A 57,671-nucleotide genomic window follows, 5' to 3' on the forward strand; every position below is an offset into this window, starting at 1 on the left:
CTTCATTAAATGATATGTCGCCAATTGAGTTTGAAAGTGTAAGGAAAAAGTGTGCGGCCTAGCTTGACCAGATCACTAAGTAATATTCACATAGAGGTTAAGAGACGCTTCGCTTTAGAGAAACCAACTTAATAGACATATTGGTTTCCTCTTTCTCTTCTCGTTCACTTCTCTTTGTGCAAAAAGATCTTAGGTAATATTCACAAAGAAGCTAAGAGATGCTGCACTTTATAAAAAATCAAAAATAATCTTGTGGTTTCCTCTTTATCTTCTCATTCATTTCTCTTTGTGCAAAAAAAAATCCTAAGTAATATTCACATAGAGGTTAAGAGACGCTTCGCTTTAGAGAAACCAACTTAAAAGACATATTGCTTTTCTCGTTCTTTTCTCATTCACTTCTCTTTGTGTAAAAAAGTTCTTATTCCAGAGGAGCTACTAAACAAAAACGCCTACACAATGTGTAGGCGTTTGAATATTTCAGAAACTCAAAAACTAGTTAAACCGCTTTTAGATGACTCACTTTAGGCGCAACAATATCGTTTAAAAACTCAGAGAACTCACCGCCTAATTTTTCGTCACGGATACCGTACTCTATAATCGCTTTTAAATAACCTAGCTTGTCGCCACAGTCGTGAGCACGGCCGCTCATGTGGAACGCCTCAACAACCTCAGTTTTCATAAGCTCGTCAATCGCATCTGTTAACTGAATTTCTCCACCCGCACCAGCAGGTGTTTTAGCTAGTAGTGGCCAAATAGCTTTTGATAACACATAACGGCCAACAACCGCTAAGTTAGATGGTGCTTCTTCAGCTTTTGGTTTTTCAACCATCGTTTTAATTGGTGCGCTTTCGCCGGCTTTAATTTTAACACCGCCAATATCAGCAATACCGTACTTGTGAACACTTTCTTGTGGTACAGGTTCAAGCATGATCTGGCTTGCTTTAACATCGTTAAAGCGCTCGATCATAGCGGCAATGTTTTCGGTTTTTTGATCTGCGGTGTAGCCATCTAAAATAACATCTGGCAGTACCACTACAAAGTCGTCATCACCTACGATTGGTTTTGCGCATAATACCGCATGGCCCAAGCCTTTCGCTTCACCTTGGCGAACATGCATAATGGTTACATCTGGTGGGCAAATTGAGCGCACTTCTTCAAGTAGCGTACGTTTAACACGCTTTTCAAGTGTTGCCTCAAGCTCAAAGCTGGTATCAAAATGGTTTTCGATCGCGTTTTTAGAGCTGTGCGTAACTAGCACAATTTCTTTTATGCCAGCTAAAACACATTCATTAACAATGTATTGAATAAGCGGCTTATCAACTAAAGGTAACATTTCCTTTGGAATTGCTTTAGTCATTGGGAGCATACGGGTACCAAGGCCCGCAACTGGAATCACTGCTTTCATAATTAGTCCCTTATTTAATAATTAAATCTACAATAACACCAAACTAACAGTACCAAAGTAGATACAAGCTGAATGATTTTTAATTTTATTTTTCTTGAATACTGATGTTTACAAAGAGTAAAAGAGATACGACTAACCAAATAAAAGTTTCACAAAGAGATTATAAGGCGCTTCGCTTGAGAAAAAACAAAAAGCATTATTATCACTTCCTCATTCTTTTCTCATTCACTTCTCTTTGTGAATAAATCTTCGCAAAATAAATTTCACACCTATATCAAAGGCATATATTTACACAAAGAAACTAAGAGGCGCTGCTCTTTAGAGAAAACAAAAAGCTTTATTATCACTTCCTCTTTCTCTTCTCGTTCACTTCTCTTTGTGAAAATATTTTTGGCACTAAAGTGCCTTCTACGATTTAGGCCTTTGTAAAGGCCTACAAACAACACTGCTCGGCTCAAAACTGACAGCTGAAAGCTATTTCGCCTTAATCACTTCCGAACAAATCGCGAGTATAAACCTTGTCAGCTACATCTTGCAGCTCTTCGGCCATGCGGTTCGATACAATTACATCTGAGATACTTTTAAGCTCATCAAGGTTTTTAATTACACGCGAATTAAAAAATGCTTCGCCCTCAAAGGTTGGCTCGTAAACGACTACCTCAATACCTTTAGCTTTAATGCGTTTCATAATGCCTTGAATCGCAGACGCTCTAAAGTTGTCTGAACCTGACTTCATCACTAAACGGTAAATACCAACAACTTTAGGTTTGCGGTTAATAATTGAGTTTGCAATAAAGTCTTTGCGGGTCGTGTTGGCATCTACAATCGCGCGGATCATGTTGTTAGGCACATCTTGGTAGTTAGCTAATAGTTGCTTAGTATCTTTAGGTAAACAATAACCTCCATAGCCAAACGATGGGTTGTTATAGTGCTTACCTATGCGTGGGTCTAACCCTACACCTTCAATAATTTGCTTTGCATCTAAGCCATGGCTCTCTGCGTAGCTGTCTAGCTCATTAAAGTAAGCTACTCGCATTGCCAAATATGTATTCGAAAATAACTTAATAGCTTCTGCCTCTGTCGAATTTGTAAATAAAATGTCGATGTTATTTTTTACAGCGCCCTCAGCAAGTAAATTTGCAAATGTTTTTGCTCGTTCACTTTGCTCACCCACAATAATACGTGACGGATGTAAGTTATCGTAAAGTGCCTTGCCTTCACGTAAAAATTCAGGCGAAAAAATAATGTTGTCTGTACCAAACTGCTCTTTAACCGATTTAGTATAACCAACAGGTACGGTTGATTTAATCACCATGGTTGCTGTTGGGTTAATTGCCAAAACATCGCTAATTACCGACTCAACAGAGCGAGTGTTAAAATAGTTAGTGTCTGGGTCGTAGTCTGTTGGGGTGGCAATTACAACAAATTCAGCATTTAAAAGGGCTGACTCTTTGTTAGTGCTAGCAGTAAAGTTAAGCGGTTTATTAACTAAAAAGTCGCTAATTTCGGTATCAACAATCGGTGATTGCTTGTTTTGTAATAAAGTAACTTTTTGTTCGTCTATATCTAGGGCGACTACTTCGTTATGCTGCGCAAGCAACATTGCGTTTGATAAGCCCACATAACCAGTACCCACTACTGCTATTTTCATTTATAAATCATCCTTTCAAAAACTTTATAGCCTAGCTTAAAGTCACTTACCCAAGATAAGTAAAGCTAAGCATAAATACTACCATTTGTTATAAATATTAAAAACCAATCTGTTACACAAGGCTTAGCCTTTAAAGTTAACTACTATATTTTCTAGAGGCTCATTTGTGGTAGATTGTTCTCTATTTTGTTTAGCATTCCATACTAAATCGCAAATACCATCAGTAGGGTTAAAGCCAGTAGGTGCGTCTAATAACAGCTGACGAATTGTTTCGTGATCAAAATTATGGCAAGCAATGTCAAACGCTTCTAAAAATACGTTAATTTCGGCAAGCGGCAGCATTACTTCGTTGGCAGTCATAATTCGTTCGTGGCAAGTTTCGCCTACGTTATCACCAATTAATAGCTCTTCATAAAGCTTTTCGCCCGGGCGTAAGCCTGTGCACTCTATAGCAATATCACCATGTGGGTTGGCACTGCTTTTAACCTCAAAACCCGATAGGCGAATCATTTTTGTAGCAAGATCTTTAATTTTTACAGGTTCGCCCATGTCGAGCACAAAAACATCGCCACCTTTACCCATGGCACCGGCTTGTATAACTAACTGGGCAGCCTCTGGAATAGTCATAAAAAAGCGTGTTATATCTGGGTGAGTTAAGGTAATTGGCCCGCCCTCTTTAATTTGCCTACGGAACAATGGTACTACAGAGCCACTAGAGCCAAGTACATTACCAAACCGCACCATACAAAAACGGGTATTATGTTGCTTACCTTTATTTTGCGCTAAACCCTGTAAGCATAACTCGGCCATACGCTTGGTAGCCCCCATAACATTGGTTGGGCGAACAGCTTTATCGGTAGATATAAGTACAAAGGTTTCGACTTTAGCATTCATAGCTGCTTTAGCTGCGTAGTAGGTACCAAATACGTTATTACGTACCCCCTCAACCACATTATGCTCAACTAAAGGCACATGTTTATAAGCAGCAGCATGGTAAACGGTGTGCACACCAAAGGTGATCATTACAGTCTCAATGCGGTTTATACGCTGAACAGAGCCCATAATTGGTACAAGCTCAATATTAAGCTCATTCGCTTGAATATGTTCGCACAACTCTTTTTCGATTGAATATAAACCAAACTCGTTTACCTCAAACAAAATAAGCTTTTTAGGCTGCTGCTTAATAATTTGCCTACACAACTCAGAGCCAATAGAACCACCTGCCCCAGTAACCATAACGACTTTATTTGTTATATTCGCAGCCATTAGCTCAGGTTTTGGCTCTACCGAATCACGGCCTAATAGGTCTTCTATTTCAACTTCTCTAAATTCAGAAAGCTTAGCTTTACCACCTATAATATCGGCCATACCTGGGATCGACAGTATTTGTATTGCTAACGGCTCTAATTGCGCAAGTACCTCTTTACGGCGTGAGCGACTCTCGCTTGGCATAGCCAGCAATATTTTACCAATGTTACGCTTATTAATTAGGGTGTGTATGTCGCTAAATGCATATACGGGTACACCTTGAATTATTGAACCTTGCTTTGTTACATCGTCGTCTATAAATGCACGCACATGGTACTCAGGGCCGGCCTCTAGCGCCGTTGCTAATTGCCTACCTGATGAACCTGCACCATAAATAATAACTTGCTCTTTATGTGAAGTAGCCATTTTGCCGATCATGGCGCGCACTACGATACGTGAACCACCCACTGTTAATAAACAAAGCCAAGCAAAAATAAAAGGCATAGAACGGGGCATCATCACGCCTAAAAAAAACGAGAATATAACCAGCGCTAAAGTAGCTACTAAGGTTCCAATAACAATCGCCCACAATGCTTGAGCGTTCATATATCGCAGCACTGCACGGTATAAACCAAGGTTAACAAAAGTAATTAATGAGGTAGGCAATAACAAGCCAAGAACAAACCAGTACTCAAGCACATTTAGAGGAGCCAAGCTGTCAAGCCGAACAACTAAGGCAAGCCAAAAGGCCGAAAAAATAAAAAATGAGTCAACAACGAGAGTAATAGCACGCTTTTTAGAACGAGGCGCATTAAAGATAGAGTCTATTATTTTATCCACTTGAAATCCCTTTTGTATTAAGCTTGAATTATCAGTTGTCCTAACTGAGCAAAAGCTTAATGATTGTTATACATCCCTATAATATAGCTAGTGAGAGTAAAAATCACCAAAAACTAATACATTTTCACTAATTACTGATTTTTAAAGGCTTTACGGTTTGTATTTCCCTAAAGCCTATACTTACAAAGTATAAAAATTATGTGTTCGCATCTCGCAAACTTGCTATTGCAAAAACCTCTTTAATAACTTGTGTTGTTTTTTCTATCTCAGCTTGTGTTAAAGTCGGGTGCACTAAAAACATTAAAGATGTCTCCCCCAACTCAACTGCATTAGGCAAGCGTTTTTCAGGCCGCCAAGGCGTGTTATCAAAAGCCTTTTCTAAGTAAACCTCAGAACAACTGCCTTGAAAACAGGGAACACCGCGCTCTAATATTTCGTTAACAATTCGATCGCGATCCCAACCTTCAGCTAAGTACTTTGGATTTACGAACATATAGTGTTTGTATTCGGCATGTTCAATATAATCAGGCACATTAACTAAACGAATGCAATTAAACTCAGCGGCTGCGCTATCGAGCTTTACAGCATAAGCTTGGCGTTTTACAGTCCACTCGTTCATACGAGTTAACTGAATACGACCTATAACAGCCTGCATTTCTGTCATACGCCAGTTAGTACCAAAGCTTTCGTGTAACCATCTAAAACCTGGTGGGTGCTCACGGTTATATATTGCATCAAAGCTTTTACCATGGTCTTTATAGCTCCACATTTTACTCCAAAGCTCTTTAGAGTTTGTAGTAACCATACCACCTTCACCTCCTGTGGTCATAATTTTATCTTGGCAAAAACTCCATGCACCTACATGTCCAATACTACCAACTGACTTGCCTTTGTACTTAGCACCATGTGCTTGAGCGCAATCTTCAATTACATAAAAGCCATGCTGTTCACTTAGGGCCATTATGTCATCCATTTCAGCTGGCATACCAGCCAAGTGGACAACAATAACTGCTTTGGTTTTGGGCGTAAGTACAGCTTTTATAGATTCTGCTGTGATAGCTTGGCTATTTAAGTCAACGTCTGCAAATATAGGGGCTGCACCCGCAGTTACAATGCTGCTAGCCGACGCTAAAAATGTGCGAGGAGTGGTAATTACTTCATCACCCTTACCTACATTTAATGCTTTTAAAGCAATATCCAAAGCCAATGTGCCATTACCCAAGGCAACTGCAAACTCACTGCCTACCCAAGTCGCAAATTCTTTTTCAAATTCACGGCCTTCAGTACCAGTCCAATAATTAACTTTATTCGATAAAATAACGCGGCTAACCGCATCTGCCTCTTCTTGAGTAAAGCTAGGCCAAGGAGAAAAAGTAGTGTTTAACATTATTTATACTCAAAAAAGCCTTTTTTAGATTTGCGCCCTAAGTGATTTGCACGCACCATTTTTCTTAATAGTGGATGGGCACGGTATTTTGGATCCCCAGTCTCACTGTAAAGCGATTCCATAATTGATAAATTTACGTCATTACCAATCAAATCAGCTAAAGCCAGCGGTCCCATTGGGTGATGGGCCCCTAATTTCATAGCTTTGTCAATATCTTCTGCTGTTGCAACACCTTCCGCTAATATACTTACAGCTTCGTTGATCATTGGGATAAGCATACGGTTAACAACAAACCCCGGGGCCTCCTGAACTACCACAGGAGATTTCCCTAATCGATTTGTAAAAGCAGTCAACCAATCCACAACTTGCTCTGACGTTTCATGACCAACGACTATTTCAACAAGCTCCATAACTGGTGCAGGATTAAAAAAGTGCAATCCAACTACATTTTTAGGATTAGGTAGAGCGCTGGCAAAAGCAGTTATAGATAGAGACGAAGTATTCGTAGCAACAATTGTATTGTCACTAATAAAGCTTGATAACTTAGAGAATAGATCCATTTTAACAAGGAAATCTTCTGCAACAGCTTCTATAATTAAGTCTGAGGATTTAACATCTTCAATTCCATTACATACTATAAATTTCTTAAATGCTAACTCAGCTTTCTCTTCACAAAGTTTTGATTTACGAACAAGACGAGCTACTCCTTTTTCACAAGCAGCAATTAGATTTAAAGCTTTTTCTTCAGTGCGAGCAATTATTTTTATTTTTGTTATTTCATTACTTGTACAAGCAACTTGCGCTATGCCTGTTGCCATCGTTCCTGAGCCGATAATAGATAATTCCATTACTCTACAATCTCCTTTAGTTTTTTAGCTGGATTGCCTGCAAAAATAAACCTTTCAGGAATGTTTTTAGTTAAGACTCCACCCATACCTAACATTGAGCCATTTTCGAGCGTCAGCCCTTGCCTAATAACAGCACCTGTTCCGACTTCCACTAGTTTACCTAAATTTACATTACCTGAAATAGCAGCCATTGGAGCAACGGTAACAAAATCATTAATTATACTCTCATGGCCGACAGTAACATTAAGGTTTAGAATACAATGTTGACCAAGTTCAATGTCCGTGGTCAAAATAGTTCCTGCGCAGACAATAGCACCAGACGAAATAACTACGGTATTTGATAAGCGAACACTAGGGTGAATTAAGCTTGTAAAACTCGGAGTCCCAAGTTCCATCATTTTATCTACAACTGATTTTCGTACCCTTGGATTACCTATAGCTATAATAAATTCGCAATCTTCTGCATAATCAACCCATGTGTTAATGCTTCCTAAAACCCTAACCCCTTGAAGCTCAGAACCATGAGTTGAAGAGTTATCATCTAAAACACCTTTCACTTTTCGCTTACAGTCACTAGCTAGCCAAATAACTTCTTTGGCAAAACCGCCACCACCAATAACAATAATATCTTTCATTCTTTATCACTCCCTTTAAAAAGTGGCATTGTTACTTCACCATCAGCACTAATACCGTCACGTACGAATACCTTTTTAATAGTCAAAAAAAGTATTTTTAAATCAAGCCACAAGCTTTGATTATCCACATACCAAACATCTAACTTAAATTTATCTTGCCAACTAATAGCATTACGCCCGTTAACTTGTGCCCACCCTGTTAAACCGGGGCGAATATTATGGCGGCGGGCTTGCTCACTATTATAAAGCGGGAGGTACTGCACTAATAATGGTCTAGGGCCAACTAAGCTCATTTCACCTTTTAGTACGTTAATTAACCCTGGTAACTCATCCAAACTAGTTGAACGTAAAAAAGCACCAAACTTAGTCATTCGTTCATTATCTGGTAGTAAATTGCCATACTTGTCCTTGCCATTAAGCATAGTTCTAAACTTCATCATCTTAAACACTCTACCATGCAAACCGGGCCGTAGTTGCACAAATAAAACAGGCTTACCTAATTTTATACGGACAAGTAGTGCAACAATAATGAATACTGGTAATAAAATTAACAAGGCAGTAAATGCCACTGAAAAATCAAAAATGCGCTTAGTCATATATTGCATCTATAAGGGTAGACTCAACTCTTTTAGCCATAATATCTCTCGAAAAGTGTTGGTATGCCAAGACTTGGCAATTAGTTAAAGCTAATTGATATTGTGCTGTGTTATTTAAAAATGAAGATATAGAACAAACAGCGGAATCATAATTGTTTGGGTCTAATACCAGCCCACAATTGTGCTCTATAATCAATTGTTTTTGCCAACCACCATAATTAATTGCAATTGGTGTTTGAGACGCTAATGCGTCAAAAAGTTTATTAGCAGAGTTATGCCACATTTCTTTTATTGGACCAAATAAAGACAATGATAAATCAGCTGCTGAAAGCAGTTGTACAATTTCGGTTTTTGCAACTGGCGGCATAATATATAAATTCTGATTTAAGACACCGGCCTTCTTTGCGCTCTCAATAATGTGCTGCTTTTCCATGCCATCTCCAATTGCTACAAAACATAAATTTGGATCTAGCTTTTTGGCTGACTTTGCAAGCTCGACAATGTAGCCTACTTTGTTAATAAGGCCAAAAGTTCCAGTATAAGTTATAAGCTTACGGCCATTTAGAAATTTCAAGTTAGTTTCTAAATACTTTTTACCAACAGACTCATCCACATCAAACAACTCTGTGTCACAACTATTTGTTGCTAGGGTAATATTTTTTTCCGAAATGTTATGCCTAATAATCCCCTCACACATCCCCGGTGAAAGACCAATTAATCGCTTTGAGTTTTTATAGGTATAATTTTCTAACCAGCTAGCGAGCTTAATCACAAATTTATTTTTTATAACTCCAGTAGCGACTGGTAGTTCCGGCCATAAATCACGAACTTCGAAAACCAAGGGCTTTTTCTTATATTTAGAATAAATTAGACCCGGTACAGCAATTGTTAAAGGTGTGCTTGTTGCAAAAACAACATCAGCTTTTAAAGTCAGAGCTTTCAAGGTAGAACGGACTGAAAAGCTTAAAAACTTAAGGATCCGGCTAGAGAAGCTTAACTTGTTTGAATAGTTCTGATGTAAAACATAAAGCGAGAAACCATCAATTTCAATATAGTTCCATCCTTTGTGTAATTGATAGCTACTAGAGAGATAAGCTGAGCTGGTAACAAAAGTAACTTTATGCCCACTTTTAACAAACCGTTTAGCCATTTCATAAGATCTTGTTCCTGCATTTGATTCAGGTGTGGCAAAATATTGATGCAAATAAAGAATATCAGCCATTAATATTTAACTCCCTTTTTAAAACCCTCATAACATGTTTCCAGTCATAGAAAAGCTTGTACTTCATTTTCAAACAAAACTTAAACCTGCCTAATAAATACCTTACCCCAAATCGTCTACCATCCCAAATATGACCTGACATTGCACATAAATTATGGTCATTCCGATCAATCAGAAAGTCATTGTACCTACATAATGCTGCAAATCGAGAGTCACTAACTTCTTTAGTGTAGGTTTTAGTTAAACTACTATCATTTTCAACAACACAGTAAATAGGTGTGTCATAAGCATCAATACTTTGAGCTAGCACGCCAGTTTTAAGAGAGAAATTAACGTCATTTGAAGCTATCACCTCATCAAACCTTATATTATTTCTTTTAACAAAGTCATTTTTTATTAGCTTGCTCCAAGGAACATGAAAACGATATCTAATTAACTCTTCCTTCGTTTCAATATACATTAAAACTAACTCTTTATAAGAGATATGTCTTTTAGAGTTGTTACCATTCTCAAAACAACTAACAGGAGAAAAATACACTACATCAACAGTTCCTTTAATTTCTTGCTCAATAATATTGAAGGCATTCTCCAAAAAGAAGTCATCCGAATCAGCAAACAAAAGATATTTACCCTTTGCCAAATCTAACCCCGTATTTCTAGCCGCACCAGCCCATTTTTTACCTTTAGTTTGTTGAATTAAAATGGCTCTACTATGCGTAACATCATCAAAAAAAAGATCATCCGAATGATCATTTACTATAATAATTTCTAGCCAATTATATTCTGGGATTGTATTCAGCAGACGAAACAACCCATCTCTTGATTTATAATAAGGTATAATAATTGATAGTTGTATCATGTTAACAAACCTCTTTTATTCATTTTTACAAAAATACCCAACATTAACGCTGAAAAGAATGACATTTTTGACATTTCTATCATAACACCACTTAATTGCGTTAAAGGTAAGGTTAAGCTCCACATAAATACAACTAACGCGTAAACTTTACTTTTGTATGGAGCACTTTTAATCAATACAATTAGAGAGGATAGGATAATCCAAATAACAAATAATATAAAAATTAAAAGGCCTAAAATACCATACCTGTAGATGAAAACAGCTGGTAGCGACTCTAAACTTTCATCACGACCAAGCCCTGAACCAAAAATTGCAAAGTTATTTAATGATGAATTCCAAGCAAAAACCACTTGCTCCAACCTTGTATTCAAGGTACCTGATTCTTCTCTATTAGTTAATAAAGTGGCTAATGATTTAAATGAAATTATATCTGTACTTAATAAAAATGAGCTAATCTCATCTAAAAATATAATAAAAGTTGAAACAACCAAAAAAGGAAAAATTATGAATAAAAACTTCATAATAAAACCCCTTTGTTTATAAACAAAGTATATAAACAAAGAAATAATGAGAGCAAATAACATAGTTTTACTCTGTGAGAAAAGCACCAATACTGAAAAAGAAAAAACAGCCATTTTTCCTTTAAGAGTTTTGTCATAAAGCTCATAATTGATTATAGAAAAGTAAAACATTACTAAAAATGAATAACCTGCATAGTAGGTAGTTCCAAAAAAGGAGACACCACTATTAATCAACTCCACTCTAAAATCTCTCTTATATAAAAAAAAGATAATTGAAGAAAAGTATTCTATAAAAAAAATTTCACATATAACATAGATGATGGATAATGTAGCTACAATATAAATAACTCTTTTTACAAAAAAGTCTGATGACTGAACCATTTTTATTGCAGCTAAACTTGTCAACAGCAACATTAAAGGTCGTAAAAAAGATAAAAAACTACCAAAGTTAAATGAGCTACTTGCAGATTCAATTATCAAGGAACCAATAAGAAGCACCTGTAAAGACATGTAGTAAAATATTATAACACTTAATTTATGATCATTCTTATATATATTAAAACCGAATAAAACAAAATACAAAAAAGAGAACAAGAAGATCAAAACATTTATATGCAAATGAGAATTAATCATAAAAGTTGGCATTAACGGAAAAAAGAATATTATTAAAAAAATCAACTTTGTTCCATTATTGCTACTTACACCTTCATTAATAGACATCAAAAACCTTCTTATCAAGAGGGTATCTCAACCTTGAAAGTTCATATAACCTTGCAAAACTAGTATTTGTATCATGTACATTAACGTCGTTAAAAAGACCTGTTACTTTTATATTTTTGTTTATATGCTCAATAATTTTTTGTTCTGGATCATCTAGGAAATAGCTGATAAAAACTGCACACTCAAATCCCGGCGGATTATATTTGTAAGAGTAATTTGATTTGTTAAGTGCTTTATAATAACCATGATTATCTAGAACTTTCGATATACTATCAAACTTTTTACTATTAAAAAAATCCAATTCAGGAAAACTATCTGAAAGCATTGTGAAAGCATATAAATTAAAAGAATGATATCCTACAGATTTGGAATATAATGACTTTTTACTTTTAAGGTTAAAGAGTGTGTCTATTATGTAATTTGAAAGACCTAAAAAGCCATACTTAACCTCTTTTTTAAAACTAAGTAGCGATGACTTGTGGAATATTATTCCATCATTATATAGATTGACTTTATCAAGAACATTATCTATGAACTTATTAACATCTCGATTAACAGTTTCATTACCTATAAGAGAAGCAGAAGCCGCAAACCAGAGTTGATGATTAAATGTTTTGTCAAAACTACTATAACTACCATCTACATTTAACACTCTCCACAGGCCTCTTTCATGATCAAAACTATGCATGTTATAAAGCTCAATAGCTAAATTTAGGAGGGTATTATCATTAAAGGTTTTATATGCAAAAATCAACGCCTCTATTACCCAAGCTTGCCCCATTAACCCATTAGAAAAGTCTTTTTCTGGATTAAGTCTAAAATGAAATGAGGCATTCATAGGTCTTAATTTTTTAGAATTTAGGGTATTTATAATGTTGTATGCGTCATCTTTATAATGTTTTTCTTTTTTAAATTTATATAAAGTAGATATTATAATTAACCAATGACACAAATTACGACATAATGTTTCACTATCATTATAGGGACCATTAAAGCCGGCTTTAATATTATATGAAGAGCCTAATTTATCATAAGCCCTACTAAATATATCTATGACACTTAACTTATTCATTTTAATTCCAAGTATTTCTTGAACGTTCTTTCATGGTCAAAAATTTCTCTAGCTAAAACCTGATCCTTTTCTAGTCTTTCGTTGCTTTTTTTAAAGTCTGTTTTAGCTACTTCTTTAAATAATTTCACAAGTGAATTAACATTTGTATTATCAGCTATTATTGGGCTATTAATCCCGACACTTTGTAAATGCGCATAACTATCTATTGGCGATAATATATTCTGAACTTTTCTTGATAATGCATATACGATACTTATTGTTAACTGATCATGTTCACCAAAACATATATTAAAATCTGCCTCATCATATAAATCAATTAAACTTTCACCTTCATACCAGCAATCGACTTCTAAAATAATCCGATTTTGCATTTTATAATTTCTGATTGTAGATTTTATCTTATCAAGTACTTGGTTATCACACCCATAAGCAGAAATTATTCTTAAAGTATGTTCATGCGGTTCAGGAAAAGCTTCACAGAAAGCCTCTACCACCTTATCAACATTATTATAGCGATGAAGGGCTCGTGTAGATAAAAAGCTGAGCTTTTTAGTATTACCTATTATTGACTTAATTGGCTTAGGTTTTTCCCACCACTCTTTATTGATCCCCCACGGCATAATTAAAACCTTTCCATTAAACTCAGGAAAATCTACAATAAAACGCTCATAAAGTGAATACCAATTGACAACAATATAATCTACATTTTCTAAGACTTTATAGTAAAGATTCCTCTCTTCTAAGTCAGATGACAAAGCATCCCACTTACCTATATAATCACTGCCATATATATTTAAAATTGAAGTCTTATAGACAATAGAGTCTAGTATACGAAGATTATTTTTGGGGGTGTAATTTCCCTGCAAGACCAAAGTATCATACTCATTTCCTTTCAATAGATATCTTGTATAATATGGAAGTCTAATTCGACTAGAAATAAATTTATTAATTTTATTCAAGAAGCCGGTATATTTCTTACTACCATAAGCTTTATACACTTTAAAATCACATCTCAAAGTACATTCTGTTCGAGCTAAAAGCTCAATTTCAAAATCACTGTCAGCTGTTAATTCATTAAACAAATTAAACCAAACAAGAGCATTACCTCCTGTAGCTTGGCCAAAGAAAATAACTTTTTTCACATTTCACCTTTTAAATACTTTAATATGAAAGAAACAAAGCTTTTGTAATATAATAAAAATGTCCCCAACAGGAGAGAAAACCAAAAAATCAATATTAATTTATATTCAAATACCTTGAGTGAAGAAAAAATTGAAATAACCAAACAAATTAACAACATTATATAGATATTAAATCTATTCACCTTAAGCCAAATATACCTAGATATTTCTGTTTTAATAATAAAGAAAACATAAAAAGAAAAAAATGTACTTATGGCTGCACCATTTGCACCATACTCTGGTATTAAAGTATAATTACCTATTAAATTAATAACTAATGAAAATACCGTAGGTATCAAGCTCAGAGAAGTTTTCTTTTTAACATTTATTCCTACCGCCATAACCTCTGATAATAAATACATAAACGAATAACCTAAACATGCAGGTAAGAAATACTTTATTTCAATATAATTATCAGGAAGGATGTAAGTAACTAACCATGAAAAGATACCTACAAAGCAAAATATTACTAATACTATAAATACCATAAATGATTGTACTTGATTAATAATATCATTAATCTCTACTTCACTTTTCTCTTCTACCCATTTGTATAAAAATGGCGCCCATACACTAGTAATAGCTGTTTTAAAGATTACTCCTATAAATGCAAAACTCATAGCTACTGAGTATATTCCTACATTTTCAAGTGAAGATAATGCCTTAAGTGATATTTTATCTACAGAAGTTAAAAGCCAAAATACAATACTATTTAACGCTAATGGTAAAGAGTAAGCTAGTAAAGAACGAAAAAGCTTCAAATCTATCTCTTGTCTAAAACAAGCGATATAACTGCATATAGTTTTTTTGTTTACCAAGAAGTTATATGCAGAAGTCAGAACCCATGAAGCTGCTACTATATTTAATAGAGTTGTAAAATTAAAACTTAACCTCAAATTTAAAAGGCTATTTATTATTAATACAGAAAGTAGGACTACTATTATTGAAATTTTTTGAATAGATTGTGAGATAGCAAAATAAATAGCTTTTTCTGCCATTCTCAAAAAAACCATACATAATCTAGAAATCAGATTACTATAAAAACATAATATTATTAATATACTATAGCTAATACTCTTAACATCAAACAACATAGAAGACAAAAATGTTGGAAATAGAAGTAAAGTCAATACTGTAATTGTAAATAAAAATAACAAAATAGGAGTTAATACATTGTACAATAGTGTATTTTTGTCTTTAACTGTATTATAAAATCGAATATAAGACTGATCTAAACCTAAGCTGATAAACAGAAATGATAAATTCAAAAATACAACTAATAATGCAAGCCTACCAATATCTTCAGGTTCAAATAACCAAGTCATTAGTGGTAAAGAAATTAGACTAAAAAAGCCCGATGCAAATGGCCCTAGTATGAAAATTGAAATCCTTTTTCTGTTCAACTTCAGTTACTCTTTGATGAATATTCATAATTGTAATAGCCATAGTAGCCATAAGCATTGCTGGCTTTTTTAAGTATACCGTTAAATACTACACCCTTCACATCAATGCCATTTTGCTCAAAGCGATTTCGAGTAAGTTCTAACTCGCGTAGGTGGTTTTGGCCAAAACGTGTTACTAACAGAGTACTGCCAGCATGGGCACTCACTATTGCAGGGTCTGTTACTGCTAAAATAGGCGGCGTATCTATAATTATTAAATCGTAATGCTCTTTGATGGTTTCTATCAGCTTTGAAAAGCGCTCATGCATTAATAGCTCAGATGGGTTTGGTGGTACTTGGCCACGTGTAATTAAATGTAGGTTTGGTATTTTAGTTTGTTTAATTACATTTTTAAGCTCTAACCTGCCAGATAAAAAGTCACTTAAGCCGTTTTCCCATTTTTCGTTAAAGGCTTTTTGTAAGTAACCTTTACGCATATCAGCATCAATTATTAGTACCTTTTTATCACTTTGTGCTAACACGGTTGCTAAGTTAACCGATATAAATGATTTACCTACACCCGGGCTTGGGCCCGAAATTGCAATAACATTGTTTTTTGCCTCCATCATCGCAAAATGTAAGCTGGTACGCAGGCTACGTAGTGCCTCTATTGCTAAATCGGCGGGGTTTTCAACTGCCAATATAGTATTGGCTTGAGTAGCTTTTCGGTTTTTTAGCTTTCCAAACGATACTAACTGATCTTGGTGGTCTGAATACGGCACACTTGCGTAAACTGGTAAGCCCATTGCCTCAATTTCGCTAGGGTCTTCAATCCCTTTATGTAGCGCTTTTTGCACTAATACAATTGCAACAGCAAGCATACCGCCAAGTAAGGTTGCCATAATTACTATTAGCGCTTTTTTAGGCTTAACTGGTTTTGACGTATTTACCTCTGCGTGGTCAATAATACGTACGTTACCTACTGTACCTGCACGCACAATATCAAGCTCTTGAGTTTTAGCCAGTAGCATAGTGTAAATTTGGTTGCTTACCTCTACATCACGGGTTAAGCGTAATAATTCTTGCTGGGTAGAGGGTAAATTAGTTACTTCGCTTGTTAGGTCATCTTTTTGTTTTTGTACTGCTTTAATTTGCTCAAGTATGCCTTGGTAAGCAGGGTGGCCTTTTTTAAATTTACGGCTAAGCTCTAAACGTTGTAGCTCTAACTCTTGTAGCTTTGTTTCTAGCTGCACAATCTGGTCAAGCACGCCTTGTGTTTCAAGCGTTATGTTTACTGATTGCTGTTTAATTTGGTAATCGTTAAAGCGCTTTTCGGCATACTCGAGTTGTTTTTTAACCTCAGGTAATTGTACCTCTAAAAACTCAAGTGACTTTTGCGCCTCTGCGCTATTGCGCTCTACATTGCGGCGCACATATATACCTGCTACTTCCTCAAGTACTTTTTCTGCATAGGTAGAGTCCGTATTCTGTAATGTTAAATCAATAATGCCCGAGTCTTTGCCCTTTTCGCTGGCACCTATAGCTGCTTGTAAATCTAAAATGGTATTTAAACGGTCACGTTTGGTAATAATAAACTCAGTACCTGGGCGCGCATTTAAACTACGTACCGTTAACTCAATAATACCGTTAGAAAGCTCTTGCCCTACTTGCCCAGTTAATACTGTTTCGCCAGCTTCGTTTAATAATGCCAATTGGTTATTTTGTTGCGCTACCACAACAAACTCAGTTCCAATATTAAAGCTAGGTACATCAAACCTAAATACATCAATGCTCTCACCGCCCCATGCATACGAGATTGCACCAAAACTAGGCTGGGCCAGTTCACCCGGTGAGCTTGGTTTAAAACTCCGGTATGCGCGGTTGCCTATAAGTGGAAATAGTTTAGGTTTAACTACCGTATCTAGGTTTAGTTTATCGACTGCCTCGCCAATTACAGAGCGTGATTTTAATAGCTCTATTTCGGTTACTGCGGCTGAGGTACTTTCGAACATGCCACTCATGTCATCAAAGCCAGGTACCGTGGCGCTATTGTCTTCTACCTGTATCATGGCAGTGGCTTGGTAAACAGGCGCTGCATACAAAGCATAAATAACACCCAGCACCATAAAAACGCCGGTAATGGCCATAATAAAAAATTTACGGTCGAGTAAAGCACCCAGTAATGCTATTAAATCAATTTCTTGCGACTCTTGCTGGCTAGTTTGTGTTGTTCGGTTGCTATTATTTAGCGTTGAAGGCTGAGCATTCATTAATGCAGTTTCCTTATAAATACTTTTGCCAAGCGCTGCAGGCGCTGTCGATTAGCTCATAAACATGGGTAAATGCTTCTAAACTCTGACGATATGGGTCGGGGATCTCGGTGTCGTTTAACCATTTGCCTAACAAAAACGTTTTACCTCTTGCTTGAGGATAACGTGCGCACAAGTCAGTTAAATGACGATGTTCCATCACTAAAATAACGCTGTTGTGCTGTACTAATGCTGAATTTATTTGTTGGCCACGGTGCTCTAACATGTTAATACCATACTGCTCAGCAATTTGCTGAGCAGTAGCATCGGCTGGTTTACCTTCTAATGCAGTTAAACCAGCCGAAGTAACAGTAATCCCTTTGTTTTGTAACTTACTTTTAAGTACATACTCGGCAGTTGGACTACGGCAAATATTGCCAGCACACACTACTAATACTGAGTCAAACATACTTATCCTTAGTTTGTATTGGCTACGTCATTAATTCTGTCAACCGTAGAAATAGACGGTAACAATAAGCTTATTACGCGGTTCCAGCGTGCAAGCGGAGCAGAAGTTACATACACAATATCGTGTGGCTTTAACTCAAACTGCTCTGCTAATACCAGTGCTGCTACATTTTTAGCGTGTAATTGGTATACGTCTGCAATTACGCCATCTTTGGCTAAGTCGCGCTTACGTAATACAAAAATACCGTTTGCGTCAGCGCTTGCTTCTCTAATACCACCGGTATCGCTTAATGCTTGAGCTAGGTTTAAGCCATAGCGGTCAATATCTACTGTGCCTGCTTTAATTACATCACCCAATACATACACTTGGTGTTTGTCGTTACGGCTAACATGTACAATATCACCATGTTTTAATAAACGGTTTTGCGAAATATCACCATGGCTGTAAAAGTCATCAAGGCGGATTATTTCTGTTTTGTTACCCGATGTATAAGTTACTTCTCGCCAGTCAGCACGATCAGTAATACCACCTGCGTTGTTTAATACGTCTATAATTGTGAGTGGAATTTCTGTAATTGGGTATACACCTGGGTTTTCTACTTCGCCTGTTACATAAGTTTTTTGACTTCTAAAGCCAACTATTTTTATGTCAACTTGCGGATTTTCAATAACACGACTTAAGCGCTTTACCAAGTCAGCGCGTACTTCTGCAACAGTGCGGCCTGCGGCTGGTATTTTAGGTGCGTATGCATAAGTTATTGTGCCATCTTCTGCTACACGAAAACCATCAAACTCGGCTGTACGTTGTACAGCTGCAGGAATAGTTAACTCTGGGTGATCCCAAACGCCAATGGTTAGTACATCACCCACCCCTAAGCGGTATTGATAATCAGAGGTATCAATGCCTTTTCGGTTGGTTGTATTAACCTGTTTAACTTCGCGTTTTTGAATATTTATTAAAGAAGAATCAATAACTTGAATATTGACTTTTTCGAGGTCTTTTTCTAAGTTTTCTACTTGAGCGCCTGAATCAATACCTTCGTAATGACTACCTGGTATGATTGTACATGCACTTACAGAGAGGAGAGATAAAGTTGCTGCAAGGAGTTTAAATTTGAACGCCATTCTTCTTCCTAAAAGATTATTATATAAGTTTACACTTACTTATTTTAAAGCTGATCAATTAAAGCATGACGGCTTGTTATACGCAAGTTAACAAGGCCTTGAATCAAGGCTAAACACATCTATTTATATACAAAAGCATGACAGTACTATTCACTTGAAAAATGCAGCTAAGGCAGCTTTTTAAAGCACTTTAGTAGTAAGGCTTTTACAATTTCTATGGAGTTCTTTTAAGAAGTAATTAAAGTCGAAGACATAACTGACTTGATTATTCGTAATTTAGCAACTTTGCATTACTATCCATTTACATTGGAACATCCTTAAGTAGGGCGCATTATACAGGCAAGTCTGCATATTTCAAGCTTGGGGATGTTTCTAAAAGAGGTTTAAATAAAAGAGTACTAGAAAATGCTTGTAAGCATAAATAGTTATGCTCACAAGCAAGCCTAGTCTTACATTGGAAATGGCTAAGCTCTTAACCTATTGTAGGCAGGTGTAGGTTATTTAATTAGTAAATAGCCCTTCAATAATGCGCTCGCATGCTTTTCCATCGCCATAAGGGTTATGTGCAAAGCTCATTTCTTTATATGTTTCTTTATTTTCAATCAGCTAACTCACCGCGTTTATAATTTTATCGGTGTCTGTGCCTACTAACTTAACGGTACCTGCAGCGACTGCTTCTGGGCGTTCTGTAGTATCACGCATTACTAACACAGGTTTGCCTAAACTTGGCGCTTCTTCTTGTACGCCACCTGAGTCTGTTAAAATTAAATACGCTTGATTCATCAAAAAAATACAAAAGGTATGTAATCTGTTGGTGTTACAATAATCACAAAATCGGCATCTTTCAATGCTAAGTGCTATCTGTAGCTGCCGAAAAATGCGAACCTTTATTCCTTAACAAGGCTTCGATTTCTACATCGATAATTTGCGACTTTCCTGCATTGATAAAACACGTTTTTCTTAGACAGTATCAAGCAAATAGCTTGGTTATGCTAAGCAAGTAACATAGCATTTGATAATTGTTACTTTAATTAAACTTTACTAGGGTAATAATCGCTTTTTGAGTTCATTTTCTAAATGCTGCGCGACTTCAGTTGAGCGGTAGTTACGTACAGATTGACGAGCAAATGAGCTCAGTAATTCGTAGTCTTGAGGTGCCATTTCTAATAATTCGACGATTGTATCAGCAATAGAATTTTTATCTTTCACATTAAAAAGTAAGCCGTTTTTACCATGGATAACTATGTCATTCACTGGGCTTATATTAGATGCTAAAACAGGTGTTCCGCATGCAAGGGCTTCTACAGCAACTAAACCAAAACTTTCTCTATGAGTTGGAAAAATAAAAGCATCCATTTCACTATACTTATCAACTAATTGGTTTGGTTCTAATGCCCCATAATATGTAACCAATGAAAATAAATTTTTTTGTGATATTGTGTTTTCTAATTCGGCAACCTCTGCGCCTGTGCCATAGATATTCAATCTTAGTTTGCTGCTCAATTCAGGGTGAGACTTTCTAATTAACACTAAAGCTTCTAGCAATTCTTGCCACCCTTTACCCTCATCTATTCGAGAGACGTATCCTAAAGTAAAAACAGACGGGGAGGGGCTAATTGTTGGTTTAAATACATCAAAATCTACACCACCAGACGGAGACACAATAATTTTGTCTTTATTATACCAAGGGTATAACTCAAGTAGTTTGTCTTTAAAATAAGAAGATGGAACAACAACTGCTGCGCTTTTTTTTAAAATTAACTTAGAAGCAAACCCCATCACTTTATGCATAGTTGTACTACCAACAAGATCATCACCATGAATATTTACTACGTACCTTGGCTTTCCGACCAATAAAAAAGGTATAAGACAAAGGGTCGAATATGTTAAATAATGAAAGTAAATGAAATCATAGTTCCGCTTACTTATTGCACATACCCCACTTGCAATAAATTTGATATAGCAAAAAAGCTTTTCATAACCTGAAGCACGATAATCAATAACCACTTTACTTACAATATCATTCCCTTGTGCTTGAAGCTGTTGATAATTTTTACCTACAAAACTACCAAACGAGGGATCTTTTTTTGATGGGAAAAGGTTTGCAATAAAACAAATCTTACTCATTTCTTAACCTTTCTAAAACGCTCTAATCTCTTTTTAGCAAGTCCAGGAAATAACGAAGCCAGCCATGCTCTCAGTAACTTACCAGCAATAGGAAGAGTAAAATATTTAAATACAGTTAACAGGCTTACCTTTTGTTCACTACTGTAATAAACCAAAAAATCAAAACACTTTTTGTTTCTTTTTGACATTAAATGACCATACCGGTCGTAAAATTGTTGAAACCCTACAGAGCGATTCTTTTGATTATCCGTAATTCTGGGTTTGTCGTGGGCTGTATGCACTATATATGAAGGCGTATTTATTCTTTTTGCAGCACCAAATGTTAAAATCATCCGAGTCCACAGTTCCCAATCCTGAGATGAGACAACTGACTCATCAAATAGCCCAGCCTCTATTAAGCGCGCTCTCTTGGTAAGAACTTGATTAGACGCTTGATTGAAGTTTAACTGTGCGTCTATATCAATGATCATATCTGAATTTAAAATAGGCCGTTGAGTTTGACCATAATCCCAGATATAACCACTGCAAACAAAGGCATATTTGTCTTCAAATGCCTCAACTAAGTCTGCGATTCTCGTCGGCAAAAACTCATCGTCATCATCAAGGCCAGTTGCATACACACCTTGAGAATGTTTAATTGCATAGTTACGAGCACGGCATGCGCCCTCATTTTTACCAAAACTGTGAAAGCGGATATTTTCATTTTCGTCAGCTATCTGCTTTAAATACTCAATAGTCCCATCTGTAGAGCCATTATCAACTATAAATATTTCTATGTTTTGATAAGTTTGTTTTTTTACCGACAAGACAGCTCTTTTAAGAAGCGGAAGTCGGTTACAAGTTGGTATCCAAACACTCACTAGAGGTTGGCATGATGTCATGAGTTACTCCTACTTTCCGTGTCTACCCATAATAGCGATACAAAACAACCAAGTGAAATTCCTAACGTGCCTGAAAACCAAACATGGCCACTCAACTGCGATAAAAATAGCAAGATAATTGTACCTGCTAATACCGCAGGACTATAAATAGATTCAGGCCTAACACATTGCTTTAAGGCTTTAATAAACGTAAAAAAGTAAAAAGAAGAACATACAAATAAGCCTGTAAAGCCAAAATAAACTAATACATCAATCGCATCAATTTCAGCAGAATATTTTATAGGTATAAACTCAGCGACTCCTGCAGTTCCAACCCCTATAAGTTGCTGCCAAAACTCTAGGTAGTTCACATAAACAACTAAAAGCTCTTTTGCAAACTCATCCCTTCCAGATAAAATTATTCCTAAAACTCCTTTTTGGCTCAGTACCCACATAAGCCTGTCGTATAAGCCTAAAGCCATGAGTAAGTCGTTAATTAGATATATAATGACCGCAATAACACAGAACATAGGTACAAGAATATATAATTTCAGCTTAGTCATTTTAAACAGCCTTTCTCTTTCATTAAGAATAGGTACTATAAACACAAGACTTACAGCAGCGAGCATGGCAGTTTTCGTGGCTACAAGTAGGCCACAAAGCACAGTAAATAAAGAAAACACGATGTACCACTTACGCTTATAGTTCCAACACATATGAAGCATAAAAGAAAAAAGCACAACCATGGTCGCACCTAACTCGTTTGCCGCATATATAAAGCCATTAGACCCCGCGGTTTCACCATCCCTTAATTGATAGCTTGAGCGACCAAAACCTAACGCCCCTAAAAATAAATTAAAACAAAGGATGGCGAAATTACTTATTAATATTCTTTCAAGCCATTTTCTGGTGAATAGATCCCAACGCATAGCCAATAAACCAAAATAAATAAAAATAGACATCGGCATTAAAATTTTATACACATTAGAAAAGTCAGTGATAAAAAAGAATGTATCTGCTTCTGACAGCAGTTGAAATACCGGCCCCATGAGCAGTATTGTTAATAAACTACATAAGAAAAGAAAATACCGAGGATCAAGCCTCAATACGAGAAGCAATACCAATCCAGTTAATGGTAATTTGTATAGCAGAGATAGCTTTAAATCTACCCCTAACTGAAGAACAGTAAATCCTGCGGCAACATCAGCAAGTAGATAAAGGCTCATCATAAATACGCATAGTTTATCAGCGTATGAAGGCCCATCCTCAATAGAAAAAAAGCGCTTTAACATTAGAAGTTACCGGGCTCTTTTTTAAGAATTTCTCTGTAAGCTATAACGTAGTCGTCGGTAGACTTGACAATCTTAGCGGGGTTTCCAGCAGCAACCACTCCATCAGGAATATCTTTTGTGACAACACTTCCTGCCCCAATGATACTGTTACTTCCAATTGTGACTCCCGGTAAAATAATGCTCCCCCAGCCGATGAAAACATTATCACCGATGGTAATTGCTTTTCGATAAGAGCGTCGAGAACCTTTCCTATAGCTGTCTTTGTGAACCACTAGCTCTTTTAAAAACAATGTAGGGGAAGCATCGTGACCTAAAAGCGTTGCCCCAGTAATGGTACAATCTTTGCCAATATAAAAACGGTCACCTTTAGATGAAGACGAGAGCTTAGTATCAATAATAAGTGTATTTTCTCCAATCTGAGCACCTTGTCTGGTGTACTTTTGGATATTCAATGCATAGCCTAAGCTTTCAATCTTGGTCTGTAATTGTTCAGATCTAACGACTCGATTAATTACTTTTAATAAATAATAGAATAACTTAGAAATCACCTGCTAACTCCTTTGCAAGCACACGCCAGCTAAATTTATGTTCTGCAAGCTCTCTATTTTCATATTGCAACTGAGTATATTGCGCATCAGGTAAAGCCATTAAGCTTTTCATTCCTTTGGCAAAAGCTGAAGCTGAATACTCATCGGTCAAGATATTACTTGATGACTCTAAAATCTCACTCGTTGCGGTTACTACGTTACCGCTCGATTTCGCACCGATAATAGGCAAACCTGACGATAAAGCTTCTAGAATGGTTTGCCCTAAAGGCTCGTATGTTGAAGACATAATGAAAAAGTCAGCTGCTTTATAGTAATTCTCAGGGCAACTTTGTCGGCCTAAAAAGATAACTCGATCACTAACATTTAAGCTTTCACAAAGTGCTCGCAATTCAGCCTCTTCAGCACCTTCACCTAGTAACCAAAGCGAGGCGTTATTGTCATCTAAAAGCTTTAAAGCTTCAATTGCGGTATCAAACCCCTTTGCTTTCACAAAGCGGCCTATACATAAAAAAGCCTTGCTATGCACAGATAAACCTAGCTCATTTTTTAATTGAGACTTTTCAGCTTGTACCGCCAAACTAAATCGAGACAAACTAACGCCAGGCTTGCAGATCCTCATTGCTTTCGAGCGGTTGATATTTCTGATTTGCTGCTGCATGTTTTCGCTGAAAACAAACAATTTATCAGCACTATTAAATGCCAAACGTTGCACAGTTTTATGCAAAAAAAATGATAAGCGCCCTTTTAACTTAAGCAGCATATTATCACTAGCCCTGTAGCTTGCTTTTGTTTCGTTAGCGACAACTCCTGGTACTAAGTAGACAATATTTTTATATTGTAAGGCTTTTAAATACAGAACATTGAAGTGAAAACGACAAATAGTTAATACCGGTGAGTGACGCTGTAAAATTCTTTTATAAAGCTTAACCGCATTATAAGTCTGCTTTAACACTCGCCCAAAACCTCCACTGCGTCCGAAACGGTAGCGATAAATGGTAACACCCTCTTCTATTTCGATTTCAGGCAACTCTTTGTTTTCAGGATTTAGGTCACTGGCTACAATAATAACCTCATAGCCCAGCTGAAGGTACTCTTGTGCTAAGTGATAAAGCGAGTTCTCAATTCCACCAATATTAGGCTTATATTGATTACTCGTGAGCAACACACAAGGCTTCACATGTTCAGTAGTCATATTCTTAAGCCTTTTCTCTTAATGCAAGAATAAATGCAACAATTAGAGAAACAAGGCCTCCAAGAAATGTTATCCCTAAACAAATAAGTGCGCGAGATGGGCCAGATTTTTCTTCAGGGTAAATAACCGGAGATAAAGGCTTTAAAAGGTGAAAGTCACCAACTGTAGACAATAACTTTGAGCGAGTTTGATCAGCAATAAGTTCGTAGAATAGAGAGCGTAATTCAGCAACATTTGTTTCCGCTGCTTTCTCTTGTAGGTAATTAATAGCTTCTTCAGCTTCATTGCGGTCTTTGTCGCGCCAAAAGGCGTTGATATCTTCAATTAACCAATTAGTAATATTAACAGATAACTCAGGTGAAAGTGCTGTCACCTTTAACTGAACAAGTCCCTTTTTTTTCATATAGAGTATATCAAAGCTGCCTAGGAGAGAAATATAACCCTCCCAAGGTGAAGGCTCGACACCTTTACCAGGGGGCGGAGTCCTTACCCATTTTTTTTGCTCGGCATCGTAAACCTCAGGGTTGTAAATGTATCTATCGGTGCTTTGGTCCCACTCTTCCAAGGCGAGTAGTTCTGGTAATAGGTTTCTCTTTTCTATGACTGATTGAATAAAACCTCGGCTTCCCATAAATTCAATTGCAGTTTCAATTTCGTCAGCCTCTGAACCACCAAGAGAAATTCCTGCCATACTTGCAAGACCACCAAATTGACCTGCTAATTTATTAAGGCCTCCCCCTTCTTTCGCGTTAGATGGGATCAAGTAGACTTTTGCTGTGTATTTATTTGGTTGCTGCATAGCAACATATACAGAAAATGCTGCCGATAGTAGAGTACCTATTACTACTACCCATTTATACTTCATTAACCTAGAAAATGTTAAGTTTATACCTTTACTTTCCATGGAGTTTATCAACCAACTGACTACTAAAAGTCAGGCATTATAGCAAATGAAGGAATGATTAAAATAGATTTAGAAACTTTAGTTATACCCGCGAATATTTCACTAAAAATGGAAATAAAACTAGCGTTAAGTAATTGCATCTATGAAATGTTTTTTGAATTAGCTATCATGGCGAATATGTGTTTCTTATCTTGCGTCCCAGACTTTATAGCTATAAGAACCAATTACAAAAATGAACCTAAGATCAAATAGAAGTCAATAAGCATGTCAAAACAACCAGTCGTTATTCTCGCATATGGGGAAGGTGGGCACAAAAAAGAGATGAGCTTACTATATAAACACATTAAAGAGTCAGAACTTAAGTTTATATCTTTAGGGCCATCACCTATGTGCGCACAAATAACACACTTTAAGTTAGGTGACGTTCGCCACAAAGAAAATCGTTTGAAATCGTTATTGATGGCAATATTTGGGCTTTTTCAGTCAACGGTTATTACACTACAAATTTGTTATAAATATAGGGTTACGGGGATCGTTTCAACTGGACCTGGAATGGCAATTATTCCCTCAATCATTCTTAAAGTCATGGGAAAAAACGTCATTTTTATCGAAACGTTTTGTCGCTTTTATACACGCTCTTTCACTGGAAAATGGATGTCGAAAATCAGCAGTGAATTTTGGGTGCAAAATAAAGAGCAACTTACCCTCTATAAAAATGCAAAATATTGTGGACGCTTATGAAAGTTCTTGTCACTGTTGGTTCATCATCATTTGATTCTTTAATCCGTGCGGTAGACCAAGCCGCAACAAAACTTGCAGCATTTTCGTTTACTTTTCAGACAGGCACAGGTGAATACAAGCCTAAGAATGGTAGCTATTTCGCTCATTCAAATGAGTTTTCCAGCGTACTAGTCGATGCAGATGTTGTTATTACACATGCTGGTGCTGGCACTGTTTTTGAGTTACTAGAGCTCAATAAAAAAATTATTGTCGTGCCTAATTTTGACAGAATCGATAAACACCAATCAGATTTAGCCTTATATATCGAAAGGAACAACTACGCTTTGGTTTGTCATGATGTAAACCTTATAGAGAATCATATAGAAGGAATCAAAATGTATGAACCTACTCCTTATAACAAAGACTCTTTTTTCCTCGCGGATGAATTAATAAGTAAGCTTTTAAAAAGGTAATTTCGCACTTATCAAAAAGTACGATTTAACTTTTTAGATGACTAACTCAGCTCACTGTAAAGTCTTTTAATATTTGCTATATTCATATCTATTGAAAAAAGTTCTGCTAATTTATGTCTTTGCGTAAGGGTTAAACTCGCTTCATTTTTATATAGATCAGCTATTGCCCCTGCTAACAGCTTAGGATCTTTTTGGGGGACAACCTTTACTGCTGATGTATCAACTAGTGAGGCTAATTCAGTTAATCCACCGCACTCAGTAACAATTGTTGCTAAGCCCGATGCCATAGCCTCTAGTGCAGCTACACCAAACGATTCTTCTTGAAATGTAACACTATCTCGGATCGAAGGTTGCACATAAACATTATACGATGAAAGCAGCTCGGGTAATGCTTGATGACTCACCATATCGATAAAGTTCACATATTTAGTTAAAGCTAACTGTTCAGTTACCCCCTGTAAATGCTCCTTGAGCTCGCCACCACCAATAAGGGTAAGGGTCGCATTAGGGTAGTCTTTATGCAAAACTGCCAATGCACGAATCAAAAACTCATGTCCTTTACAATTAATTAATCGTCCAACCGACACAATGTTCAAAGATTCAAAACTCTTTTCCTGCTTTGTTGACAAAAATATAGAATTAAAAGAGTTATGCACAACTGTAATTTTTTCACTAGGAACATCTAGATTTTCGACTGTTTTACGTTTTAAAAATTCAGAAGGAACAGTCCACTTGATAAAGTCTTTAGTGCCAGCATTTTTAAGTACAGCTCTGTATTTAGCCCTGATTAAAGGCTCACTATTTACATCAGAACCGTGCAATGATGCTAATGTTGGTATTTTAAGGTTGAGTTTTTCGCTCACATGCATCCATGTTTTTACCCCATTCCCTGTATGACAATGAACAATATCAGGCTTAAACTCTTCAATCGCCTTTTGCCAACTTTTATAGTCAATCATATAAGGCAGCAGTTGTAGTCTTAGAGCAAATGCCTGTGTGAGACGCTCATTAAAAACCGTTTTAATTGGGCATAAATATATGAGGTCAAAAGGACGGCTTTGCTCATTGACTCTTTTAGCTGTCACTATCGCAGATTCTATCCCTTCTTTTTCCAACGCTGTAACTTGGTCATAAATAAACGTTTCTGTACTCATTGAAAAGTTAGGTATGTAGTGTAGAACCCTCATTTTTTCCCTTTTTAAGTCTACTTAAAATAACTGGAAGCTTGCATATTATTGTTAGTAAATATTGAGCAAAGATAGCAATAAGCACTCCCCAAAGTTCGATTTTCGCTCCTAATATGAGTATGCCTAAGCACAAAACAATATTAGTAAGCACTGTAATCAGCAATAAACTCTTTATGTACCCTAAAGCAAGGAAAATAGGGTGTATTGGAGTAAATGCCGTGGAGACTGCATGAATAAGCATAAAAGTAACAATGTGCCATTTATAGACTAATAGCTCTTCTGAGAAAACAATCACAACCCAATAGTCAGCTGTTGCACTCGCCAAAGCAACCAATAAAAGCGAAGGCAACAATAATAGAATAACAATTTTTGACATCGCCTTTTCGACTTTGTGATATGCCTTCTGCGCCAAATAACTATTAATTTCTGGGTATAAAACCTGGTTTAATGGACCAGTCAACTTAGTTGAGATGGTCGCAATTTGTTTAATTACACGATATGCGCCTGCTGCACCAACCGACACTACCGCACCAACCAAGATATTATCTAGCTGCTTTACAGGAATGTCTGCCAGTGAAGTCATATGAACTGTAAAGTTGAAGCGATTAAACTCTTTTTTATTAGCCTTTGAAAGTCGTTGCGTATCGTTTTGTAGTAAAGAAACCACAAAACGCCCGCTTAAGCATTGTATATATATAACACCAAGCCCTAGCGTGATTAAATAAGTTGCAACAAAAAAACTAACTCCATAGTTTTTCCAATAGCCAAGTAATACACATAGAAAAAACAATACAGCACTAATTATTGCCTGCATAGCCAATGCCTTATATCGTTCTTGATAGCGTAAAATGCCAATAGCGACGCTTGTTTGGTTAATGAAAATATAAATAGAGCACCACTTCAATAGCTCAGCATAATGTTCTAAATTGAAGCTTCGAGCATAGATTTCTGCAAAAATAACTGCAATAGCAGTACCGAATACAGCACACAACAGATCATATTTAAGGGTTGATATAACCAATGAACCTTTATCTTTTTCAAGATAAAAAAAGCGAATTAACCCTTGCCATGCCTGCGGATTAAAACACAAACTTAAAACAAGTATGTATGCCTGAAGAAGAGTAACCTGTCCAAAAGAGTTAACGCCCAGTGCCTTTAATGAAATAGCAACAGAAAAGAAGTTAAGGATAGATGCAGATAGGTTACCACTGAGTAATATACCTGTTTGCCTAATTAATTTACTTAACATTAGCGCAGTTATTCACTGAAAAAAGCGGGAAGGCACTATTGTTCAGCTTTATCAATGCTTTTTGTACGCTGCTTTTTTGAAACACCAAAAAAACGGCGAGCACGCACTGTTAAGCGCCATATATTAACCATAATTTGATGATATACGATTAAACAGAATATAAAGCCATAAAACATGTAGTAATCAGGCACTGCATTTAACTGGGCTAAAATGCCAAATAATGCAAAACAACAACCTAGCATCGAGATAACTAACAAAGTCATCTTCGGCCCAATTCCTAGCCTTTGTAGAATATGATGTAAGTGCTGTCGGTCAGGCTTAAATGGAGACTGACCTTTTTTGATTCTACGAATAATAGTAGAAATCGCGTCCATAATTGGAATAGCCGCTATCCACAGACCTGTAACAGGGTTAAAAGCTGCATTATCTGACTGCGAACCCTCGAGTAAAAGCCAAACGACACTGAAACCTATCACTGTACTGCCAGCATCGCCCATAAATATCTTAAAGCGCTGACCTAAAGGAATACCTAAATTCATTAATATATAAGGAATCGTTGCTGCAACAACAACCATACAAAATACAGCTAGTTGGATTTGCCCATTAAAATAAAATAATAGACCAAGCGAAGCAAATGTAATGATTGCTAATGCGCCTAGTAGACCATCGATTCCGTCAACCATGTTATATGCATTAATGGCCCCTACCACCACAACGACGGTGACGAGATAGCTAAAATACGACAACTCTAAATCAAAGTTACCGAAGATCTGCCCAGCATTAGTAAAAACTAACTCACCAAACACCATCATCAAGGTTGAAATGAAAGCTTGTACTAATAACCTTAATCGAAAACTAATATCGTATAAATCGTCAAAGACACCTATTACTAATAATACACTGGCACAAAACAAATATATAAAAGTTGAAGAGATTGAATCGGGATAGATAACTAAATAACTGAATACAACAACAAAAACAGCCAAGCCACCCACTAAAGGGATAGGGCCGGTGTGATGCTTGCGCACGTTTGGTTGATCAACAAGGTCTATATAAATGGCAAATTTTCGAAATGCAAAAAGGCTCAAAAACGAGCACATAAAAAGTGCAATAGTTGTTAAAATCACAAAAAATAAACCTTAATCAACATGAAGTTCCCCGAAACACAGTCAAAACGCCTATCATTATAGATGATTAAAAATAAAAAACATAAGCGTTTTAACGGCTGCAACTCTTATTTTACTAAAAAATTAACTTTAGCCACCAGCCAGTACCTAAAATCCATAAAACCAATAACAAAGCTTGAACGATACACGCGTAGACCCCCTTTTCAGGTTCCCCCTAAACAAAGGCCGAAAATAATATAGGCATTATAATTACCTTACAAGCAAATATAAAAACAAACTGTAAAACTTCGTTACCAAGATGTATTCATTTAATAAAGAACTTAAATAAAGCTGACTTCACTTATCAGTTAGCACACTTGTAATATTGAGCTAAAGAATACTGTTACTTTATAACAGACAGCAGCGTTTGCCACATTTCTTTACTTTGCAGCTTATACTTCATCGCGTAACTTTCTAGCTCAGATTTCCTTTCAGAGTTTTCGTTCAAACACGTATTAAGTAAAGCATCTAAACTAGCTAATGAAACATTGGCAGGAAGAAGTGTTTCCTCAGAGCCGTACTCTCTAAAAAGCTCTTGATACTTATGGCTCCAACCAGTTGCAATACATGGAATTGCCTGAGATAAAGCACTAACACAACCATGAAAGCGTGAGCAAATAATAACTTTTCCTCTTGCGATCAACGCTTTGACTGACTCAGCATCTGCTGGCTCGACCACTTCACAAGGCGTTTCTAATAAGCTATTAATTTCATCGCATAGCGGTGCATCGTCTGCCCCACTGTGATTGAGAATAATTACCTTCTCACCCTTTTTAAGTGCCTGATTAGCCAAGTGAGCCAAGGTTGTGACATAGTTTTCTCGCCACCATGTATTTTTATTTCTTTTACTGAGCATTTTTGAGTTAGGGATCAAAATAACATGATCCTGGTATATGTCGTATTCAGGCTTGGCTGTTGGTACAAATAAATTGGTGAAATCTGGGGCTTGCTTAATATTAGTTGATTCACCCACAAGCTCTACAATATGTTTATACGAAGGCTCCTCTCTTGCAAACACAAGGCTTGCATTAGAAAACGCAACCTTTGCATACTTTTTATTTTCATCTCGCGAGAATGGCCCTAACGATTGCGGCATAAAAATATAATGCTTTGAGCGAGATTGAGTGCGTTTAACAACACTCGCCACTTGTCTTAAAACTAGATCTGACCATTGATCGCCATAACTAAAACCTGATGCGTCTAAAATTACATCAACATCAGCTTCAGTTACAATTCCAAAGCGATTTTTAAAATAATGACGTATTGAGGACGGAATACAATAAAATAACCAGTTAAGGTCAAGAATATTTTTGCACAGGTTGATCTTTTGGTATGCACCAACTTTTGCTCGTTTAACATAAGGAGAGTTAGCATTATGTACTAAACAAATTTCAGCATTTGGTAACGCTTTATTTAACTGCGCAATAATCGATGCAAGCATCAACTCCGCACCCTTATTAACAAATTGAACACCCTTAATTTCAACTAACACAAGTAACCCAAACCGAATGAAAACACAAAGCGAGTAAGAATATACAGCAATCTGAAGTCATTCAAGCATTCCGTGCAATTTCTTTGATTTACGATAAACTACCCGTTCTAATAGGCAATAAAAACCCTAAAATGAGCTCAAACGTTAAAAACTCGCTACTGCTTATCGTCGAAAAAGTTGTGCTACTCGGCCTTGGCTTTATAAACAATATTTTATTAGCGCGGCTAGCTGGCCCTGACTTATTTGGCGAATTTTCTTACGTTGTCTCATTTGCAACCATTTTCAGCCCCTTTGCAGTCATGGGGCTAAATAACATTATTACTAAGTACATTGTCAAATACCCTGCAAACAGCCACTACTATATAAAGTCAGCCTTACTTATTCGCTTACTAGGTGCCATTATTTCATTATGCATTGCTACTTTGGTATGTTTACTCGCCTTTAACTTAGATCATCATCAGGCAGGGCTGATAATCATGTTAGTCGCAATGCAAAGCTTTACATTTTTGTATGTGCTTGAATTTTTCTATATAGCTAAAAAGCAAGTATCTCAGCTGGTAAAGCTACGCCTAGTGACCATAACTCTTATTAATATTGCAAAACTCATCGCCATTATTAATGCAGCTGATTTAACAATGCTTATTTTTTTACAAGGGCTTGAAAGCGTGCTGATCGGCATTTGTTACTACATTATGTATACGAGCCAGAAGAATCATAAAGTTTATAAACTGCACCCTAAAAAGCAAACTTACCTTGCGCTTTATCAAAAAGGAAAATGGCTGCTATTTTCAGGCGTTGCAGCCATTATCTATTTAAAAATAGATCAGATAATGCTTGCTAACCTAATAAACACAGAAGCGGTGGCTTACTATGCCGCAGCCGCTAAATTATCTGAATTTTGGTATGTGTTTCCAGTATTAATAGCCAATGTTTATACAACACCACTCAGCCATTTTCGTTTTAAACAACCTACCTTGTATAAGCAGTTACTACAGCGATTGATCATAGTGCTAACCTGCTTAGCCATGTTTTTAAGCTTAGCGACCTGGTTTTTTGCCGACAATATCATCGGCCTGATTTATGGTTCAGCATACACAAGCAGTGCCGCGATTCTTAGTGTTCATATTTTTGCGAGTTTGTTTGTTTTTCAAAGAGCAGTGTTATCTAAATGGCTTATTCTTGAAAAACTCTATAAATACAGCCTGCTCTCTAACCTTTTAGGAGCTATTGTAAATATTTTACTTAACTTATTACTCATACCTAAATACCAAGGCTTAGGGGCTGCGTGGGCAACAATTATTGCTTATATGGTTGCCAGCTATGGCTTTTTGTTTATTAACGCAAAAACTCGTGTGTACGCAAAAGTATTGCACCAAGCTGTGTTACACTCTAGGCAAATATTGACAAACCTCATTTACGATTTAAAAGTACAGTATGAAAAGCACAGTAAAAAAAATAATTAACCGACTTGGCTACGACGTTGCCTTTAGACGCATTGCTAAAAACAGCAATAATCACTCAAAACCAATTTGCTTTGTACATGTACCTAAATCAGGTGGCATTTCTATTGATTTAGCAATGCGCGAGCAATTTGCTATTGCCGGTCAACCTCGCTTTAGCCGCGAAGGTGCCATTGCAATGAGTCTTGCAGGTATGAACCGCGAAATTACCGATTTAGATAGTATTAGTGAGTTTAGCGATCACCATGCTAAACAACTAACTGGCTTGCTTGCTTATCACCTTGCACAAGACTGGCCCTATGTCAGCGGCCATGTAACAACAAACAAACAACTACTCAATCAATTTGCCAATCAGTATCACTTTGTTACTGTACTTCGTGAGCCTGTAAGCCGATTTAAGTCGAACTATCTATACAACAAGCTGACCAATTCATTGCCAATGATGGCACCTAACAACTTAAACTACGATAACCTCACAGCAGAGGTCGACACCATTTTGCAACACCGCAGGGGTTGGCAAATGGCGAATGTTACAAGTATGTGTATTGCAGGCCGTTTTGCCAGCGATGAGCATGATGCTAAAACACTGCAAAGTGAGTTCAGCGATAACCTTGAAAAGTACAGCGTTGTGAGTTTTTTAGATAATCTGGATAGTTTTTCTTCAAAGATATACACATTAACTGGTAAGCAGATCAACATTGGTAGTCACAATACAACCGAAAGCCATCTAGATAAGCAAAAGCAATGTGTCAAAGATACACTGCAAAATTATTTAAATGAGCCGCATATCAATAAAAAAATACAACATTTATGCCGATTTGAAACCGAGAATTACTTACGGGCGAAAGAAAAACACAGCACGCTTTAAAAGTTGAGCACAAATAGAGACGAAGGTTATTAAGGTAAAGGGTAGACGATTTTAAAAAATAAAATCTTCTACCCATAAAGTTACAGGCTAAATGAATTCACAAGTTGAGTGAACTCATCTTTAATTTCATCACTTACTTTTTCATTACCACTAACAGAAATAATAATAACCTGATTGTGGCTTTTATCTAGTACGGCTAAATTATGAATAACTTGCTTATTACCGCCTACACTACCTGTGAAACCATATTCCATATTTGCAAGCTTTCCTTTATATGTTGCTTCATCTTCACCTACACGAGTGAATTGAAGATCTTTAAAACCTGCATTCAATAGCCCCTGCAGTGCATTTTTCACAAAACCTCGCCACTCTTGCTGCGAGCCAGTGTACTTTTGGCCTACAAGCTGCTGACAGGTTACATTACTCGCAATGTTCGCAGCTTTAATTTGTTTAATCGAAACAAACTGTTTTAAGTTTAAGTCTACACCGGTACTGATATTTAATGTTTGCTGTTTTTCTTTTGGCTCTGATGAAAACTTAATATCAAAGTTACAAGCTTCACTTCCTTGCTGTGACTGAATTAATGGCGTTGATGCTTGTAAAAAGCTTGAGTGGATCCCTGCAAAAAATAAGCTTGATGCTAAAAATATTGTTCTAAATTTCATGCTTTACCTTTATTTAATTTACTTAAGACAACAACTTTTCTGTCAACTGAAATTACAGCTTCAAGATATTTTAGTTACCTTCACCGTTTGCTGCAATGCTCAATTAGATCCTAGAAAAATTTAAGTGTCTTAAATAGACACAATTTTACAACTTTTGTTCCTAATAATTTTTTAATCGTTGTCTTTATATAAATTTAATTATAAAAAAACCCGGCCTAAGCCGGGTTTTTACAAAGTAGTTTACTAACTAATATTAGTTACCACGTTGTTGTGAAGTAGAAACTTCTGTACGACCTTTGTCGTTTTGGCTAACTGCGTAAGCGTTTACGTCGCCTTTATCTGCGTCGATGTTGAAAGTAACGCTTAGTTTAGTAGCAACACCTTTAAGACCAAATAGAGTATCCATTGCTGGCTCAGAGATCTTAGTTACAGTGTTAGCAGCTAGTTTAGCACCAAGGTTCATTGGGCCGTACTCTTTACCGTTGTTATCGATAGCAGTAACGATAACATCTACTTCTTTATCCGTTTCGTTAGCGAAGTGGATGAAAGTATCAGTGTTAGGAGCATTTACCGGAAGGTAAGGAACATTGATGATAGTTGCGTCAACAGCCCACTCACCAGCAGCTACTTTAGAAAACGCGCTGTAACCACCAGTAGGTAGTGTAACACCAGCGTTAGTTACGCTAGTAACAGTTACAGAAGCATCAACATCACCAGTTACTGGGATATCTGTAGTGCTTTGGTTTTGGAAAGTGATAGTATTTACATACTTATCTTTCTCACCTGCAGCAGTTGCAGAACCATCTTGGTAAGCGTATGCATCATTAATAGCAATAGCAACTGGAGTAGTAGCTGTGCTCATTACTACTGAATCAGCATCAGTACCTAAAGCACCTGCAGCGATACCAGTTACAACACCTTTGAAGTTACCGTTGAAACGGATGTTTGCGTTAACACCTGTTAATGCAAGACCTAAAGACTCATCGTTTTCAAATGTGTATTTAACAGTGTCTGTATCTACTGCAGTACCGTTAGCACCTACGAAACGAGAAAGTTGGTCACGCTTGATTAAACCGTCAAGTTTAGTGTCAACAGAGAAACCGAACTGAGTTTGCTCAGTTGCAATTACACCAGTACCTGTTTCGATTTGAGTCTTATCAGCTTTGTTAGAAACATAGCTAAGCGTTGATGCACCTTTAACGATAACTTTGTTTACGCCAGCGCCTGGAGTTGCATCATATTGGTGATTACCTAAAACAACGCGGAACGCAGAGTTAGCTGTAAGTGGGTTACCAAGGTTAACTTTGAAAGAGATTGAATCTAGTTCACCTTTAGAAGCATCACCATTTGTAACTTTAACGTCATCAAATGTGAAGCTACCAGTACCGTAGTCAAAACCTACATCGCCAGCATAAGCTGTACCTGAACCAACACCTTGAGTTACTGCACCGCCAGTTAACGTGCCTAACTCAACATTTTTGTCGAATTTAAGCGTGATAACTGATGAAGATGGGTGATCTTTATCTACAACGATGTCAAAAGTAAGCTTACCAGCTGTTGGAGTAACTTTTAAAGCAACACCTTCAGCAGAAAGTTTAAGTGGCGTGCTTGAGATAGTTGCCGCTTGTGCACCCATTGCACCTACTACAGCAGTAGCTAAAAGCGCTTTTTTGAATAGTTTCATTATTTCCATTCTCCTAGTTTCATGAAACTGATGTATTGTTAATGAAGGCAATACACCAAGATTTTTTATTGTTCTGGCTGGAGTTTTGCCAGATCAAGCTAAATTTAAGGGTTAACAATAAACTTGTCAAGTAATTAACCTTACATGCACACTTTATGAACAAGTAAAGTATTTTCACACATTTTAGTACAATATAGAAACTAAAACAGTCATTTATTATTAGCCAACCCTCTTAATTTAATTTGTTCGTTTGCATGCTGATGGCTCAGTTTTTAAGCTTCTGAGTATTGTAACATGCAATACCAACATTTTTATGACAAAAGTTACTTAAGAAATTTTAAGTAAGCCTGTTAAAGCACGTACAGTTATAGTTTTATTACCGCTTTTTTAAATACGTAAGTTAACTTTCACTGAACATAGCTAAATTATCGTTTAACTGGTCATTTTTCAAGTAATTATTCGTTAAAAAAAACATTAAAACTTAAGATTTTCTAGACCTTTAATAAAGCTTTCTTTAACACGCTGCCAGTCTTCGGTATTTTGTACTATTTTTGGCGTAACTAAAATCACTAATTCTGTTTTATCCGTTGAGCTACTGTCCGTTCTAAAAAGGTGCCCTAACACAGGGATAGTACCAAAGAATGGCACTGATGAAGCCCCGTTAGATTTAGTTTCGCTGATCAAACCACCTAACATCACAGTCTGCCCATTACCAGCTACAACTTCTGTTTTTAATGTTCGCTCAAAAAATGCAGGGGTGCTACTTGAGCCATCTGTATCAGATACATTTGAAATACTCTGATCAATAGTCATTATCACAGTGCCTTGGGCGTTGATTGTTGGCGTTACTGTTAAATTAACACCTGTTTGGCGGTATTCAATCGTTGTTGTTTGTCTTCCAGTACTGTCAAGCGGGTCATCTGTAGTACTACCTATGGTAGGTATATCGTCACCTACGTTAATATTGGCAGAAACGCCATCACGCACCAATAATGTAGGGCGAGACAATACATTTACCAAACCATCTGTCTGAGATAAGTTAATACTTACATTACCCGGAAGCCCAACTACTGAATAGCTAAACCCGCCTTTTCCTTCAGTATTGAAACTAATATTTTCATTACGTCCTGTAGATGGTCCATTTTGAATTGCATACTGAACCCCTTTAGAGAAGCTACCCGTTAATTTAACTTCAGCAATAACGACTTCCATCATGACCTGTTTAGGCATGATATCAAGCTGTCTAATAATAGGTTGCAGCTCTTGATAATATTGACCTGTAGAGTAAAAAATCAGTGCATTCGCTCTTTCATCAACCACTAGGCGCATGTTGTCGCCTTCAACTGTCTGTACTTCATTACCACTTTGTGATTGAGAATCGGTATTGCGCGTACTCGCTGAAGAAGTTCGTTCATTAGTAGTTTGTTTTGAAGGATTACTTCCACCAGAAAGGCTACCACCAACAAGAGGAGCTAAACTTGCCCCTAAATCCGAGGCGCGCGCATATTTAGGGTGATAGATGTAAAAGCTTTGTTCAGCACCAGCAGCAGGTTTATCAAGCTCTTTGCGCCAAAACGCTACGCGGTCAATAATTTCATCACTGCTAGCAAAAACCACCACTTTACCCAAGTGCTCTAAAGGAACAAACTTCACACTCGCTGCATATGGGCCACCATCGGCAACTGTAATTCCTTCTTCTTTGAGTATTTCGGTTACTTTTTTGATGAAAGTTTCCGAGCTCAAATAATCAAACCCAATAAGGGCTGTTGCTTTGTTATATATTGCAGGGCTATCTAACAGCGATATTAACGAAAGCGCTCTGAGTACTTGCTCTCTTTTGCCTTCAATCGTTAATAGAGCTTGTGACGCGTCATAACTATTATTAGTATCAACTAATTGACTAATGAGGTTACGTAAGCCAGGTTGCATACCATACTGAATTGGTACAAGTTGAACTATCTGACCCGACACATTTGGTACCGCTTCTTCATTGCGACCAAACCCAAATGCTTTGTCAGTTTTAGTATTTGCATTATTAGTATGTAGATAAAAAATCCCGTCATTTTTAACAATACTGACATTGTTCTGTGACAGAATTTGCTGAACTAGTAAAAATAACTTTTTAGCGCTTAACTGTTCTTTTAAATCTAAAGTGACAGGCGTAGTGTTGCTTTTTACACTCGCTTCTAAAATATAGGATGTATCAAGCAATTCTCCGAATACATAATGAATAAAGTCATTAAGTGGCAATGCATTCACAGACACTTGAAACTGAGGGTTTTGAGAAAAAGACTTTGACAAATCGATTTCTAATGTTGTTGCCTGTCTTGAATCTGATAGTCGATTCAATCGCTCAGTTTTACCGTTTACCTGCTCTGCTTGCTCTAATTCAACAGCCTCTTCACGTTGTTCACCTTGTGGTAAATCAAGATAAGATTCTGAAACAGTTACTTTTTCTGTTTCAACACTTGAATTTGGATCTACAAGCGATGCACAGCTTGTCGCCCCTAACACCAAGCAGGTTGAAAGGGTTAAATTGTAAAGTTTATTAGCCATTGTCACTACGTTCAAAAAGTTTAAATTTAATTGTGTCGCTACCTTTTTTGATGATTATCGCTGATGCGGTAACTTTCTCTAAGAAAATACCTTTAGTAAGCTCATCTCCAACTTGTAATTTAACCAAGTTATTTTCAGTATTTTTCAATAACACAAAAGGTTTCATTTTTTGCTTAAATATACCCAGTAGTTGGTACTTCTGCCCTTCTATTTCTAAAACAGGAAATGCTGTTTTTTTCTCCTGTGGTGCACTTACCTTTTCTTCTACTTTAGGTTTTTCAATTTCTTTTTTTAACCACTGTTTTTCTACTTCTAATTCAGGTTGTTTATTACGTAAATTAATTTTACCAACTTCTTTTAGTTCATTACCTTTCCCAGAAGCCACATCCTCAGGCATATCTAATGAATTTAAAAGAACAACAACTGTTAAAGCAGATAAAAACGCTATGAGCCACTTCATAATGCAACCTCATTTGCGTTTTGCCACATTATCAAAGTAAGGGCGACAACCATATAATTTTGTTTATCCCCTGATACTTCTTTACCTGCATAAGAATAATCAGCAATTTTAACCATTGGCTCTAAGCTTTCTAATTGTCTAGATACATTCAATACGCATTCCGGATTACCTCTGAATCGGGCCTCTAATGTCCAGCGTACTAATTGCTCATCAATATTATTTTTGCCTGCCCAACCTATTCGCTCAACATTGCAATTATTGATTTGCAGCAGTTTTTCTATTTTTCCTTGAGCTGTTAATTTGAACTCGGACTCTGTACTTGCAGTAAATAGATACGGCTGTAACTTCAACTTATTAATAGATAATAAACCACTTTGTTTTTCTATTTGCTTTTTATTAGCTATTAAATTTTCAACCTTAACTACTTTGGATTCATCCAAATAAACTTTTTGCTGCAACGTTTCAATATTTTTCCACATAGGATCCAATACAAAATTTGCAACAATCAAAGCCGACAAGACAAAAAGATAATTTTTATATTTTAAAAGGTTACTTTTCATTTTCACCCACTACCTTTAGCTCCATGATAAAGTAATCCCTCTTGCCTGATTTCCTGACGGGACCACTAAATTGGGCACTTTCAACCATTGGCAACTCACTTATGACCGCAAGAATACTTGAAGCTGAATCTGCAAAACCCCTGAGTGTAACATTCGATTTAGAACCAGAAAACTCCTGTATGTCCATTCCTTCTGAAATCGCTTTATATGCAATATCCCAATGGCTATGAACATTAGGGTAGAGTTCAAACTCTTGTAATACCTGTTCAACATATACTTTATCTAGATCAATTTTTTGCTTTTGCTCCAGAAGCTCAGAGACCCCGCCTTGATAGCTTAATAGTGTTGTTTCTAGAGAGTTAGCTTTATACATATAAAAGGCATTTACTCCTGCAATGAATATCCCTGCAGAAATTAACGGCCCATAATAAAGACTATGTAAGAGCTTGTAATCTACGCTCGATTTAAAATCAAAAGCAGCAGTTTTATAAAGGCTTAAGAAAGGTGTATTCAAAATAGCTTCATTTAACAAAGATGCATAATCGTCCTGTGTAAGCGATACCTTAGCTACATCACTATGTACGCCAATACTTAAGCAGAACGATTCTAATGATGATACTAAACCTTGTTTGTATGCACTTTTCGTTTTACCTTCCACTTTACTATAAAATAGATTACCGGCAGGTGTCTGTGCTTCGATAACAACCTTTTGATCTTTATAGTAGTGATTAATTAATTCAGTCTCGGGGATGAGTATATGCTTAGAAAACTCATCGGTAAGCTTTTCTGAAAAAGTAATCGTCTTTACATCGTAGCCCTCTTGCTGTTCATTTTTAGAAAAGCTTTCAATTATAAGGCTATTCGAAGTCTCTTTTTGAAGCTTTAAAATGTCTTTCAACTCTTTTAAGCTTACTGAAGGGTAAGTCTGCCATTTTTCGTTATAATTACGGCGAGAGACTATGATTACTTTTTTACTTTTGTCAGTTACCTTGAATTCACTTGCTGCCAGTAAAAATAAATTTTCGTGGTAGTAAGCAATGCTATTGAGCAACCATTTTTTATTTTTAACGTTTTGAAGTAACTCACTCAACTTCATTTTGATTCCAGATAACATTAGTAATAACAATAGGGCGAGTTAAAGAACGCGTTCTTATTTTCGCCGTAAAGCTTTTTGACACTCGTTGATTAGATTTTTTTGCTGTTAGAGTAACTTTTACACTATCGCCAGGGAGAAAGTTAATAAACTCGTCAGGCTCTATGCCTGATTCCCTGTAAAAGGTATTACCATTTAATCCTGCATTATCGCGCAGTCCAACTAAATTAGCTACCGTTGTATCATTTTTAATAAATGCCTGCAAAATTGGCTCCGGAGCGTTTGCCGGGTTAAAGCCTGTGATATGTTCAACGGTAAAATACTCACTCCATTGCTGAGGGGTTAATATATCGCTATTTCTAATGTGACTAACTTCAGCCAATGATTGCAAGTAACCATTCCTAGGACCTGGCATATCTTGCGATTCATAATATGCCCTTTCAGCTCCATTCAATCTTTTAAGGTCATTTTCATCTTTCCAATCAGCTAGCGAATCAATAAATATATCACTCTCAGATGGCGAAACATTTAACTTCATCAGAACATCTTTAAGTAGTTGTAAATCTGCAACATTCAAGCTAATTAAGCCGTTTAAGTCTTGAAGTTGGACTGAAACCCCCTCTACTTCAAAAGGTTTATTATAAAAATTCCAGTTTTTGGCGATGTCAGATTCATTTGTTACGTTTTGAATCCGAAACTGACTTAATAGCGCATTAATAACTCGAGCCTCGGTATTTTCAATTTTTATACGCAAAGACAACGCTTCCTTAATTTCGAACGTTGTGGCGACCTGTTCTCTCGAGGATTTTATTATATATAACCCAAGGGTACTTAGGACAAGAGTAATTATCAGTACCTGCACCAGAGCAATACCTCTTTGGAACTGCATTATATTTCTAACCTTAAGTAATCGATCAGAACAGAGAAAGCTTCTTCTGGTAGAGCTACAGGAAAATGACTTCGCTCTCCCTCATGCCCTTCTATTTCGAGTGTTAAGCTAATTGGTAATATACGAATATCTTCCATAACATGTTTGGCATAAAGCTGTGGCTTAGTTTGACTATTTACATTATCTTCTTTGTAGTTTCTAGAAACCTCATCTAAGCCAGACCACCCATAATAAACAAAAGAGATTCTTTTTAAGTTCTCAAGCAACGTAACTTGATGTTCCCACTCAATAACATCAGATTGTTTCAACAGTAAGTTATTTCTCATTGAAGCCTCATTATATACGAGTGAATAAACTCCATCATTTTGTAGTATCTTAAATTCTACGACAGAAGCTTCATGGTTAAATAAAGGTGAAGTGCTTATAAATATGACTCTTTCTTTGTCACCTGAAAAATATTGTGCAGGCTCGTTTTTATCCGATTCAACAACGTATGTGCTTGCTGATTCAAAGACTCGAGTAATTGCATCGAATGCAAGTGCTTGTTGGCTTTGCTGCCAAAAGTAGTTGGTTCTTGTCTGCCATTTTTGAGTGTACAAACCATAGCCAAAATATCCTGCATATAACACTAGCATCAATACACTTGTAGCTAACAAAAGCTCGATTAATGTAAAGCCAGTTTGTTTACTTTGTATTCTCACCATGTTGCAACCTTAAAAGAGAACTCTCTTTCTCGGCCTGCACTTTTAGCAAGTATATCTACATTGTAAATTGAGAAACGGTTTCGCTCTGAAAAATCAGATAACTCATCTGTCGGCGGGCTATTAAAAGTTTCTCGATTTGCTTGCCAAGAGTAATAAATACCAAATAACTCCAATTCACCATCTGCTTCTGGTATGTCGCGATTTTTTACTTTACTTCGCAGATCGAATTTTATAGCAGTGATAGCTGAAGGGGTGATTTGGAAGTACTTGGCATTTTTAACTGCAATATCAGTTGATAATGTAGCACTTTTAAAAATTTCACTCGCTAAAGCTAATGCTGTAAACAAAATAATCGCCGCGATTAATACTTCAAGCAGCGTAAACCCTTTATTTTTATTCATAAGGCTTGAACATTGTATTTATTGGAAATTCACGACTAGTTTCATTCCACTTTACAGTGAAGGAGTTCGGCATAATGGCTGATTTTGTGTTTATGGTATAACTTGACTTTTCAAACTCAAGTTCTTCAAATTCAAGATTCGTGACTTGATCGGCAATACTGATTTTGAACATGCTGCCATCAAGATCAACCTTTATAGGATAGCCGCCATAATATGCCTTATAACTCAGCATTTTGAAGTAATTTTGGGTTTTTTCAAGCTCAACTAAACGAGTCTGTTGAGCAACATTCTTAACAATAACACCGCCCGTCAACCCCATTAAAACAGCCATTATTGCCATAACGACCATTAGCTCAATGAGAGAGAATCCTTTGATTTTAAAAGGGGACATCATTAATTGATACCATACTCATCAACATAGTGATTACGATACCACCAACAAAACCACCCATAAAAATAAGCATTATAGGTTCTAGCATAGTGGTCAGCTTTTTAATAATTCCTTCCAATTCAGATTTACTACGCTGAGCAACTTCTGAAAAAACTCTTGGTAAACGCCCTGTTTCTTCGCCAACTTTGATTATCGATAGAAAAAAGTCTGGAAATATGCGTGTTTTTTCTAACACTTGGCTCAACTGTTTACCGGTTTTTAGCTGCTTAAGTGCTAGTTTGGCATCTCGTTTTAATTCTGGATGTTTTAAAGTGTTGGCTGTCAGCTCCAGTGTTGTATCTAGCTGTAAACCAGCTTCTAACATCATTGCCATTGATTGGGAAAAACGGATACGCTCAGCCGTTAAAATTACACTCCCAATGCCAGGTAAGCGCGATACTTTGACATAAAACCAGTTTTTCACTTCAGGTTGCTTTAAGCCATATGTCAAACCTGTAATTGCCGCAACAATCCCACTGATAATAATCACTTGATAATCCACAAAAAAATTACTGACATTAATAATCATTTGTGTGTACCAGGGAGCTTGGCTAAGGTCAGTAAAAATACCTGACATTTTGGGGACAATGAATGTAAGCACAAAATAAACCGCCATGATACAAACAAAGAATATAACGCTAGGATAAGTTAATGCGGTGCTTATTTGAGAACGTAAATCTTTTTGAAACTTTAAGTCGTTTGATAAGCGCTGTAAAACTTCTGGTAGATTTCCTGACGTTTCACCTATTTTAAGTAGGCTAATATACAAAGGACCAAACAGCTGCTCATGCTGTGAGAACGCTTCGCTTAACGAGGCACCTTTTTTTAAAGATGCAGAAATTTGGCTTAACAAACGTGTCAATGCAGGATGACCATTTGCTTTTTTAATAATATCAATTCCGCGATCTACGCGAATTCCACTTTCTAAAAGTAGAGCTAGCTCACTCGTAAAAAACTCGAGTTGATCAAGGGTTACTTTTTGCGAGAACAGACTGCTAATACTTTTTGTATTATCAATGGGCTTAATCGATAATGCATTGAGCCCTTCTGTTAAGAGCTTTTTTTGTGCATCTGCTTGGTTAGTTGCACTAACAACACCTTGATGACGCGTGCCTTGGTTATCAATGGCTTTGTATTCAAATTCCATTAGCCAGCTACTCGTAGAACTTCATCAATGGTGGTTACGCCAGTAATTACTTTATACAAACCATCTTGCATTAAATTACGTCGCTTTAGCTGTGCATTATGGGCTTGCGCACGAGATATAAATTGATCGTTTTTAGGTAATTGCTTAATTTCATCATCACAACGAAGATATTCATTTATAGCGATTCGGCCTTTGAACCCAGTATGATTGCAATGCTCACAGCCTACAGCCTGTTTAATATTTAATTCACTAATTGCTGCGTTTTTAGCTACCTGCTCTAATGGATACTGAGAAAGCAATTCGCTAGTATCTTCTAAGGGCTCAGCACAGTGTTGGCATAAACGTCTAGCCAAACGTTGCGCGACAACAGAAACTAGAGCCGCATTTAGTAAAAATTCTTCGACACCTAAGTCAAGTAAACGCGTATAAGCACTTGCAGCATCATTTGTATGCACAGTACTGAATACTAAATGCCCAGTTAGTGCCGACTGCAAAGCGATACGTGCTGTTTCTGCATCACGTATCTCACCCACCATGATAATATCTGGATCTTGTCGTACTATAGAGCGCAAACCTGCGGCAAAGTTAAAACCGATATCGTTATTAACTTGTACTTGGTTAACCCCCTCTAACTGATACTCAACTGGGTCTTCTAATGTAATGATTTTTACGTCTGGACGATTAAGCTCATTCAAGAATGTATAAAGTGTTGTTGTTTTACCTGAGCCTGTAGGCCCAGTTAACAAGATTACACCTGTTGTTTTACGTAAGTCTTGCTGAATTAGACTTTGTGTATCATTGGAAAGCCCAAGAACAGACATATCATAACGAATCGAGTCTTTAAGCAGGAAACGCAAAACAATACTTTCACCATCGTTCAATGGCAAAGCAGAAACACGAATATCAAGCTCTTGATTGGCTATGCGTAGTTCTATTTTTCCATCCTGAGGTCGGCGCTTTTCAGCAATGTCCATTCCAGAAAGTATTTTAAGTCGAGTTGTGATAGGAAGCTGCATTTTTGGAGCTAACTTATCAACCTCATGTAAGACCCCATCAATTCGATATCTAACGCGAAAGCGCCCTTGATGCGGCTCAAGATGCATATCAGAAGCACCTCTAGCTAATGCTTTCGTTATCAGTGAGTTTAAAAGGTTAACCGTAGGAGCTTCTGAAGCTAACTCTCTTAATCTTGCCTCCTCGTCACCTGTTAACTCATCTTCTTCAACACTATTCTCTGATGAACTTTGAATTTCATAAAAGAAAGTTTGAAGCTGAGCTTCTGTTGCAACCAAAATAATAACATCAACATTATGTTGCTGTATAAATTGTGCAAGTGACAAAGATAATGGATCTTTACATGCAATAGTCCATACCTCATTGGCCTCGAGTAAAACACAATCAAGCTCTTTTAACGCTCGAAGTATTTCGACATTGATGTCTTCAGGTAGTTGCCAATTTGGATAATCTTCAGCATTAAAAAGAGGGTAGCCTAATAACTTGCTGTAAAGTGGTGCTAAGTCCTCTTCTGTCAAGCAGCCCATATTAACTAAAATTTGTTCTAGCCTGCCATCATAGCGACTTTGATATGACTTAGCTTTATCTATGTCAGCCGCAGATATTTTAAATTGTTCAGCAAGTAATTGGCTTAGCTCCATCATTTATGAATTACATCCTCGTTTTCACCTTCACCACCAGGTTGGCCGTCAAGTCCATAACTCATAATGCTGTAAGGAGAGCCATTTTCACCAGGCACCTTATAGATGTACTCTTTACCCCACGGGTCTAGAGGAATGTCTTTTGGCAAATATGGTCCATCCCAATTTGCTGAGTCACTTTTTCGTAATGCTTGAAGAGATGGAGGTACAGTCCCCATGTCTAGACGGTATGTATCAATTGCTGTTTCAAACATTTGCATTTGAGCAATCGCGGTTTTAACTTTAGATGAACTTACCTTTGAAAATAATTTAGGAGCGACTAGTGAACCTAACAGCCCAAGTATGATAAGAACTATCATTAGTTCCATTAAACTGAAACCTTTATTTTTTTTCATGAGAACTCCTTAAATTTAACTTTTTCGAGTATATCAAGCGGGAAAAAAGCTGTCGATATAACGAATTAATATGTCTTAAACATGTTTTAGAATGTCTTTAGCTTGCTTTTTATCAGAATAAGGTATCATTCCTGAATTGGATGGGTAACCTACAGCAATGAACATAACAACACGCTTGTACTGCGGTAAATTAAGTAACTTAGCGACTCTTTTATCTAGGGTGATAAGCTCAGGCCAGTTGATAGGACAACTGCTTAACCCTAAAGTTTCAAGTGCTAACATAAACTGCATTGATGCTAGCGAACCGTCGATATATATAACATGGCGATCTCGTGAAAGTGGGTAATAAGATAAATCTCCAACTACAGCAATTAAATGCGGGATATTGTCTGCGAACCCTGCCGTGCCGCCAGGTAAATTAGCCAATTTGCTAAGCAAAGGTTGTTCTGTAATAGAGTAAAATTCGAAAGGCTGCCTATTGCACGCACTCGGTGCTTGAAGTGCTGCTGCTAATGCTTTTTCTATTTTTTCTATTTCGACATTTTGTGCTTCAAACCACCGGACCGACGTACGAAATTTTGTTAATGTTAAAAAATCCTCATAGCTAACTTTTTGAGGAGCTTTTTGCCGATAAAAAAATGGCTTTTTTGAGGTTAACTCTAAAGTTTGTAGCTGGCTGAATAGTAAATAACTCTCATCGATCACAGGGTGATTTTTATCCACAACAGAAAAGTATTCAGTTAAAACATCATTTGCCCACTGTAGCTCCGATAGCTCTACCTCTTGGGCATTTAATGCGACACGATAAGCACTTACTGTTTCAGTTATATATTCAAGGGCAAAAACATTTCGTCTAGGTTGCATTATTAACCCTTTCTCTAAGCGATGAATATTTCTACGCAATAATGCACTTGATTTCCCATGCATGCCTTGCTGTTTTTTATACGCTAAACGCGCTTTCAGTATGGCTTGATGCTCATAGAAAAAGTCCCGTGAGAAAAAGGTAAAGTAAAGTCCAGATAAAATAGCTGATTTACTACATAAAGGTAATACAGCAGCTTGAAGTTGCTCTATTACCTTTTTTAATAATTTGATTACCGTTGTTTTCATCAAATTCTAACTAATTACAGTGAGCTTATTGCTGCAACAGCTACACCCATTTGATACATAATTTGTGTTGCAGAGCTCCAAAGGGTCAAATTATCAATGTAATCCGTATCGAGTGGAACAACAATTGTGTCGCCTGGTGACAGCTGGAAGTCATTGTTAACTGCAAACCAAGAGCCTGCATCAGGAACTTCAATTAAACCGCTTGCTTTGATGATATAAATACGCTCTTCATCAGCGCGCTGTTTAAGACCACCACTTCGATTTAAATAATCATCAAGTGATAACTCATCTTGAAATAGATGAGAGCCTGAGAAATTAACCTCACCGACAACATTAATACTATTACGCTTAGAAGGAACATATAAAACATCACTATCTTCTACTTCTAAACGGCGCTTTCCATTAACAATCGAAGGTAAGTCAATAACTAATCGACCAACGGCTTTAACTTTAGCAAGATCTGTAAGTAAGCTATTCATATCTTGATATGATAAAGAAGCATCAGTTATTGAGCTGTTAAAACTCTTAGAGGCAATATCTCTTCTCAAGTCTTCAGATATTTTATTTAATTGCTGCTGCTGTTGTAAACGAATAGATTCTCGAGTAAAAATAGCGCCTTCAGGGAATGAAAACTCAGTGAAGCCTCCAGCACGCTCAATAACACTAGATAGCGTTTCACCTTTAGCTATACTGTAAACACCAGGGAATTTTACCTCACCAATAATGTTGATTTTTCGATCTTGCTGCCAATTCGGAATTGGATAAATGTTGATCGTGTCTTTGCTCTTTAACTCATATTTACTGATTGAGCTTTTATCTTTTAAGCTGGATAAATCGACACTAATGTGCTCAAGTACAGAATTTTCTTTATAGCGCGTAATTTCTGCATTTTGAAGATATGCTGACTCTTTTAAACCGCCAGCAGCAATAATTGCATCACCCACATTAGCATTTACAGGGCGAGGATAAACTCCTTCATAAAATACTTCGCCACGCACGCCAATAATTTGAAGTCCACTGTCTTTTGTAGCTTGCTGATTCAACTTAGAAAGAATAGGCTTTAACAGCTTTTTACGGCTAAATACTGCGTATTCATCTTCTTTCAACTCTTCTTTGTTAGTCAACAGCTCAGTTATTGATAGCACTTCCTGATTAGCTTCTTCTACTAAAGACTCTGCAAGCTCTTTATCCAAGGCTGTACCAAGATCAATAAACTCATAGAATTTGCGCTCTTCGTACTCATCCCAAAGCTTGATTTTTTCTTGTTGCTTTAACTGCTCTTGAGTTAACGCCATACCGGTAAGCGCATTTTCTTCATTTTCTAAAGATTGGAAGCGGCTAAATACAACCACAATATCTCGAGGTTTTAATTCTAGGTCTTCTTCTCCACTTATCGCTTTTAGAAGTGAAAATTGATGTACCTCTATATCACCACGAAGATTAATTTCTCGGACAATTAAAGAATAGTCATAATCAGCAATTGGCAATAAATCAGTTTTAAGTGAACCAAATAGCTGGCTCACTTTTTTTCCTTCATGCCAAGCATAATTGCCAGGATGAGCAACAGCACCAAGCAGGGTCACAGCGTTATCAAGCTCTTGGCTAGAAGATGGAACACGAATTACATCACCATCATTTGGTTTATACGCATTTTTATTAGATAAGTTAAGTTGCAGAACTGTTCTCGAGCTATTACCAGTATAACGCTCTACAACTGTTTTCTGCGGATATGCAGCGGCATTAAAACCGCCAGCCATTGCTATTAAATCTTGACTAGACTCATCTTTTTTAAGCTCAAAAATGGCAGGTCTACGTACTTCACCTTTAACGCTCACCTGCATACCAACAGGTGGAATAAACACAACATCCCCCGGCTTTAAAATGACATCATTACTACTATCACCTTTTATCAACAGGTTATATAAGTCGAGAGTTGTTACTGTCTTTCCTGCACGCTTTAGTTGTATATTTCGAAGAGAACCAATCTCTGATACACCACCACTCACGAATAACGCATGGGTAATTGAAGCTAATGAAGGAACAGTATAAGCACCAGGCTTGTATGCCTCACCTAAAACCATAATACGGATTGAGCGTGTTTTGCCCATTGATACAAAAGCTTCAGTACCAATAACCTCTTGTTTAACTTTAGCTTTAATAAGTTCAACTACATCACTGTATTGCATACCACTAACTGTGACTGGCTTAAGTTTATTAATTGTTAAGCGGCCTTCACGGTCTATTACAACTTCTTCTGTAGAAGATTCTTTACCAAATAAGCTAACTGAGAAAGTATCACCTGGACCAACAATATAAGAATCAGGCACTAGAGCACTTTCTGACGGTGCAAACGTGGTTGGTTCACCAGAAAAAAGTTCATAACCGAATGGTTTAAGCTTATCTTCTTCAGGTTTAAACTTATCTTCTTCTGTAATTTCTTTGTTATCTTTATTATCGTCAAACATCCCTCGAGACAAAACAGTATCAGTATTTTCATTTTCTAACTGATTCGCGTTTTGACCTGTTGAATCCAACATACTAAGATCCAAGCCATATTTCTTAGCGAGCGCTTCTTGTTGCGACTTAGGTAGCTTTTTAAATTGTTCTATTTGTTGCTTAGTTGGAGTGACTGAATGAGCCTCAGTTATGAATATAAGCGAGATAAAAAGAGCGATTACAAGTCTAAAAAACTTCACAAAGTTTCCCTTCTAAGAAAATAAAGATAGCCGCGGCATACTACATCATTTTATAAGCAAAAAAAATGGGTAAACAAGTTTACCCATTTATTATTAACTTAAAAATTAGAAACTATACACAAGCGTCAATGACGTTTCGGTATCTGTGTTTTCTTTGTCATCGGCAACATCTGAGTTGTGGGTGATGTTATATGCCACTTTCATTTGCAGTGAGCCGTTGATTTTAGCAAGAATTGCAGACTCTGAACGTGTTTTGGTGTTGGTATCACCGTATTCAACTGATACTAACTGAGTAAAACGTGCGCTGTCTGAAATTTGCCAGTTGTAATCAACTTTACCTAGTGCGATTAGTTCGCCTTCGCGCTCACCAGCAAGCGAATTACCGTTGTCATCAACTTCAGTGCTGTCATCTGGGTATTGGAAGTACTTATAACCCGGACCGACTTCAGCATTAAGCCACATGTCAGAGCGGTCGATTAAACGTAAACCATAACCCGCTGAGATAACTGACTCGTTGCGGTATGCACCAAAGTAATCAGATACGTGCGAGCCGTAGATGAATAAGTGTGAGTGCTTTTCGTTTAACTTGTAGTTACCTTGCGCTGAGATTGAGTACTTTTCGTTAGTACGTTGTGTTTCTTTAACACCTTGGTCGTTTTCGATCTCATCTTCTTTATAAAGACCGTCTAACTTGTACTCGTTATTCCAGTTTTCTAGGTTATGTAAAACCTTGATACCACCTTTTAGTGTGGTTGTTTCAGTGTTACCGCTTGTTACAATAGCACCTAACTCACTGGTTACATCCCAAGTTTTAGTTTCATCTGCTGCGAATGCGCTAGTTGCAGCTGAGGCTGCAACTAGAATTGATAAAGCTTTTAATTTCATTAAAAAATAACCTTTACTACTTTAAGTTCGACTTATTAGTCTTCTTTATGCAAATGAACATCCATTTGCGGGAATGGGATGGTGATGTTGGCATCATCTAATGCGATCTTAATGTTTTCCATTAGATCGAAATACGTTGGCCAGTAATCAGCTGAGTTAACCCATGGGCGAACGACAAAGTTTACGCTTGAATCTGCAAGTTCAGATACAGCTACTGTGTATGCTGGGTCTTTTAATAAGCGCTCTTCTTTATCTAACACTGATTTAAGAACTGCTTTTGCTTCTTTTAAGTCTGCATCGTAACCAACACCGATTACTAAATCGATACGACGAGTTGATTCTCGAGAGAAATTGGTAATTGGGCTGCCCATAATTGATGAGTTAGGCATGATAATTACTTTGTTATCAGGTGTACGCAATTCTGTAGAGAAAATTTCGATTTTCTTAACTGTGCCAGCTTTACCGCCAGCTTCTACATAGTCACCTGATTTGAATGGGCGAAGTAAAATGATTAAAACACCTGATGCAAAGTTAGACAGTGAACCTTGCAATGCTAAACCTACTGCTAAACCAGCCGCACCTAAGATAGCAATGAATGACGTTGTCTCAATACCTAATTGAGATAGTGCCATTAAGATTGTTGCAGCAAATACAATTGCATAGACAATACTAGCAACAAATGAACCTACAGCTTTATCTACTTTCTTTTTATCAAATGCTTTTTCGGTTAAGCCTTCGCAGAATTTAGCGATGCGACCACCGATGAAGAAAATGATTAGCGCTAGAACCGCCTGAACGGCGTAATGTATGATTAAACCTGAATTCTCGTTGATCCAGTTCATTATTGTATCCATGTTCTCTCCTGAAGTTCATTTTTAGCATAACGCTGTACAAATTATATATGATCTTTGGTTAAAAAATCATTAAATTACGCGCAAAACTAAGAAATGAGTATTTGCCTAATTACAAAAAACGCAAGTCTAATCTGCAAAACTGAACGCCCGCTGACCAAGGTGACGATTCTGAATTTTCTGAGGCAAGTAAGTTTTTTCTACTTTTTTCAATTTAGGGCTTCACAAGCTAAACTTAATTATGTAATATGCGCGCCACACCAAACGAGGTGTATCTCAGTGGCGGCTGTAGCTCAGTTGGTAGAGCCCCGGATTGTGATTCCGGTTGTCGTGGGTTCAAGCCCCATCAGTCGCCCCACTCTTCCCCCTTAGTAAATCCCTATATTTCACTAATATTTTCTATTTTAATCTCAAGATTTAGTTTTATCTTCATCGACTAATTTCAATTCTAAAAGCTGTCAGCTTTGGCTGTTCGGGGTTGTTTGTGGTTCAATACTTCTTTTGCACAAAGAGAAGTGAATGAGAAGAAAATGAGGAAGTAATAATAATGCTTTTTTGTTTTCCTCTAAGCGAAGTGCCCTCTTATCCTCTTTGTGATCATTTGGTTTTCTCTGTGTAGCGCGCAGCGCCTCTGTGCTCTCTGTGGTTCAAATGTTTTTGCACAATATGCACAAAGAGAAGTGAACGAGGAAACCACAATATTACTTTCTCTTAAGCGAAGCGTCTCATAATCTCTTTGTGATAATTTGGTTTCTCTGTGTAGCGCGGCTCTTAAACTGCAGGCAAAAAAATGCCACCTTTCGGTGGCATTACACACGGGATTATTTCTATTTACTAGAAATGCTTTCAAAGTTCAAGGCTGTGCACTTTACACCTAACCTCAAACCCATAATTACTTCCAACTTTTCATCTTGTGACCTTTAACAGCATAGAAAAGTATGAATAAATAACAAGGCAACATTACAATATAAGCCATTTGTTGTGCTTCTGCGCTTTTTACGCCGCCACTTGCCAAACCCCAAAATAACGGGCCGAATGCGCCACCAGCTATGCCCATTATAAGTAGACCTGAGCCTACACTAGTTAGCTTGCCTAAACCAGATAATGCTAACGGCCAAACTGCAGGCCATACAATGGCGTTAGCAAAGCCTAGCACAGCAATGAGCAATAGTGTATCAGGCAGTACCGATTTTAGGCCAAACAGTGTTGATATAAATACAGTTTCATTATTACCAGTAACAATCGCTAGAGTTAACACACAACCTAATACAGCAGAAATAGTCAACGCTGCTTGCTGTGATAACACGCGTGGGATAAGTAACACCCCTAAAAAGTAACCTAGCACCATACAACCCATAGTGTATGATGTCATTACACTATATTTTTCAACACCTAATGACAACGCAAAGCTACCAATCGTATCACCGGCAATTACTTCAACGGCCACATAAACAAAAAGTGCCACAATGCCTAATGCAAGACTTGGATGGCTCAGCGCTTCTTTTACTTGCCCCGGTTTTTGTTCATCAGAATCATCGATCAACTCTGGCAATGGCATTTTAGTAACCGCAAAACCAAGTATACCAATAAAAATTGCCATCCCTAAATACGGTAATATTAAACCATTTGCCATAGCATCAATATCAGTTTGGCTAAGCTCTTTACCTACAAAGCCTTTAAAATCGCTGAGTATCAGTGCGGTAAACACGATTGGAGCAACAACACCCGCACCTTTATTTAATATACCCATAATACTAACGCGAGCCGCAGCTGATTCTTCTGGGCCAATTCTTACGACGTATGGATTAACCGCTGTTTGTAGCAATGTTTGCCCAGCTCCCATCACAAGCTGTGCAAATAAAAATAGTGCAAACACCTGCGTTTTTGCAGCAGGAATAAATAGTAAACCAGCCACCATCATGGTCGCCATACCTAGCGCCATACCGTTTTTATAGCCTACCTTTCTGATGATCATTGCTGAAGGTAGAGCCGTAAAAGTCACTGCGATATAAAACGAGAAAATAATCAGCGATGCCTGAAACGGTGAAAGCTGCAAAACTTGCTGTAAAAACGGCATCAATGAGCCATTTAACCATGTAGCAAAACCCAGTATAAAAAACAGTGTGGCCACAATCGCCATTGGCACAATACTGCTCTGTTTATTCGTTTCTGACATAACATTTCCCACTCACAGCACACAGCGATTCTGCAATACTGTTCATTCAGATGATTATATAAAAGAGATATTAAATATTTATAACACTATCGCAACAAAAATGACAGCGCTGACATACTTATTTAGATACCGTACCCATGAAATTTATTTCGCTCGAAGGTTTATTCACAAAGAGAAGTGAATGAGAAGAGAATGAGAGAGCCAAAACATTACTTTCTCTTAAGCGCAGCGCTCTCTGATCCTCTTTGTGATCATTTGGTTTTCTCTGTGTAGCGCGCAGCGCCTCTGTGCACTCTGTGGTTCAATAATTTTTTCCACAAAGAGAAGTGAATTAGAAAAGAATGAGGAAAACAAAAAATGACGCCTACGTTTTTCTGTAAGCGTCACATTTATTTATCGCAAAAACATTATTCACCAACAACTGTTACGCGGCTGGTTTGCTGTGCGTTCAAGCGGGTGCGTAACGCAACTTTTGCATTATTATCAACCTTTACTGGCTCAACGTAAGTTTGCCAGCTTTGGCCGTTATCTAGACTGTACTCAATAGTCAAATAAGCAAATGCGCTGTTGGCATATAATTTACCATTTTCAATCACACCGCCAGGTACTGGTAAATGCAGGTTGATGCCGTCTTTAGCTAACTTATCAAGCTCTTTTAAACCTACAGCACTTGAGAACTCAGCCCAGTCTTTTGCTTGTTTTTTACTATCGACGTTTTCGCCTTCCCAATCGGCTTTATGCCATGCGCGCTCTGCGACTGATAAAATACGCGGGAAGATCATTGCTAATACTTGCTCTTCTGTACGGATTGTTTCTGACCATACCTGACCTTGCATACCCAAAATATTCTCAGGCTTTTCAAGTTTAGGTAACGGGCGACCCACCAACGCTTCTAAATTAACAATTGGCTCACGAGTGCGGGTGTAATCGGCATTGGCGTACACGTCATCAGGCATGTAATTAAAGGCTTTTTTAGTATCTGTGTAACGAGTAGCCCAGTAATAACCACGCTCTTGTGGGCTTGCTTCGTATGGGTGGTCAAAGTACAAATGCGTACCGTGTGATAACACCACTTGGTAACCAGCATTTGCTAGGCGGTATGCTCTATCGGCAACGCCCCATTCCCAAATGTTATCCCAAGTATTAACGGTAAAGGTTTTATTAGGAAATTCATCTCGTTTAAATGGGTTTTCACGGTCATACATGATGCCATCTTCCCAAATACCCGGAGAAATACCGCGCTTTTCAAGTAAGGTTGCAACACGTTGTGTGAAGTAAGGTTTTAAATCAGCTGGGCCAGATACACCGTTATTAGGATCGGCAAATAGCGCCTGACAGATTGGCGAGCCTATCCACGAACCAGCACCGACTTCATCACCACCAATATGCAAGTTCTTTAGCTGAACACCTGCTTCGCGATACATCTGCTGAAGTTCATAGGTCACTTTATCTAAAAATGCGTAGGTTGAGTCCATACACACATTCATTGAGTTATCTTTGTAGTTTTGTACCGTCATGTACACAGAGGTATCTTTAGGGTCGGTAAGCAAGTATTGCGTTGCTGGCCCCATATCTATGTGTTGAATTTCTTTGTTTGCAGAGCGAGTTTTAATATTGTTTTTAGCCGCTTGCTCAGCTTGCTCTAACATATTGTGATAACGCGCTTCCATCGCTTTGATTGAGGCACGCGCATGGCCAGGGCCTTCAACTTCAGGGATGATTTGAATATGGCGGTCTTTAGCAAATTTTAATAGCTCAACAAACTCATCACGTTTCAAATAACCATTACCTGAGCCCGATTTAAATGGCCCAGTGCCAAGCTGAGTTAATAAACACTCGCGCTCTTCTAAATCAAAGCAGCGATAACCGCCAACATCAGTGAGCTCTGGTAAGCCTGGGATCTCAAGTCGCCAGCCTTCATCTTCTGAAAAGTGCCAGTGTAGCTTATTCATTTTATAGCGAGCCATTTGCTCAACTAACTTGAACATTGCCTCTTTGCCATGATAGTTACGGCCATTATCGTAATGCATGCCACGCCAGCCATAGCGTGGTGAATCTTCAAGTTCTAACTGCGGTAAACTGGCACTGCCTTGGCTGTTTGCAGGAATGAGGTTCAATAAGCTTTGCATAGCATAAAACACACCGGCGTTATCGCTACCTATGATGGTGATAACTTCATCGTCAATCTCAAGGGTATAGCTTTCTGCTTTTGCATTATTGAGTTTAGGGTCAACTTTTAAGCGAATTACTTTATCTTTACCGACATTGATATGATCAGGCTGTGCTTTAAGGCTAATGCCGTAGTCATCCTGTAAGTCTTGCATAAAAACCATAACTTCGTGTTTAAGCTGCCCTTGATAACTAATT

The 57,671-nt window shown here is 37.2% G+C and carries 49 protein-coding genes, 1 tRNA gene and 1 pseudogene (1 of these 51 running past the window's edge); 5 read left to right on the forward strand and 46 right to left on the reverse strand.

Features of this window, described 5'->3' with window-relative positions:
• Nucleotides 1–496: 496 nt before the first annotated feature.
• The 23 genes and pseudogenes from galU to ACSFVZ_RS17600 all read right to left on the reverse strand — a co-directional run bounded on the left by galU (nucleotide 497) and on the right by ACSFVZ_RS17600 (nucleotide 26,332).
• On the reverse strand, nucleotides 497–1,405 hold the full coding sequence (gene galU / locus ACSFVZ_RS17490; RefSeq protein WP_135923387.1) for a UTP--glucose-1-phosphate uridylyltransferase GalU: 909 nt from the start codon (nucleotides 1,403–1,405) through the stop codon (nucleotides 497–499).
• A gap of 484 nt (nucleotides 1,406–1,889) precedes the next feature.
• Nucleotides 1,890–3,056: a nucleotide sugar dehydrogenase gene (locus ACSFVZ_RS17495; RefSeq protein ID WP_435559307.1), complete on the reverse strand. Its 1,167-nt coding sequence runs from the start codon at nucleotides 3,054–3,056 to the stop codon at nucleotides 1,890–1,892.
• A 123-nt stretch (nucleotides 3,057–3,179) separates the two neighbouring features.
• Nucleotides 3,180–5,144 carry a polysaccharide biosynthesis protein gene (locus ACSFVZ_RS17500; protein WP_435559308.1) on the reverse strand — a complete coding sequence of 655 codons (1,965 nt, stop codon included), beginning with the start codon at nucleotides 5,142–5,144 and terminating at the stop codon, nucleotides 3,180–3,182.
• A gap of 196 nt (nucleotides 5,145–5,340) precedes the next feature.
• Nucleotides 5,341–6,531 (reverse strand): DegT/DnrJ/EryC1/StrS family aminotransferase, encoded by a 1,191-nt coding sequence (locus tag ACSFVZ_RS17505; protein ID WP_435559309.1) that lies wholly within the window; start codon nucleotides 6,529–6,531, stop codon nucleotides 5,341–5,343.
• The gene (locus tag ACSFVZ_RS17510; protein WP_435559310.1) at nucleotides 6,531–7,379 is read right to left on the reverse strand and encodes a 3-hydroxyacyl-CoA dehydrogenase family protein; all 849 of its coding nucleotides are present in this window, start codon (nucleotides 7,377–7,379) and stop codon (nucleotides 6,531–6,533) included. Before ACSFVZ_RS17510 ends, ACSFVZ_RS17505 begins: the two co-directional genes overlap by 1 nt.
• On the reverse strand, nucleotides 7,379–8,014 hold the full coding sequence (locus tag ACSFVZ_RS17515) for an acetyltransferase (protein ID WP_435559311.1): 636 nt from the start codon (nucleotides 8,012–8,014) through the stop codon (nucleotides 7,379–7,381). Before ACSFVZ_RS17515 ends, ACSFVZ_RS17510 begins: the two co-directional genes overlap by 1 nt.
• Nucleotides 8,011–8,610, reverse strand: a complete 600-nt coding sequence (locus ACSFVZ_RS17520) for a sugar transferase (RefSeq protein WP_435559312.1) — start codon at nucleotides 8,608–8,610, stop codon at nucleotides 8,011–8,013. Before ACSFVZ_RS17520 ends, ACSFVZ_RS17515 begins: the two co-directional genes overlap by 4 nt.
• Nucleotides 8,603–9,832, reverse strand: a complete 1,230-nt coding sequence (locus ACSFVZ_RS17525) for a glycosyltransferase family 4 protein (protein WP_435559313.1) — start codon at nucleotides 9,830–9,832, stop codon at nucleotides 8,603–8,605. Before ACSFVZ_RS17525 ends, ACSFVZ_RS17520 begins: the two co-directional genes overlap by 8 nt.
• Nucleotides 9,825–10,691: a glycosyltransferase family 2 protein gene (locus tag ACSFVZ_RS17530; protein ID WP_435559314.1), complete on the reverse strand. Its 867-nt coding sequence runs from the start codon at nucleotides 10,689–10,691 to the stop codon at nucleotides 9,825–9,827. The genes ACSFVZ_RS17525 and ACSFVZ_RS17530 overlap by 8 nt, the downstream gene beginning before the upstream one ends.
• A complete protein-coding gene (locus ACSFVZ_RS17535; RefSeq protein ID WP_435559315.1) occupies nucleotides 10,688–11,932 on the reverse strand; it encodes an O-antigen polymerase in 1,245 nt (414 codons plus the stop codon). Before ACSFVZ_RS17535 ends, ACSFVZ_RS17530 begins: the two co-directional genes overlap by 4 nt.
• Nucleotides 11,922–13,004 carry a hypothetical protein gene (locus tag ACSFVZ_RS17540; RefSeq protein WP_435559316.1) on the reverse strand — a complete coding sequence of 361 codons (1,083 nt, stop codon included), beginning with the start codon at nucleotides 13,002–13,004 and terminating at the stop codon, nucleotides 11,922–11,924. The genes ACSFVZ_RS17535 and ACSFVZ_RS17540 overlap by 11 nt, the downstream gene beginning before the upstream one ends.
• Entirely contained in the window at nucleotides 13,001–14,146 is a 1,146-nt protein-coding gene (locus ACSFVZ_RS17545; protein ID WP_435559317.1) for a hypothetical protein, read from the reverse strand. Before ACSFVZ_RS17545 ends, ACSFVZ_RS17540 begins: the two co-directional genes overlap by 4 nt.
• Nucleotides 14,143–15,588 carry an oligosaccharide flippase family protein gene (locus ACSFVZ_RS17550; RefSeq protein WP_435559318.1) on the reverse strand — a complete coding sequence of 482 codons (1,446 nt, stop codon included), beginning with the start codon at nucleotides 15,586–15,588 and terminating at the stop codon, nucleotides 14,143–14,145. The genes ACSFVZ_RS17545 and ACSFVZ_RS17550 overlap by 4 nt, the downstream gene beginning before the upstream one ends.
• 2 nt (nucleotides 15,589–15,590) lie before the next feature.
• The gene (locus ACSFVZ_RS17555; protein WP_435559319.1) at nucleotides 15,591–17,837 is read right to left on the reverse strand and encodes a polysaccharide biosynthesis tyrosine autokinase; all 2,247 of its coding nucleotides are present in this window, start codon (nucleotides 17,835–17,837) and stop codon (nucleotides 15,591–15,593) included.
• 13 nt (nucleotides 17,838–17,850) lie between these two features.
• On the reverse strand, nucleotides 17,851–18,285 hold the full coding sequence (locus tag ACSFVZ_RS17560; protein WP_435559320.1) for a low molecular weight protein-tyrosine-phosphatase: 435 nt from the start codon (nucleotides 18,283–18,285) through the stop codon (nucleotides 17,851–17,853).
• Nucleotides 18,286–18,293: 8 nt separating this feature from the next.
• A complete protein-coding gene (locus ACSFVZ_RS17565; protein ID WP_435559321.1) occupies nucleotides 18,294–19,409 on the reverse strand; it encodes a polysaccharide export protein in 1,116 nt (371 codons plus the stop codon).
• Nucleotides 19,410–19,910: 501 nt separating this feature from the next.
• Nucleotides 19,911–20,257, reverse strand: a pseudogene (locus ACSFVZ_RS17570) (UDP-N-acetylglucosamine 2-epimerase); the annotation flags it as partial.
• Between the two features lie 193 nt (nucleotides 20,258–20,450).
• A complete protein-coding gene (locus ACSFVZ_RS17575; RefSeq protein WP_435559322.1) occupies nucleotides 20,451–21,536 on the reverse strand; it encodes a glycosyltransferase family 4 protein in 1,086 nt (361 codons plus the stop codon).
• Nucleotides 21,533–22,417, reverse strand: a complete 885-nt coding sequence (locus ACSFVZ_RS17580; RefSeq protein ID WP_435559323.1) for a glycosyltransferase family 2 protein — start codon at nucleotides 22,415–22,417, stop codon at nucleotides 21,533–21,535. The genes ACSFVZ_RS17575 and ACSFVZ_RS17580 overlap by 4 nt, the downstream gene beginning before the upstream one ends.
• Nucleotides 22,414–23,688, reverse strand: coding sequence for an O-antigen ligase family protein (locus ACSFVZ_RS17585; protein WP_435559324.1), 1,275 nt, complete (start codon nucleotides 23,686–23,688; stop codon nucleotides 22,414–22,416). The genes ACSFVZ_RS17580 and ACSFVZ_RS17585 overlap by 4 nt, the downstream gene beginning before the upstream one ends.
• On the reverse strand, nucleotides 23,688–24,236 hold the full coding sequence (locus ACSFVZ_RS17590) for a DapH/DapD/GlmU-related protein (RefSeq protein WP_435559325.1): 549 nt from the start codon (nucleotides 24,234–24,236) through the stop codon (nucleotides 23,688–23,690). The genes ACSFVZ_RS17585 and ACSFVZ_RS17590 overlap by 1 nt, the downstream gene beginning before the upstream one ends.
• Nucleotides 24,226–25,428, reverse strand: a complete 1,203-nt coding sequence (locus tag ACSFVZ_RS17595) for a glycosyltransferase family 4 protein (protein ID WP_435559326.1) — start codon at nucleotides 25,426–25,428, stop codon at nucleotides 24,226–24,228. Before ACSFVZ_RS17595 ends, ACSFVZ_RS17590 begins: the two co-directional genes overlap by 11 nt.
• A gap of 4 nt (nucleotides 25,429–25,432) precedes the next feature.
• Complete coding sequence (locus ACSFVZ_RS17600) at nucleotides 25,433–26,332, reverse strand: Wzz/FepE/Etk N-terminal domain-containing protein (RefSeq protein WP_435559327.1); 900 nt, start codon at nucleotides 26,330–26,332, stop codon at nucleotides 25,433–25,435.
• A gap of 264 nt (nucleotides 26,333–26,596) precedes the next feature.
• Here ACSFVZ_RS17600 and pssD point away from each other — a divergent pair, with 264 nt between their 5' ends.
• Nucleotides 26,597–27,073: a PssD/Cps14F family polysaccharide biosynthesis glycosyltransferase gene (gene pssD / locus ACSFVZ_RS17605; protein WP_435559328.1), complete on the forward strand. Its 477-nt coding sequence runs from the start codon at nucleotides 26,597–26,599 to the stop codon at nucleotides 27,071–27,073.
• Complete coding sequence (gene pssE, locus ACSFVZ_RS17610) at nucleotides 27,070–27,525, forward strand: PssE/Cps14G family polysaccharide biosynthesis glycosyltransferase (protein WP_435559329.1); 456 nt, start codon at nucleotides 27,070–27,072, stop codon at nucleotides 27,523–27,525. Before pssD ends, pssE begins: the two co-directional genes overlap by 4 nt.
• Nucleotides 27,526–27,566: 41 nt before the next feature.
• Here pssE and ACSFVZ_RS17615 read toward each other — a convergent pair whose 3' ends face one another.
• The 4 genes from ACSFVZ_RS17615 to ACSFVZ_RS17630 all read right to left on the reverse strand — a co-directional run bounded on the left by ACSFVZ_RS17615 (nucleotide 27,567) and on the right by ACSFVZ_RS17630 (nucleotide 32,619).
• Complete coding sequence (locus ACSFVZ_RS17615) at nucleotides 27,567–28,679, reverse strand: glycosyltransferase family 4 protein (RefSeq protein WP_435559330.1); 1,113 nt, start codon at nucleotides 28,677–28,679, stop codon at nucleotides 27,567–27,569.
• A gap of 7 nt (nucleotides 28,680–28,686) precedes the next feature.
• A complete protein-coding gene (locus tag ACSFVZ_RS17620) occupies nucleotides 28,687–29,961 on the reverse strand; it encodes a lipopolysaccharide biosynthesis protein (protein ID WP_435559331.1) in 1,275 nt (424 codons plus the stop codon).
• A gap of 35 nt (nucleotides 29,962–29,996) precedes the next feature.
• The gene (wecA, locus tag ACSFVZ_RS17625; RefSeq protein ID WP_435559332.1) at nucleotides 29,997–31,088 is read right to left on the reverse strand and encodes a UDP-N-acetylglucosamine--undecaprenyl-phosphate N-acetylglucosaminephosphotransferase; all 1,092 of its coding nucleotides are present in this window, start codon (nucleotides 31,086–31,088) and stop codon (nucleotides 29,997–29,999) included.
• Nucleotides 31,089–31,470: 382 nt separating this feature from the next.
• Nucleotides 31,471–32,619, reverse strand: coding sequence for a polysaccharide pyruvyl transferase family protein (locus ACSFVZ_RS17630; RefSeq protein ID WP_435559333.1), 1,149 nt, complete (start codon nucleotides 32,617–32,619; stop codon nucleotides 31,471–31,473).
• Between the two features lie 131 nt (nucleotides 32,620–32,750).
• On the opposite strand from ACSFVZ_RS17630, the gene ACSFVZ_RS17635 reads away from it, so the two are divergent.
• Both ACSFVZ_RS17635 and ACSFVZ_RS17640 read left to right on the forward strand, forming a co-directional pair.
• A complete protein-coding gene (locus tag ACSFVZ_RS17635) occupies nucleotides 32,751–34,082 on the forward strand; it encodes a flippase (protein WP_435559334.1) in 1,332 nt (443 codons plus the stop codon).
• Entirely contained in the window at nucleotides 34,054–34,947 is an 894-nt protein-coding gene (locus ACSFVZ_RS17640) for a hypothetical protein (protein ID WP_435559335.1), read from the forward strand. Before ACSFVZ_RS17635 ends, ACSFVZ_RS17640 begins: the two co-directional genes overlap by 29 nt.
• 80 nt (nucleotides 34,948–35,027) lie before the next feature.
• Here the strand turns inward: ACSFVZ_RS17640 and ACSFVZ_RS17645 are convergent, their stop codons facing one another.
• The 17 genes from ACSFVZ_RS17645 to ACSFVZ_RS17725 form a co-directional block, all read right to left on the reverse strand.
• Entirely contained in the window at nucleotides 35,028–35,612 is a 585-nt protein-coding gene (locus ACSFVZ_RS17645) for a hypothetical protein (protein ID WP_435559336.1), read from the reverse strand.
• A gap of 253 nt (nucleotides 35,613–35,865) precedes the next feature.
• A complete protein-coding gene (locus ACSFVZ_RS17650; protein WP_435559337.1) occupies nucleotides 35,866–37,296 on the reverse strand; it encodes a Slr4 family S-layer protein in 1,431 nt (476 codons plus the stop codon).
• A 474-nt stretch (nucleotides 37,297–37,770) separates the two neighbouring features.
• Nucleotides 37,771–39,852, reverse strand: coding sequence for a secretin GspD/PilQ domain-containing protein (locus ACSFVZ_RS17655; RefSeq protein WP_435559338.1), 2,082 nt, complete (start codon nucleotides 39,850–39,852; stop codon nucleotides 37,771–37,773).
• Nucleotides 39,845–40,312 (reverse strand): hypothetical protein, encoded by a 468-nt coding sequence (locus tag ACSFVZ_RS17660; RefSeq protein ID WP_135923345.1) that lies wholly within the window; start codon nucleotides 40,310–40,312, stop codon nucleotides 39,845–39,847. Before ACSFVZ_RS17660 ends, ACSFVZ_RS17655 begins: the two co-directional genes overlap by 8 nt.
• Nucleotides 40,309–40,872, reverse strand: a complete 564-nt coding sequence (locus tag ACSFVZ_RS17665; protein ID WP_421967872.1) for a hypothetical protein — start codon at nucleotides 40,870–40,872, stop codon at nucleotides 40,309–40,311. The genes ACSFVZ_RS17660 and ACSFVZ_RS17665 overlap by 4 nt, the downstream gene beginning before the upstream one ends.
• Complete coding sequence (locus ACSFVZ_RS17670; RefSeq protein ID WP_435559340.1) at nucleotides 40,862–41,968, reverse strand: hypothetical protein; 1,107 nt, start codon at nucleotides 41,966–41,968, stop codon at nucleotides 40,862–40,864. The genes ACSFVZ_RS17665 and ACSFVZ_RS17670 overlap by 11 nt, the downstream gene beginning before the upstream one ends.
• Entirely contained in the window at nucleotides 41,955–42,854 is a 900-nt protein-coding gene (locus ACSFVZ_RS17675) for a type II secretion system minor pseudopilin (RefSeq protein WP_135923342.1), read from the reverse strand. The genes ACSFVZ_RS17670 and ACSFVZ_RS17675 overlap by 14 nt, the downstream gene beginning before the upstream one ends.
• Entirely contained in the window at nucleotides 42,854–43,558 is a 705-nt protein-coding gene (locus tag ACSFVZ_RS17680) for a prepilin-type N-terminal cleavage/methylation domain-containing protein (protein WP_135923341.1), read from the reverse strand. Before ACSFVZ_RS17680 ends, ACSFVZ_RS17675 begins: the two co-directional genes overlap by 1 nt.
• Complete coding sequence (locus ACSFVZ_RS17685) at nucleotides 43,552–43,959, reverse strand: type II secretion system protein (protein ID WP_135923340.1); 408 nt, start codon at nucleotides 43,957–43,959, stop codon at nucleotides 43,552–43,554. The genes ACSFVZ_RS17680 and ACSFVZ_RS17685 overlap by 7 nt, the downstream gene beginning before the upstream one ends.
• Nucleotides 43,952–44,353 carry a type II secretion system protein gene (locus tag ACSFVZ_RS17690; protein WP_135923339.1) on the reverse strand — a complete coding sequence of 134 codons (402 nt, stop codon included), beginning with the start codon at nucleotides 44,351–44,353 and terminating at the stop codon, nucleotides 43,952–43,954. The genes ACSFVZ_RS17685 and ACSFVZ_RS17690 overlap by 8 nt, the downstream gene beginning before the upstream one ends.
• Nucleotides 44,337–45,536 (reverse strand): type II secretion system F family protein, encoded by a 1,200-nt coding sequence (locus ACSFVZ_RS17695; protein WP_435559341.1) that lies wholly within the window; start codon nucleotides 45,534–45,536, stop codon nucleotides 44,337–44,339. Before ACSFVZ_RS17695 ends, ACSFVZ_RS17690 begins: the two co-directional genes overlap by 17 nt.
• Entirely contained in the window at nucleotides 45,536–47,191 is a 1,656-nt protein-coding gene (locus ACSFVZ_RS17700) for a GspE/PulE family protein (protein ID WP_135926223.1), read from the reverse strand. The genes ACSFVZ_RS17695 and ACSFVZ_RS17700 overlap by 1 nt, the downstream gene beginning before the upstream one ends.
• Nucleotides 47,191–47,586, reverse strand: coding sequence for a type II secretion system major pseudopilin GspG (gspG, locus tag ACSFVZ_RS17705; RefSeq protein ID WP_435559342.1), 396 nt, complete (start codon nucleotides 47,584–47,586; stop codon nucleotides 47,191–47,193). The genes ACSFVZ_RS17700 and gspG overlap by 1 nt, the downstream gene beginning before the upstream one ends.
• Before the next feature lie 75 nt (nucleotides 47,587–47,661).
• Nucleotides 47,662–48,696, reverse strand: a complete 1,035-nt coding sequence (locus ACSFVZ_RS17710) for a nitroreductase family protein (RefSeq protein WP_435559343.1) — start codon at nucleotides 48,694–48,696, stop codon at nucleotides 47,662–47,664.
• 14 nt (nucleotides 48,697–48,710) lie between these two features.
• The gene (locus ACSFVZ_RS17715; protein ID WP_435559344.1) at nucleotides 48,711–51,392 is read right to left on the reverse strand and encodes an SLBB domain-containing protein; all 2,682 of its coding nucleotides are present in this window, start codon (nucleotides 51,390–51,392) and stop codon (nucleotides 48,711–48,713) included.
• A gap of 105 nt (nucleotides 51,393–51,497) precedes the next feature.
• Nucleotides 51,498–52,277, reverse strand: coding sequence for a DUF481 domain-containing protein (locus tag ACSFVZ_RS17720; protein WP_435559345.1), 780 nt, complete (start codon nucleotides 52,275–52,277; stop codon nucleotides 51,498–51,500).
• Nucleotides 52,278–52,312: 35 nt separating this feature from the next.
• Nucleotides 52,313–53,131 (reverse strand): mechanosensitive ion channel family protein, encoded by an 819-nt coding sequence (locus tag ACSFVZ_RS17725; protein WP_054563554.1) that lies wholly within the window; start codon nucleotides 53,129–53,131, stop codon nucleotides 52,313–52,315.
• A 279-nt stretch (nucleotides 53,132–53,410) separates the two neighbouring features.
• Here ACSFVZ_RS17725 and ACSFVZ_RS17730 point away from each other — a divergent pair.
• A tRNA-His gene (locus tag ACSFVZ_RS17730) sits at nucleotides 53,411–53,486 on the forward strand.
• A gap of 534 nt (nucleotides 53,487–54,020) precedes the next feature.
• Here ACSFVZ_RS17730 and nagP read toward each other — a convergent pair.
• Both nagP and ACSFVZ_RS17740 read right to left on the reverse strand, forming a co-directional pair.
• Nucleotides 54,021–55,304, reverse strand: coding sequence for an N-acetylglucosamine MFS transporter NagP (nagP, locus tag ACSFVZ_RS17735; protein ID WP_435559346.1), 1,284 nt, complete (start codon nucleotides 55,302–55,304; stop codon nucleotides 54,021–54,023).
• A gap of 407 nt (nucleotides 55,305–55,711) precedes the next feature.
• Nucleotides 55,712–57,671 carry the 3' portion of a beta-N-acetylhexosaminidase gene (locus tag ACSFVZ_RS17740; RefSeq protein ID WP_435559347.1) on the reverse strand. Its footprint extends 689 nt past the window's final position, so 1,960 of the gene's 2,649 nt are visible here — the last part of the coding sequence; its start codon lies beyond the right edge, outside the window — the gene reads right to left on this strand; it ends in the stop codon at nucleotides 55,712–55,714.

Origin of the sequence: Pseudoalteromonas nanhaiensis, assembly GCF_051235485.1 — a bacterium.
Classification (GTDB): Bacteria; Pseudomonadota; Gammaproteobacteria; order Enterobacterales; family Alteromonadaceae; genus Pseudoalteromonas; species Pseudoalteromonas lipolytica_C.

What these genes read in the sequence shown, in the direction of transcription:
- galU (WP_135923387.1), bottom strand. Translation starts at nt 1,405, where the DNA reads ATGAAAGCAGTGATTCCAGTTGCGGGCCTTGGTACCCGTATGCTCCCA.
- ACSFVZ_RS17495 (WP_435559307.1), bottom strand. Translation starts at nt 3,056, where the DNA reads ATGAAAATAGCAGTAGTGGGTACTGGTTATGTGGGCTTATCAAACGCA.
- ACSFVZ_RS17505 (WP_435559309.1), bottom strand. Translation starts at nt 6,531, where the DNA reads ATGTTAAACACTACTTTTTCTCCTTGGCCTAGCTTTACTCAAGAAGAG.
- ACSFVZ_RS17510 (WP_435559310.1), bottom strand. Translation starts at nt 7,379, where the DNA reads ATGGAATTATCTATTATCGGCTCAGGAACGATGGCAACAGGCATAGCG.
- ACSFVZ_RS17515 (WP_435559311.1), bottom strand. Translation starts at nt 8,014, where the DNA reads ATGAAAGATATTATTGTTATTGGTGGTGGCGGTTTTGCCAAAGAAGTT.
- ACSFVZ_RS17520 (WP_435559312.1), bottom strand. Translation starts at nt 8,610, where the DNA reads ATGACTAAGCGCATTTTTGATTTTTCAGTGGCATTTACTGCCTTGTTA.
- ACSFVZ_RS17525 (WP_435559313.1), bottom strand. Translation starts at nt 9,832, where the DNA reads ATGGCTGATATTCTTTATTTGCATCAATATTTTGCCACACCTGAATCA.
- ACSFVZ_RS17530 (WP_435559314.1), bottom strand. Translation starts at nt 10,691, where the DNA reads ATGATACAACTATCAATTATTATACCTTATTATAAATCAAGAGATGGG.
- ACSFVZ_RS17535 (WP_435559315.1), bottom strand. Translation starts at nt 11,932, where the DNA reads ATGTCTATTAATGAAGGTGTAAGTAGCAATAATGGAACAAAGTTGATT.
- ACSFVZ_RS17540 (WP_435559316.1), bottom strand. Translation starts at nt 13,004, where the DNA reads ATGAATAAGTTAAGTGTCATAGATATATTTAGTAGGGCTTATGATAAA.
- ACSFVZ_RS17555 (WP_435559319.1), bottom strand. Translation starts at nt 17,837, where the DNA reads ATGAATGCTCAGCCTTCAACGCTAAATAATAGCAACCGAACAACACAA.
- ACSFVZ_RS17560 (WP_435559320.1), bottom strand. Translation starts at nt 18,285, where the DNA reads ATGTTTGACTCAGTATTAGTAGTGTGTGCTGGCAATATTTGCCGTAGT.
- ACSFVZ_RS17565 (WP_435559321.1), bottom strand. Translation starts at nt 19,409, where the DNA reads ATGGCGTTCAAATTTAAACTCCTTGCAGCAACTTTATCTCTCCTCTCT.
- ACSFVZ_RS17575 (WP_435559322.1), bottom strand. Translation starts at nt 21,536, where the DNA reads ATGAGTAAGATTTGTTTTATTGCAAACCTTTTCCCATCAAAAAAAGAT.
- ACSFVZ_RS17580 (WP_435559323.1), bottom strand. Translation starts at nt 22,417, where the DNA reads ATGACATCATGCCAACCTCTAGTGAGTGTTTGGATACCAACTTGTAAC.
- ACSFVZ_RS17585 (WP_435559324.1), bottom strand. Translation starts at nt 23,688, where the DNA reads ATGTTAAAGCGCTTTTTTTCTATTGAGGATGGGCCTTCATACGCTGAT.
- ACSFVZ_RS17595 (WP_435559326.1), bottom strand. Translation starts at nt 25,428, where the DNA reads ATGACTACTGAACATGTGAAGCCTTGTGTGTTGCTCACGAGTAATCAA.
- ACSFVZ_RS17600 (WP_435559327.1), bottom strand. Translation starts at nt 26,332, where the DNA reads ATGGAAAGTAAAGGTATAAACTTAACATTTTCTAGGTTAATGAAGTAT.
- pssD (WP_435559328.1), top strand. Translation starts at nt 26,597, where the DNA reads ATGTCAAAACAACCAGTCGTTATTCTCGCATATGGGGAAGGTGGGCAC.
- pssE (WP_435559329.1), top strand. Translation starts at nt 27,070, where the DNA reads ATGAAAGTTCTTGTCACTGTTGGTTCATCATCATTTGATTCTTTAATC.
- ACSFVZ_RS17615 (WP_435559330.1), bottom strand. Translation starts at nt 28,679, where the DNA reads ATGAGTACAGAAACGTTTATTTATGACCAAGTTACAGCGTTGGAAAAA.
- ACSFVZ_RS17620 (WP_435559331.1), bottom strand. Translation starts at nt 29,961, where the DNA reads ATGTTAAGTAAATTAATTAGGCAAACAGGTATATTACTCAGTGGTAAC.
- ACSFVZ_RS17635 (WP_435559334.1), top strand. Translation starts at nt 32,751, where the DNA reads ATGAGCTCAAACGTTAAAAACTCGCTACTGCTTATCGTCGAAAAAGTT.
- ACSFVZ_RS17640 (WP_435559335.1), top strand. Translation starts at nt 34,054, where the DNA reads ATGAAAAGCACAGTAAAAAAAATAATTAACCGACTTGGCTACGACGTT.
- ACSFVZ_RS17645 (WP_435559336.1), bottom strand. Translation starts at nt 35,612, where the DNA reads ATGAAATTTAGAACAATATTTTTAGCATCAAGCTTATTTTTTGCAGGG.
- ACSFVZ_RS17650 (WP_435559337.1), bottom strand. Translation starts at nt 37,296, where the DNA reads ATGAAACTATTCAAAAAAGCGCTTTTAGCTACTGCTGTAGTAGGTGCA.
- ACSFVZ_RS17655 (WP_435559338.1), bottom strand. Translation starts at nt 39,852, where the DNA reads ATGGCTAATAAACTTTACAATTTAACCCTTTCAACCTGCTTGGTGTTA.
- ACSFVZ_RS17660 (WP_135923345.1), bottom strand. Translation starts at nt 40,312, where the DNA reads ATGAAGTGGCTCATAGCGTTTTTATCTGCTTTAACAGTTGTTGTTCTT.
- ACSFVZ_RS17665 (WP_421967872.1), bottom strand. Translation starts at nt 40,872, where the DNA reads ATGAAAAGTAACCTTTTAAAATATAAAAATTATCTTTTTGTCTTGTCG.
- ACSFVZ_RS17670 (WP_435559340.1), bottom strand. Translation starts at nt 41,968, where the DNA reads ATGAAGTTGAGTGAGTTACTTCAAAACGTTAAAAATAAAAAATGGTTG.
- ACSFVZ_RS17675 (WP_135923342.1), bottom strand. Translation starts at nt 42,854, where the DNA reads ATGCAGTTCCAAAGAGGTATTGCTCTGGTGCAGGTACTGATAATTACT.
- ACSFVZ_RS17680 (WP_135923341.1), bottom strand. Translation starts at nt 43,558, where the DNA reads ATGGTGAGAATACAAAGTAAACAAACTGGCTTTACATTAATCGAGCTT.
- ACSFVZ_RS17685 (WP_135923340.1), bottom strand. Translation starts at nt 43,959, where the DNA reads ATGAATAAAAATAAAGGGTTTACGCTGCTTGAAGTATTAATCGCGGCG.
- ACSFVZ_RS17690 (WP_135923339.1), bottom strand. Translation starts at nt 44,353, where the DNA reads ATGATGTCCCCTTTTAAAATCAAAGGATTCTCTCTCATTGAGCTAATG.
- ACSFVZ_RS17695 (WP_435559341.1), bottom strand. Translation starts at nt 45,536, where the DNA reads ATGGAATTTGAATACAAAGCCATTGATAACCAAGGCACGCGTCATCAA.
- ACSFVZ_RS17700 (WP_135926223.1), bottom strand. Translation starts at nt 47,191, where the DNA reads ATGGAGCTAAGCCAATTACTTGCTGAACAATTTAAAATATCTGCGGCT.
- gspG (WP_435559342.1), bottom strand. Translation starts at nt 47,586, where the DNA reads ATGAAAAAAAATAAAGGTTTCAGTTTAATGGAACTAATGATAGTTCTT.
- ACSFVZ_RS17710 (WP_435559343.1), bottom strand. Translation starts at nt 48,696, where the DNA reads ATGAAAACAACGGTAATCAAATTATTAAAAAAGGTAATAGAGCAACTT.
- ACSFVZ_RS17720 (WP_435559345.1), bottom strand. Translation starts at nt 52,277, where the DNA reads ATGAAATTAAAAGCTTTATCAATTCTAGTTGCAGCCTCAGCTGCAACT.
- ACSFVZ_RS17725 (WP_054563554.1), bottom strand. Translation starts at nt 53,131, where the DNA reads ATGGATACAATAATGAACTGGATCAACGAGAATTCAGGTTTAATCATA.
- nagP (WP_435559346.1), bottom strand. Translation starts at nt 55,304, where the DNA reads ATGTCAGAAACGAATAAACAGAGCAGTATTGTGCCAATGGCGATTGTG.